The sequence below is a fragment of the Listeria rocourtiae subsp. hofi genome (assembly GCF_963575615.1).
Taxonomy (GTDB): Bacteria; Bacillota; Bacilli; order Lactobacillales; family Listeriaceae; genus Listeria_A; species Listeria_A hofi.
In genome coordinates, this window is sequence record NZ_CAUYTL010000007.1 from 57,672 (window position 1) to 105,094 (window position 47,423).

Here is a 47,423-nt window from a genome sequence, read left to right on the forward strand (position 1 = left end):
AGCAATATTTAGATGAAAGTGATCATCAAGTGATTGGATACGTTGGCCGATTGACAAAAGATAAAGGCATTGATGATTTGGTAGAAGCTTTTACTGAACTCGCAACGGAGAGAAGTAACTTGACATTGTTACTAGTAGGCGATTTTGAAGAAGGAGATGCTGTGTCGGCTACCACCAAAAATCGGATACTAGAGAATCACCGCATCATAAAAACAGGATTTGTCCCCAAAACGGCATCATATTATCGCTTGATGGATATGTTTATTTTACCAACATATCGCGAAGGCTTTGGGAATGTCGTATTAGAGGCTGCTGCCGCCAATGTACCTGTTATTACGACAAATGTGACGGGTGCAAAGGATGCGATTATACCGAATGAGACGGGTTTGCTTATTGAGGCCGGAAATGTAACCGAAATGAAAGAGGCGATAAGGACACTGCTAGAAGATAAAGAACAAGCAGCGCGTCTTGGTGAAAAAGGAAGAGAAAGAGTGGTCAAGGAGTTCCAATCAGAAAACATTTGGAAAGGCTTAGACATAATTTATAGTAGGGCGGAGGCTGAGGAACGGTATGTATATGAAGTCGAAAAATAAGATAGACAGATGTATAGCAATAGTGATGGTAATATTATTAGCGCCATTACTGCTGTTTATAGCCTTGTTAGTCTGGATTAAATTAGATAAAAAAGTGATTTTTTCACAAGAGAGAGTTGGGCTAAACGAGTCTGTTTTTAAAATCTATAAATTTAAAACGATGACTGATGAACGAGATGAGGCAGGGAATTTACTACCAGATCACAAGAGACTCAGCCCATTCGGCACTACATTAAGGAAGTTAAGCCTAGATGAATTACCACAATTAATCAATGTAATTAAGGGTGATATGAATTTTATCGGACCTAGACCATTGTTTAAGGAATATCTTGCTTTTTATTCGGAAGATGAGAGAAGGCGCCATATTGTACGCCCAGGTCTCAGTGGTTGGGCGCAAGTAAATGGTCGAAACCGTATAAGCTGGCATGAGAAGTTTCAATTAGATCTATTTTATGTTGAAAATCAATCGTTTAAGCTAGATATGAAAATTTATAAAAAGACAATTTTAAAAGTTATTAGTCGCGAAGATGTAAATAATTCCGATCAAATAGCAATGGAAAGGTTGGACGAGATTAAGCATGCTTAAAACAAATAAAATGATCCCGCTAGCAGTACCTCATATGAGTGGAAGAGAACAAGTATACATTCAAAAAGCGTTTGAAGAAAATTGGGTCGCGCCACTCGGGTCTAATGTGGATGCATTTGAAGCGAGCATTGCGTCGTATAATCAGGTGTCTGATGCAGCAGTGGTTTCTTCTGGAACAGCAGCCATTCATTTAGCACTAGAATTACTAAACATCAAAGCTGGCGATATTGTATTCTGTTCTACATTTACTTTCGTAGCTAGCATAAACCCAGCTTTATATTTAGGTGCAAAGCCAGTATTCATTGATTCAGAGGAAGATACATGGTGCATGTCACCGTTTGCTTTAAAAAATGCTTTGGAAGAGGCTAAAAAAAATAATCAATTGCCCAAAGCTATTATTGTGGTTCATATTTACGGACAGTCAGCTAAAATGGACGAGATTATGTCACTAGCTGGCGAATATGGGATTCCTATTGTGGAAGACGCAGCGGAAGCGCTTGGAAGTGTGTATAAAGATGCACCGTTGGGAACGTTGGGTGATTTCGGGGTATTTTCTTTCAATGGAAACAAGATTATCACTACGTCCGGTGGTGGTGCACTTATTGCGAAAAATCCAGAAAAAATAGTAAAGGCGCGCTTTTTAGCTAGTCAAGCCAAGGAAGATGCACCATATTATTTACATCATCAAGTTGGCTATAATTACCGTCTCAGCAATGTACTCGCAGGTATCGGTATTGGTCAAATGGAAGTTTTGAAAGCGCGAGTAGCTAGAAAACAGGAGATATTCAAGGACTATCAGAAGGTGTTTACAGAAGTTGCTAATGTGACAATGATGCCAGAATTAGAAGATGCAAAGGGGAATAGATGGCTGTCAACTTTTACATTTGATGTAAATGAAAGTGGAAAGACGCCAGAAGATGTATTAAAGTTGCTAAAAAATCGGGGGATTGATAGTCGTTTGTTATGGAAGCCGATGCATCAACAACCTTTATTTCAAGATGCGCCATTTTATGAGGATGTAGCTGGGGATGTAGCTACGAAACTATATAATACAGGTTTATGCCTGCCATCCAGCACTCAGATGACACAACAAGAGCAAGAATACGTGGTGGATACGATAAAAAGGATTTTAACCGAATGACTAAATAACTTGAAGGATGTATGAAATTAATATGCCAATAAAAATTCCTAAACAAATATATGTTATATGCGTCAATTTCATCATGTTATGTCTTGGAGCATTTGTTACTATTTATGTTGCTGAGAACATCAATGCACCAGGGTATGATCGATTGTATCTGCTACCATTAACCTACACTTTCTGTTTCTTAGCCATATTTTCCCGTTTATTATTCCATCGTTTTAAAGTATTTATCGTTGTTTTCAGTACCATCGGTTTTGCAAGATTTGTGGTGTTGCCGTTCTTTATTGTATTTAATGATTACTATGGAGGCCGGTCTCCAGAACCACCACTTGCAAGTTCGATGGAAACAGCCATTTACTTGATGGTTTATGAACTTATCATTGTGACAATTGTGATTGGGGTTCTAGATTATTTTCAAAATAAAAAATATAAGGCTCGAGATACAGAGAAACCATTTGACGAGACGAAAAGTTATTTTGGGTATATGGTGTTTATTGTTGTTGCTATTTTGGCGACAATAGGTATACCAGGCGTTATTTCATCGATTAGCTTGTTTATTCCGAAGCCAGATTTGGTGGATGTAATGGAAGATAGTAGTGTTTTACACATGCTTGGTGGCTATATGTTTATTTTAGCGAAACAGCTTGTTTTTATTATGGTGACATGGTGGGCGTATAAAAAACATGCGGCTACGAATCAAATGCTGTATGTTTGGATTGCGATTGTAGCTCTATTTATGAATATCGGTATTTTTACGGGCACAAATCGTTCAGACATTGTACTTGTTGCTATTGTGAGTTTGGTAACATTCAAACTGTTGTTCCCTAAATATTTCAAAATGGTGGTATTCTTTGTTGTAGCTATGATTGTTGGGATTATTATAATCATGAGTACCGTGCGTAATATTGCATCGATTTCTGGAGGAACAAGTGGGGTGACGGACTTCACGGATAATTTGCAGGTGTATTTTGGAGGCCCGTATAACGTAGCGATGGCGCTTGAGACTAAGCTTATTTTTCCTCAAGCTCAGCATTGGTCCGTATTATTTTTCGATATTTTCCGGCCAATGATTGGTGTCAATATATTTGTTAAGAATTTACCGTTTGACTACTCGAATCTGTTTTTTAACCAACGTTATTTTTACTCTGAGCACACAACGCAAATTTTGCCAATGATTGGTCAAGGAAATCTGTTTTTTGGTTATCTACTTTCACCAATTTTTTCAGTTTTTGTTGTATGCCTAGCCTATTTTATTCAATCTAAAATTGATAGGACGCGCTCGATAGAGATGTTCTACTTTCTCACCCTTGTCTGTACGCGGATGGGCATGTTGATGGGACAAAATACGATGAATATTATTAACGATCTTAGCTACAACTTGGCGCTGTTTTTGATTGTCTATTATGTGAATAAAAAAATTGTTTTTAAGAAACGTCTAGGAGATGTTCACTATGAATAAGAAACGCCTATTTTTTCGATATATTTTACCAATGCATATCGTTCAATTAGTAACAGCTGTGCTTCCTAATACAGATATAACCACAAAGATTCGTGGTTATATGATGCGACCGTTTTTTAAATCTTGTGGATCTAATTTTCGGATTGGGATGCGTGTGATTATCAATCGACCAGACTTGATTTGTGTTGGTAATGATGTCTATATAGCACATCAATGTTATTTAAATGGGACTGGTGGACTTACGATAGAGGATGGTGCGTCGATAGGGCCAATGTGCGTTATCGTAACGTCCAAACATGTGTATCAGAATGGAGCGGTTTCTATGAATTCAGAGGCTCAACCAGTTGTTATTGGCAAAGGGGCTTGGCTTGCAAGTCATGCGGTGATTAATGCTGGCGTGACGGTTGCTCCTGGAACCACTGTGGGCGCAAATGCAGTTGTTACGAAAAATTTTGAGCGAGATGCTATTATTGGCGGGGTTCCAGCGAAGTTTATTCGTAATCAGAAAGAGCACCTGCATGATGTACATTAAGAAGCTTTTTCAAAATGATTTTTTCCTGACATTGGTTAAAAAAGGGTTTGTTGTACTAAACGGCGTTATTAGTTTGATGCTTGTGGCAAGGTATTTTGGTCCAGCAATGCGCGGGGAATATATGTACGTCATCAATATTGTTATTGTAGGAACAACGATTTTAAATCTAGGAATTTCATTGATTTACCCTCAAATGCGTAAGGAAGATCCGTACGCGAAAAAATTATTTGTGAGTTATGCTATTATCCAATTTTTTGTCTATGGAAGTATTGCGATTGCTGTGACACTCATAACAAAAAATCTTATGTTGGGGCTAGGACTGCTACTCATCAGCGTTAATGTTCTAAACCTTCAAGTGACACAGATTAATCTTGTTGAAAACTTGAAGCAGCAGTCTATTATTATTATCATTTCTTCCATTATAAATACGATTCTAATTATACTTGCATTTTTCCTAACAAGTGAGAACCTTTATGTCATTTTAATTATTTATGGTTTGAAAAGCTATGTATCTATGATTTTTTCGCTTATTTCATTATGGGATCGTGATTTTAAATTTAAAATTGTACCAGCAAAGTATAAAAAGATGACTGTGCTATCTTTTTTGCCACTTCTGACATCTTTTTTAATCGCGGTTAACTACCAAGCGGATATTATTATTCTGAAAATGATGTCGGTGGATTATTATCATATCGGCTTATATAGTACGGGTGTGGCATTAGCAGAGTATTCATGGATGATTCCAGATATTTTTAAAGAGGTCATGTTTCATCGTAATGCTTATAAAGATGATATCAAACGGATGACTTTTTCTATTCGATTAGGATTTACAGCGGTTGTTTTAGTGGCGATTATGGTAATCTGGCTAGGCAAACCTTTATTGGGTCTACTGTTTGGCCCAGAGTTCATTCCAGCCTACCCAGTTGTGGTTTTAATGTTCTTGGCTGTACCGTTCATGGTTTATGCGAAAATTATTGGAACTCTTTTTTCGGCGAATGGCGGCTGGCGCTTTTACTTTATTACGCTGCTTGTCAGTGTTTTGTTAAACGTTGGTCTAAATTTTGTTCTAATACCGTTGTTCCATATTTATGGTTCAGCGATCGCCTCGATTATTTCGTACGCTTTTTGTGGACTTACATTAGTTGTATGGTTTAAACGGAAATATCGTGTACCGTTTACTGATTTATTATTTATGAAGCCTAAAGATGTAAAGGCAGTAGTACCATTCTTGTTTAGAAAAAAGCAGACCAATAGTGCGATGATGCGAGACAGCCAGTAAAAAAGTACATGAAAGGATAGATTTTATTTGTTTAAAAATGGTTATTTTATTATATCTCTTGATTTTGAATTAAGATGGGGGAGTTACTCTTGGGATACGAATCATTCGTATGATGCCAACGTTTTAGGCGCTAGGAAGGCGATTCCAGACATATTACAGACATTTAAAGAACACCAAATTCATGCAACGTGGGCAACAGTCGGTGCGCTGTTCGCGGAGTCAAAAAGTGATATTTTGGAAGTGAATAAGCAATATTTCAAAAATACACCAACTACTCATATATCTGATTTTTTAAAGGAATGTACAGAACTAGGAGAAAATGAGACGGCAGACCCTTCCCACTATGCCCTTTCTTTGATAGAACAAATAAGCGCAACAGAGCATCAAGAAATAGGGCTGCACACATATTCTCATTTTTACTGTTTAGATAATAAGGAAGCCGATAAGTCGTTTCAAAGTGACACATGTGCTGCGCTGGCCATGATGAATGCACAGGGCATTGAGCCTAAAAGTTTTGTTTTCCCTAGAAACCAATTTAATCCAGAGTTGTTAGATATACTAAAATCATATGGAATGAACATTGTTCGCGGCAATGAAAACCATGTCTTATATCGCGAGCGTGAAGAGAAACAGGAAAATAGAGTTCATCGCGCTTTGAGGCTTATGGACTCCTACGTTAACATTTCAGGCTATCATACATTTTCACCAGACTCTTGTTTGAAACAAGGTCTAGTTAACATTCCTTCCAGTCGATTTTTAAGACCATATGTAAAAAAAGCACGTCATCTAGAACGACTAAAACTAAACCGTATTAAGAAGGCAATGCGCCATGCTAGTGAACATGGGGAGGTATTTCATCTTTGGTTCCATCCACATAATTTTGGTATGAATATCAAAGAAAACATTGCTATGCTGCAAGATATATGTGCGTATTATGAATATTTGCAACATGAGTTTGGCTTCAAAAGCGTAACCATGCAGGAGCTAGCTCAGAAAGTTGAAGGAAAGGGAGACACTTTATGAAAATCATGATGCTTGCGGGTGAAAAGTCAAGTTCTCATGCTGTTTATCAAAAAATAAATATAGGATTTCCAATAAGTACTGTTGTCATGGAAGCCCCTTTATCCAAAAAAGGAATGATTAAAAGAAGGATAAAGCGTCTAGGGATTGGAACAGTTATTGGACAAGTTTTATTCCAGCTCTTATGCCTTCCATTTCTAAAAAAGGAAGCGCGGGAACGAATCCAGCAAATCATAAAAAAAGAGGATATAGATGAGACCGATATACCAGCGTCTAAAATACAACGAGTGCAATCTGTCAATGATGAGAATACGATTGCAGTAATTCAAGCAGAAGCGCCAGATTTGATAATTGTTTGTGGAACTAGAATAATAAGTAAGCAAGTACTAGAATCTACGAAAGCTCCTTTTATTAATATTCATGCAGGAATTACACCATATTATAGAGGTAGCCACGGAGGTTATTGGGCGCTAGTTCAACAAGATAAGAGAAATTGTGGTGTCACCTTGCACTATATCGATACAGGTATTGATACAGGGAATATCATAGCTCAAGACAAAATTAGCGTAACTTCAAAAGACAACTTTGTCACCTATCCTTACCTACAATTAGCAAAAGGTATTCAGCTACTTGAGCAGTTCCTAGTAGGAAAGAGTACAGAATTAATCCCACCAAAAATAGCGGATAGAAATAGAAAAGGTAAAGTATTCTATCAGCCAACCTTGTTCCAATATCTACTCTTGAGGAAGCGCCTGAAAGTTAAATAGTCGAGCTTAAAGAGGTATGTAAGCTTTTCAACGGAAGGAGCTAAGCGGGGGGTGTAGAGATTTTCTTGAATTTATTGGTTTAATAATTCTATTGACAGTAGTGCAGACAATAATCATGCTGAGTATCTTTGGAAAAAAGATTTGGATTTGAGTATACAAAAAACACCTATAGAATGCACTTCTTTTTTGAAGTGGCCATTCTATAGGTACCATTGTAATTGGTCCTTTTTCATATGATTTTCTTTTAGAAGAATTAGAATGGGAGACAATACCTGCAGAAAAATTTAATCAATCAGAAATACAAAACTTACTAGATGGTACTACTATTGATATCTATGCAATGAATTGGCGAGCCTCAGCATCTACGCGGGCAGAAAAGGAATATTTAAGCGGGTTGAGAAAGGACTTTTATAAGCAACGTCAACTAATACTAGCATGGAGACTATCTGGAAATAATATCCAGCATAGACGATTCCCAACTAATCGCCATAATAGTAATGATATGGCACTCAATACTTGGTTTGTTTAACTTTTTAGCAAATACCATCTTATAACTCTGTAGCAAAGAGTTACAAAGGTTGTGGAGAAACAGTAAAGTATGGATATTCGGAAAATGGATTAAAAGTTCGAGCAATGCTCAAAGAAAATGGTAATCATTTCGATTTTAGTGCTGACTGGAGTATTAATGGATTTTTTTTTGATTGCGGATTCTTTTTCTGGCGCGAATGAGTCCAGGTATGGCATTAGAAGAGTCTGAGACAAAAGGTTCTCTGACCTAGAAAAATACGTATCAAAAATCTAAATTCAGATTTTTGATACGTATTTTTTCCTTTTTCCATCAAAGGAAAATAAAATATATTGCTTCTTCCCGTTGTTTTTATTGTTCATATACACAATGTAAACATAATCAAGTTAACGCTTATATCATCATGCGTAATATGCCCCAACTCTGGAACCGAATTGTTTTTCAAAATATCATACCAAAACTCAAAAATGTTCCCATGATTCTTCTTAGTAGAGGTATTAATCTCACAAAAATCTTCTGAAAAAAGGGCTCAATAAAATAATATTACGAAGGAAAACACAAAAATATTCATAGACGCTTCATTCGGTTCCTTAAAGGCTAGTCTTAACAAAATGCTCCTGTACTATCTCGAACAAACTTTCAATTATGCACTAATCTTTGCTTGCCTTTTCTGGATAAATCTCAGTAAGAATACGAGTAAGGCAACACAAACAATGGATAAGATTGCAATTTTAGTATTTCCTTTTAGTAGCGCATCTCCTCCAAATGCATATAGGAATGAAGTAGGTAAAACACCGAATGTAATCGCTAGCAAAAGTGATTTTAGTGGTAATTTTAATTTGACTGCTGTGTAGTTCACGATAACGGATGGTAGTATTGGAATCATGTAACCCGCTGTGATGCCGAAGAGCGGGTTTTTCATGCGTGAAATATTAGCTATGAATTCGTCCGATCTGTTTGTTTTTTTGGATGTTCCAAATTTATGTAACATAATAATCACGATGACATTTCCCAATATATTTCCGGTGATATTCATAACAACACCAATCCACGGGCCAAAGCACACACCTATAAGAATACCGATTACTGAGTTAGGAACACCAGGAATAGCGCACATGACGGCTGTCAAAGCTACTAGCAACAAGGCATCTTTTAACTTATGGCTACGAATACTCTCTATCAGCTGCGTTCTATCTGCATCCGGATCAAGGAATAACTTGAAATCAGCAGAATAATCCTTATAAATAATGTAACCTAATATGATAATAGCGATGAGACCTAGCACAATAAACATTACTTTGACTTTGAGACGGATATTCATGTTTTTTCCTCCCTTTTTCCCCTCTACAACTCCAATTATAGCTCGACATTTTGTACTTAGCAAATTCTTGATTACTGTACTTTCTCTTTTTTACGGAAGCCATTTGGTGTGTACCCAGTGATCCCGCAAATCAGAGTGTACCTGTTTATGAATGGTTTTGTGAATCTTTGTTAGGGAGCAAATTATTATTTATGGTAACTATAACATGGAGGTGTAAAACAAATATATATCTAATTATTTCTAATTAACGATAAATAGATTAGATGATGAAATAAGAAGAAATATTTTCAGATAGATAAAAAATAGTATCACATAATGACATTGTGTGATGGTGTTGGAAATGGTATGAAAAAAGGAAAGATTATTGTTCATGAAATTCTAATCTGGATCACAGCTATTTTTTTCTTAAAGATGTAATATAAAAATATAAGTTAACAACAAGCAAATTCATTATCATACTTTCTCCCGAAGCGTGATAATGTGAACTCCCTTTTTAGACGGTTGCGGCTCTCCCCTTTTCCGTAGTGTTTTTTTGTGCACCAAAAATATATCTGATAAGGGTATACTTGAGCAAGACAGAAAGAAGATGGGGTATTATCAAAGGAAGGCATGTCTGGTAAGGCTGTCCGATAATAACTCTAAGTAAGTAGAAATAAGTACAGCAACAGGTATATAACGCGTTTCTTCTATAGCAAACTAGACAACAATCATTTTGAGCCCTGTTATAGTATCACTTTCGTCTTTAAATATTTACAATCATGTCGTAAACACAGATTAACTGATATAATGAATCAGAACATGGTTTTAATTTTTTAGAGATGAGGAAAGCCAATGGATAAACAAAAACAGCAACTAAGTATTGAAGTTGCGCGCCTGTATTATCAATCTGATTACAGTCAACAAGAGATTGCCAGCCAGCTCGGAATTTCACGCCCAACTGTATCCCGACTTTTGCAATTCGCTAAAGAAAGTGGTTACGTGGAAATCAAAGTTACCGATCCGTTCGCCGACTTGGATGCGTTGGAAACAGCGCTTCGAGAAAAATATAACTTAAAAGAAGCACATGTCGTTTTTTCACCGACTACCGAATATACAACAATTACCGATTTCCTTAGCAAAAAAGGTGCAGAATACCTTGAAGAAATTGTTAAAAATGGTGATATTCTTGGTGTAAGTTGGGGAACGACAATGTATGAAGTCGCGAAAAAAATTCGACCGCAAGATGTGCGTGGTGTGGAAGTGATTCAATTAAAAGGTGGGATTAGTCATTCCAACGTCAATACATACGCATCCGAAACGATTTCTCTATTCGCTGAAAACTTCCAAACGATGCCGCGCCATTTACCGCTCCCTGTTATTTTTGATAATGCCACCGTCAAAGAAATGGTGGAGCAGGATCGTCACATTCACCACATCATCGAGATGGGAAAACAGGCAAATATTGCGGTTTTTACTGTTGGAACCGTTCGCGATGAGGCTCTTCTTTTCCGACTCGGCTATTTTAATGAAGCTGAGAAAAAGCTACTAAAAACAAAAGGCGTTGGCGATATTTGTTCCCGTTTTTACGACAGAGACGGCCAAATTTGTAGTGCAGAAATCGATGCTCGCACAATCGGTATCGAACTCGAATCACTTAAGCTAAAAGAGCGCTCCATTCTGATTGCAGGTGGCGCAAGGAAAGTCGTAGCGATTCATGGCGCGCTTCAAGGAGAATATGCCAACATTTTGATAACAGATCAGTTCACCGCGAAAGAATTAGTTCGATAGTAGCTTTTTGCCAAGATATGCGACGGAAACCTATTTTTTTAAACTTAATTATGGTAGTATGCAATAGAAGAAGGTTTTGCGAAAAATCATGCGAGGTAGTTTTTCTACAGTCTGAGGCTATGCGTCAACATAGCCTTCCACGCAAACATGAAACACCGTTTAAGATGGTGCCAGCCTTCATAGTTTTTTTGAAACCACTCAGCTGTTTGGAAGCTTATGAGTGGTTTTACTTATCTCTGTCATTCTTACTGTTCATAATCATAACGACAAGTCCTGCGAAAGCGACCATAATCGTTAGTGATTCAAAGACAGTCATAATTAATCCTTTCTAGGAGAAACCAGGAATAACATCGGCATCACCTACTTTCATAAAAAGAAGGCGTCAAACCACATCATAAACTTTTCTGCTAACCAATTATATCATGTAATCCTTAATAAAAGTCCCACAATCATAACTTGAACATAATTTCATATATAACTTTACAAATGTTCATATCTGTATTATGATGAAAACAAATAATAGAAAAGCGAGGAGATTACTCATGACGAATATCGCCAAAATGATCGACCATACAGCTCTAAAACCAGAAACAACGAAGGAAATGATTCTAAAACTAACAGCAGAAGCCAAGCAATTCAATTTTGCATCTGTCTGTGTGAACCCTACGTGGATTGAGCTAGCTCATGAACAATTAGCAGGGACAGGCGTAGATGTATGTACGGTTATCGGCTTCCCACTTGGTGCCAACACAAGCGTTACTAAAGCGTTCGAAGCAGCAGACGCTATCCAAAAAGGCGCAACAGAAGTCGATATGGTTATCAATATTGGTGCTTTAAAAGACAAAGATGACGCTTTAGTTGAGTCAGATATTAAAGCGGTTGTCGATGCGGCTAAAGGAAAAGCTTTAGTTAAAGTCATCATCGAAACAAGTCTATTAACGGATGAAGAAAAAGAACGGGCTTGCCGATTAGCGGTAGCAGCAGGAACGGATTTCGTCAAAACATCAACTGGGTTTTCGACAGGTGGCGCAACCGTGGAAGATATTGCATTGATGCGCAAAACGGTCGGACCTGATATTGGTGTAAAGGCTTCAGGCGGAATTCGCACAAAAGAAGATGTTGATAAAATGATCGAAGCAGGCGCAACACGTATCGGAGCAAGTGCGGGTGTGTCGATTGTTTCAGGAAATGACGCAAATCCGAAAGATAACTATTAACAAAATCGTCAAAATGTGGCATGATGGAAGAGAAGTAATTTTTCCTGTGAAAAGAGGCGAGCCACATTGGGTGCAACGATTCGAGATATTGCAGAAAAAACGGGTGTTTCCATTACGACTATTTCCCAGATACTAAATGGTAAAGGGAGTCGTTTTAGTGAAGCAACGAGAAATAAAGTGTTTCAAACCGCAAAAGATTTAGCCTATAAACCAAACTTTTTTGCGAAAAATATGGTGACGAATCGGACGAATACGATTGGTATGATTGTACCGGAAGTAACGGACCCATTTTTTTCGCAAATGGTGAAGGGCGCAGAGGATTATTTGAATGCGCATGATTATATGATTTTACTATGTAATTCCTCGCAGGACAGTATGCGTGAGGACCTATATGTGGAGGAGCTTTTGCATAGGGCAGTGGATGGATTGATAATTGCCAGTCCAAATATTTTGGCATCCAATGTGTTTACGCAACTAGAAGCGCTACATAAACCATATATTTTGCTGGATCGCAAACGGCATCATCGCGAGGAAGGCAATATTTTTATTGATGATTATGAAGGCGGATACATGGCAACGGAGCATCTGATAGCACTAGGTCACACGAACATTGGGATTATCACATCGGATGATTCTTTTTATTCGGTAGAAGAACGTCTACAGGGCTATCAAGCTTCATTAAAGGAGCACGGAATAACAGGCTCACTAGCGTGGATTATGGAAGGCGATCAGACAATGTCAGGCGGCTATATCGCATCGAAAAAATTGCTGGAAACCGCTGATATAACAGCCTTGTTTGTAACGAACGATCAAATGGTGGCGGGAGCATACCGTGCAGCACTTGAACTCGGCATCACAATTCCAGACGATCTTTCTGTTATTGGCTTCGACGACATTGAACTAGCAGAATACATGGCACCAACGTTAACAACAATCCGTCAACCAATATACGACATCGGAAAAACCGCAGCCGAGTACCTACTAAAAGCCATCCAAAATCCAACCGAAAAAATGGCAAACAAAAAAATGCCACTCAACCTCATTGTCCGCGAGAGCACAAAAAAACGAATAGTAAACGCAGAATGAAGGTAGAATTATCGCTAAAACGATTAAAAACACAGAACGTCGCCTAACAGGAGAATCCACAAAATTTCGGCGGAGTGACAGCTGCTCATATTCTAGGCAAAGTCGAGTAGCTGTCGCTCCGAGATGGATATTGTTTCACATGTGATACAATTGATGATATACTGTTATCGGTAAACCGTTTTACTTTTTAAGTTCCGAATGTAAACGCTTGCTGAGAGGGCTAGCATTGTTATCAGTAAACCGCTTTACTCGTAGTAGCAAAAATAGTTCCATACTTTAAATTATTGGGGGATTCATAATGAAATTTCTAATTGGTATCATTGGTTTGATTGTCGTTCTAGGCATCGCTTGGATTGCGAGTAACGATCGCAGAAAAGTGAAATTTAGGCCGATTATCGTTATGATTGTTTTACAGTTTATTTTAGGGTTTATACTGCTGAACACGAGTGCAGGAAACTGGCTCATTGGTGGGATTGCGGATGGCTTCGGTAAATTATTATCGTATGCCGCAGAAGGTGTGAATTTTGTATTTGGTGGTCTTGTGAACACGGATCAAATGTCCTTTTTCCTCAGTGTATTGCTGCCGATTGTCTTTATTTCTGCGCTAATCGGGATTTTACAACATTGGCGTATTTTGCCGTTTATTATTAAATATATTGGCCTTGCGCTGAGTAAAGTTAACGGAATGGGGAAATTAGAATCATATAACGCGGTTGCTTCTGCAATTCTTGGGCAATCTGAGGTTTTTATTTCTGTGAAGAAAGAACTTGGATTACTGCCGAAGCATCGTCTTTATACGCTGTGTGCTTCTGCTATGTCAACCGTTTCGATGAGCATCGTCGGCTCTTATATGGTACTCTTAAAGCCAGAGTATGTCGTAACAGCATTGGTTCTTAATCTATTCGGAGGTTTCATCATCGCATCAATTATCAATCCGTATGAAGTTACCGAGCAAGAAGATATTCTCGAAGTAAAAGAAGAAGCCAAACAAAGCTTTTTTGAAGTGTTAGGCGAGTATATTATGGATGGTTTCAAAGTAGCGATTACGGTTGCTGCAATGCTGATCGGTTTCGTTGCGATTATTGCAATGATTAACGCGATTTTCAGCGGTATTTTCGGTCTTTCGTTCCAAGAATTACTCGGTTATGTTTTTGCACCATTTGCATTTTTAGTTGGTGTTCCTTGGGATGAAGCAGTTAAAGCAGGGAGCATTATGGCGACTAAAATGGTATCCAATGAATTCGTCGCGATGACTGATTTAGCAAATGGTAATTTCCATTTTTCAGGCAGAACGACCGCGATTGTATCCGTATTCCTCGTATCGTTCGCTAATTTTTCATCTATCGGTATTATCGCCGGAGCAGTCAAAAGCTTGAACGACAAGCAAGGCATCGTTGTCGCACGTTTCGGTTTGAAACTATTATTCGGTGCCACATTAGTTAGTTTCTTAACAGCCACAATTGTTGGCTTAATCTATTAAGGAGGTTTTTCAAAATGGCATTTAAAAGAATTCACGTTGTAGTTATGGACTCGGTAGGTATTGGTGAGGCGCCAGACGCAGCGCAATTTGATGATTTTGACGTTGATACATTAGGGCACATCGCGCGCGAAAAAGGAGGACTAAAAATGCCTAATATGGCGATGCTTGGTCTGTCTAACATTCGCGAAATTGCAGGTGTTCCCGTTGCTGATAAGCCACAAGCCTACTTCACAAAAATGCAAGAAACATCCGCAGGTAAAGATACGATGACAGGGCATTGGGAAATCATGGGTCTTTACATTGACACACCATTTCGCGTATTCCCAGACGGATTTCCAGATGAACTGATTAAAAAAATTGAGGACTTCTCTGGTCGTAAAGTAATCGGAAATAAACCGGCAAGTGGTACAGAAATCATGGAAGAACTCGGGGAAGAGCAATTGGCAACAGGAGCTCTAATCGTGTATACATCCGCTGATTCTGTTTTACAAATTGCTGCAAATGAAGAGTTGATACCGCTTGAAGAACTATATCGTATTTGCGAGTATTGCCGAGAAATTACGCGTGATGAACCATACATGCTTGGTCGTATTATCGCTCGTCCATTCGTTGGCAAAACAGCGAAGACATTCGAACGTACAGCAAACCGTCATGACTACGCACTAAAACCATTCGATAAAACAGTGATGGATCATTTGAAAGATGGCGGCTTAGACTCGATTGCAATCGGTAAAATATCTGACATTTTTGATGATGAAGGTGTGACGAGATCGATTCGCACGAAGTCAAACATGGATGGTATGGATAAGTTTATTGACCTATTAAGCGAAGATTTCCATGGCATGAGTTTCCTGAACCTTGTTGACTTTGATGCATTGTTCGGTCACCGTCGCGATCCAATCGGTTATGGTGATGCGCTGGAAGCATTTGATGCGAGACTTCCAGAAGTGTTCGCAAATATGAAAGAAGATGATTTGTTACTTATCACAGCTGATCACGGGAACGACCCAACGTATCGCGGCACCGACCATACGCGTGAATATGTGCCATTGTTAGCTTATTCGAAACAATTTAAAGACGGCGGTAAGGAGCTTGATTTGCGCAAAACATTCGCTGATTTAGGCGCGACCGTCGCAGATAATTTTAAAGTGAAAATGCCTGAGTACGGTGAGAGCTTCTTAAACGACTTAAAATAAAAAGGATTGGTGAACGAAAATGAGAATGGTAGATGTAATTTCGAAAAAGCGTGATGGTAAAGAATTAACGACCGAGGAAATCGGATTCGTAGTAGATGGTTACACAGCGGGCAAGATTCCAGATTACCAAGTTAGTGCACTTGCTATGGCGATTTTCTTCCAAGATATGACGGACCGCGAGCGTGCAGATTTGACAATGGCGATGGTTAATTCCGGTGAAACGATTGATTTGTCGGCGATTGAAGGTATTAAGGTGGACAAGCACTCGACTGGTGGCGTTGGAGATACGACAACACTAGTATTAGCACCACTTGTTGCAGCACTTGATGTACCGGTTGCAAAAATGTCTGGACGCGGATTAGGTCATACGGGAGGTACGATTGATAAATTAGAGGCGATTGAAGGCTTCCACGTAGAAATCACAAAAGAGCAGTTTATCGATTTGGTGAACCGTGATAAAGTTGCGGTTATTGGTCAATCAGGCAATCTAACTCCTGCTGATAAAAAACTGTATGCATTACGTGATGTAACTGGCACGGTAAACTCGATTCCACTTATTGCAAGCTCGATTATGAGTAAGAAAATTGCAGCAGGTGCTGATGCGATTGTTTTGGATGTTAAAACGGGTGCTGGTGCCTTTATGAAAACAGATAAAGACGCAGAAAACTTAGCGCATGCGATGGTTCGGATTGGGAATAATGTTGGCCGCCAAACGATGGCAGTTATCTCAGATATGTCGCAGCCGCTTGGTTTTGCAATTGGTAATGCCTTGGAAGTGCAAGAAGCAATTGATACGTTAAAAGGTGAAGGACCAGCAGACTTAACAGAGCTAGTTTTAATTTTGGGAAGTCAAATGGTTGTTTTAGCTAAGAAAGCGAATGACTTGGACGAAGCACGAGCGATGCTGAAAGAAGTAATGGCGAATGGAAAAGCATTAGCGAAATTCAAAGACTTTTTGAACAACCAAGGCGGGGACGGTTCGATTGTAGATGATCCAAGTAAATTGCCACAAGCGAAGTTCAAGATTGACGTGCCAGCAAAAGAAAGCGGCGTTGTTGCGGAGATAGTTGCAGATGAAATTGGTATTGCTGCGATGCTTTTAGGCGCAGGACGTGCGACGAAAGAGGACGAAATTGACTTAGCAGTTGGCATTATGTTGCGTAAAAAAGTTGGCGATAAAGTGGAGGTTGGTGAACCACTTGTAACAATTTACTCAAATAAAGAAGATGTGAAGGCAGTTGAAGCAAAGATTTACGAAAATATTCGAGTTAGCGACAAAGCAGATGCACCTAAGTTGATTCATACGATTATTACCGAATAAAACAGAGCAAAGTCCCCTGATTCGCGATGGAATCGGGGGACTTTGTTGCGGATATTATGAGGCATCGTTTGCCGATTTAGAGCCTCAATATGCAGTGGAATGAAATTGCCTTCCTTATAGCCAACTCCTCGAAAACTTCACGCCCTCCATAAAAGTCAAAAGAGGACTTTTCTTGCGCCCTCTAACAATTTCTGTCGAGGCTAAACGGGCTCTTTCAGCTTTTCATCACACAACATAAAATATAATACAATCATCGCTCTGTGAGACTTTATTAAAAAAAGTCCGCAGTGCTTGGAAATTTATTCGTAATTCTTTTTCTAACTTATCTTTCTTTGTTCGCCAATTTATCCCGTATAAACCAGCTTTCTTCAATTCCTTAAAATCATACGTTGCTAGGAATTCGTCTTCGGTGATACTGAATAAGGCATCTTTTGCCATACGGACTTGCTCAGGGTAAATGAAATATACGGTTGCTAAAGAATCACGAATTTCATTTTCTATCTTAAGCGGTACAATATAACCCCAGGGTGATTTTCCGTTTTTTGTTTTCCCGCAAAAAATATAATGAATAATCTCCCAGTATTCATCTAGCGACAGTAACATTGGTAGCGTGAAAACAGATTCATATCCCGATTTTATTTCTCGCATACCAGGCTCGTCAATGTAATAATAATATCCATGTAATGCCATTTTGTTATTCCCCTTTCAAGTTGCTATTTGTCACATTCACTCTCCATAGTAAAGCCGATTATTATCGTTTCACTATGACAAAGATAATTATGCTTAATTTTAGTTGATTTGTCAACGAAATGCTTAACTGTGTAATTTTGTAGTCGATAGTGGTAGAATTAAGAACAAACGTTTCTAGTTTTGATGAATAGGGTAAATTAATAAATATGCTTTTAATGACAAAATGAAAGGGAAGTGACCCATGATACGCTTTGAAAATGTAACGAAACAATACCAAAATGGCGAACATGCCGTCAAAAATGTTGATTTGAATATAAAAGATGGCGAGTTTTTTGTGTTTATTGGACCGAGTGGTTGTGGTAAAACGACGACACTAAAAATGATTAACCGCCTTATTCCGCTTACAACAGGAACAATCTATATCGATGAAAAACGAATCAGTGATTATAATATTCACGAATTGCGCTGGAATATTGGCTACGTGTTGCAACAAATTGCCCTTTTTCCACATATGACGATTGAAGAAAATATTGCGATTGTGCCAGAACTTAAGAAATGGGAGAAGGAGAAGACGCAGAATCGGATTACCGAATTATTGAATAGCGTTGGTTTGGATGCAGAAAGTTATCGCAATCGCAAACCAGCAGAACTTTCCGGTGGTGAGCAACAACGTGTTGGAGTGGTTCGTGCTTTAGCTGCTGATCCAGAAATTATTTTGATGGATGAACCGTTCAGTGCATTGGATCCAATCAGTCGCCAAAAGTTGCAACAAGACATGATTGTGTTACAACGCAAAATCAAAAAAACAATCGTATTTGTTACGCATGATATGCAAGAGGCATTGATGCTTGGGGATCGAATTTGTATTATGAAAGACGGCGAGATTGTGCAATGTGATACGCCGAATGAAATTTTGCGAAATCCAGCGAATGCGTTTGTACAAAATTTCTTGGAATCAGGTAATGTGAATCAGCATGTACTATCGTCTAAGTTTACTGTACAAGATATGGTGGAACAGGGCTATTTTGAGGCACAATTAGTTGAGGGAGAGGCCGATTTTGGTTCGCTAATTGCAGTAGAAGTGTTACTACAACAATTAGCAAATCAGGCGACCGTATCAGTTGAACAAGAAGGTAAGCCGGTGGGGATAATCACGCAACAACATATCATCCAATTTCTTGCAAAACAACTAGAAAGAGAGGCTGAGCGTGTATGAGCCAATTAATTGATACGTTTCAAGTACGGCAGGATGCTCTCTGGACCGCGCTCGTTCAGCATATCGAACTGTCCTTTGTCTCACTATTTATTGCTGTTTTTATTGCTGTTCCGCTTGGCATTTATTTAACGAATCATAAGCGCGCTGCTGAGCCAATCATCCAAGTGACGGCTATTTTGCAAACAATTCCATCACTCGCTTTGCTTGGTTTGCTAATCCCGCTTGTTGGAATTGGTACAGTACCGGCGATTATCGCACTTGTTATCTATGCTTTACTACCAATTTTGCGGAATACATATACTGGAATCAAAGAAATTGATCCGGTTTTGATGGAAGCCGCTGAAGCCATGGGAATGAACAAATGGAAAAAACTGTATAAAGTCCAATTACCACTTGCGATGCCAGTCATTATGGCAGGTATTCGTACAGCGATGGTTCTGATCATTGGAACGGCTACACTCGCAGCGCTTATCGGAGCTGGCGGACTAGGGGATCTTATCCTACTAGGAATTGATCGCAATGACAATAGCTTAATACTACTTGGAGCTATTCCAGCCGCCTTACTTGCGATTTTATTCGATGTCATTTTACGCTATATGGAAAAAGCGACGTTCAAGCGGACACTTATCACGATTACCGGTGCACTTGTTATCACTGCTAGCGTCATCATTGCGCCGTACTTTACTGGTCCACAAAAAGAACTTGTTATCGCTGGAAAACTAGGTTCGGAGCCGGAAATTCTTATCAATATGTACAAACAACTCATCGAAAATGACACCGATTTAAGCGTTAAAGTCAAACCAAACCTAGGAAAAACAAGCTTCGTTTACAACGCATTAAAATCAGGCGATGTCGATATTTATCCAGAGTTTACAGGAACAGTTTTGGAGACTTTCCTCAAAGAACCAGCAAAAAGTCATGATCCAGAAGCTGTATATGAACAAGCACGTGATGGCCTCGCCAAAACCGAGAAAATGGCTTTCTTGAAACCGATGAAATATAACAACACATACGCCGTTGCGGTCGCACCACAATTTGCAAAAGCGTATAATCTAAAAACTATCTCAGATTTAAAAGCCGTGCAAAACTCGGTTAAAGCAGGATTTACACTCGAATTTTCCGATCGTGATGACGGTTATAAAGGATTGCAGAAACTATATGGTTTGACATTCGATTCATTAAAAACAATGGAGCCGAAATTGCGCTATTCTGCTTTAAAAGCAGGCGATATCAACACACTTGACGCCTACTCCACAGATAGCGAGATTGCACAATACAAACTCAAGGTACTTCAAGACGACAAGCAACTCTTCCCGCCATATCAAGGAGCACCACTCATGTTAGAATCGACCTTGAAAAAATATCCAGAACTAAAAGAACCTCTGGAAAAACTGGCAGGTAAAATAACAGATCAGGAAATGAGTGAAATGAACTACGAAGTTAACGTCAAAGGCAAGTCAGCAGAAGAAGTAGCTAAAAACTACCTCACAAAAGAAGGCCTACTTAACTAAAAAGGGACTTGATCATAACCCAAATAAATCGGCGACAAGCGCTCGCATTCAGGGGATTTGGCGGACTTCCGGTTCTGCTACGCAATACTTGCTACGCTTAACTTCTTGCATGGTCGAGGAAACTACACTCTCCCTGCTTTCAGTCATCACATACACGAGTATGCTCCGCTTCTGGCTTCCACCAAATCCCCTGAATACAAACGCTTTCGCTCGATTTGTGTTAAGCGAGATTCACATCCTACTCGAAAAAAAGGATTTGTGATATCTTGCTTATTTTGTATGAAAATAAGTTTTGTCCTGGTTTTGTCTTCTTTTTTAGTGGAATATCATGTGAAGCGCTACTAATAGCCGATTTCAACCGATGCATTCACAATATACATCAAATCATTCTTATCTGCCTTATCCGCTAGAAAAATTCCGCTAGTCGTCAACATCCCGCCTGGCATCGTTTCTACAGTAACAGTACCATAAGGAATAATAGCTCGAATCGCCTCAGCATCAAGTAATTCCGCATCTATTGGTAACGCTAGCTTTACATTGACCACCATATTATTCAAATCCTTGTTGGGTAATAAGTCCTCAATTCCCGGCATTGAATTCGTGAAAATGGCATTTCGTACCGCACGAATCGCAGCTTTCGTAATATCTTGGCCATGCACATCCACTCCGAAACCAGTTTGGATAAACAATATTTTCTTCATCTCATCACGCTCCTATTTAAACAATGCGAATCCTGGTCTTTCTTTAGCATACTGCTCTAAAATATGCATCCAAATGTTCCCTTCTGGATCATCACTCGCCGATAAAGCAGCGGCCATTTGACGTCTCTGAGCCTCCCCAAGCTCAGCCTCAATTGCAGAGCCAGCCTCTGTTAAAAACACGCAACGTACGCGTTTATCTGTAGCAGCGGGCTCAATAACGATGTATCCCTTTTTTTTTAATTCTAGCAACGGTTGATGTAGCGCCTGTTTTGAAACTTCGAGCAACGTCAGCAACTCATTCATTTTAATACCAGGTGAGCGCGCCACAAAAAATAAAATTCGGTGATGCGTCCGCGTAATATCATACTTTCCGATGAGTCTATCAGCTGTTTCAACAAACGTTTTGTAAGCAAAATAAAATAGAGCGATCTGTTGATTTAATCGATCCTCTTTGTCCATAATGTATCCCCTTTTTCAAAAAATATAAGTTCAGTATAGCATAAATGTTGAAAAGTAGGAATACGCGGAAGAGATGTATTAAGACGTCAATTTTAGGGTATGGTTTTAGTGAAGGAGTTGATGATGATGGGAAATAAATATCAACGTATTTTAGTCGCATTAGATGGTTCGACACAATCAGAAATAGCCTTTTTAAAAGCAGTGGAGCTTTCCAAAGCAACGAATTCAGAACTTGGAATTGCGAGTATAGTGGACATTCGATCGTTTTCGCCGAACATCTCATATGATGGCGGGTTGGAAAAAGCGGCGCACGATGAGGCAACATCCAGGCTGGCAGAATACAAGAAGTTGGCTGAAGAAGCTAATATCAAGCAAGTACACACTTTTTTAGAAGTTGGAAACCCAAAAACATTACTAGCACGCGAAATCCCAGCCGCATTCGATGCTGATGTCTTGATTTGTGGAGCTACAGGTCTCAACCGTATCGAAAAAATCGTATTAGGAAGCGTTTCTGCATACGTTTTACAACACGCAATCTGTGATGTATTAGTCGTCCGTGAAAAATAAAAAAGCATAATATCAGTTAGTTCCCCGCTTTGGAGCTACTGATATTATGCTTCTTATTAATGTGTAATCTCTAAATCCTTCATTTTATCAGGTTGATGTTTGTAATGGAATGTAAACTGGAAGATAATCGCTAGAATCAATGTATACGCCGCAAAAATCAGCCAAATCGTATGCCAATCTTTCACGCCATCAATCGTGTAGTAATCGACAACCATCCCACTCAAAATTGCACCAACATAAGCACCGACGCCATTTACCATTGTCATAAACAAGCCTTGCGCACTTGCTCTAATATCCTTGCTCACTTCTTGTTCCACGAAAATAGCGCCAGAAATATTGAAAAAATCAAATGCGCAGCCATAAACAATCATTGAAAGCAAGAGAAGAACAGTTCCAAACGGTGACGGATCCCCAAAAGCAAACAGGCCAAAACGCAATGTCCAGGCGATCATGCTTACCAACATGACCGTTTTTATACCATAGCGCTTCAGGAAGAAAGGAATCGCCAAGATAAATAAAACTTCCGCCATTTGTGAGACGGACAACAGAATCGAAGGATATTTCACGACTAAACTATCCGCAAACGTTGGATTTAATCCGAAATCGTGCAAGAACGGGTTACCAAACGTATTTGTGATCTGTAAAACGGCACCAAGTAACATCGCAAACAGGAAAAATACCGCCATTTTTGGTTTTTTGAAAAGAACGAAAGCATTTAATCCGAGCATGCTGACCCAGCCTTGCTTTTGCTTCTTATTCGCCGTCGGAATTTTTGGCATCGTAAGTGAATAAAGTGAGAGTAAGAAGGACGCGCCTGCTGCAATATAAAGCTGCATATTACTAAGCTCAAGACCAGCAAAGCTAATTGTCCACATCGCGATAATGAAGCCGACTGTTCCAAAAACGCGAATTGGTGGGAAATTTGTTACAGTGTCCAATCCAGCTTTTTCAAGACAGTAGTAAGAAACCGTATTGGATAGCGCCAGTGTAGGCATGAAGAACATCGCATTCACCAGCATAACCCAGAACATCACTGTTGGATCAGACACAGTTGCTGCATAAAATAGCGCCCCCGCACAGATTAAATGGCAGACAGTGTACAAGTAATTCGCTTTAATCCATTTATCCGCCACAATCCCCATCAAGGTAGGCATGATAACCGCAGCGATTCCTTTAGAACTATAGACAATTCCAACCTCAACGCCTGAGAAGCCTAGCGTATTAATCATATAAGAACCGAGTGTAATCAGCCAGCTCCCCCAAATAAAGTATTGCAAAAATGACATAAAGCGAAGACGCGTTTTAATTCCCATGATGTTTTCCCTCCAAAAACTTATTTTCAATATGATAAAAAGAAGCCGTGCTTAGAAACGAGAAACAATTTCAGCAACTAATTTTAAGAAAGTAGCTTTAACACGTTCGGCCGTCTCGATTACCTCATCATGGCTAAGCGGCTGATCTAATATTCCACAAGCCATGTTCGTCAAACAAGAAATACCAACTGTTTCAATGCCAGCGTGCCGAGCAATCAGAGCTTCTGGAACCGTTGACATACCAACCGCATCAGCGCCAAAACCACGAATCATTCGAATTTCTGCCGGGGTTTCATAGGTTGGGCCAGTCCACCAAGCGTAGACACCTTCACGCAAAGTCACATTTTGACTAGTTGCTACATTCTTTACAATACTGCGTAACCGCTTACTATATACTTCTGAAACGTCTAAGAAACGTACACCAAGTTCTGGGTTATTTGGTCCCATCAATGGATTATTTGCCGTCAAATTAATATGATCTGTAATCAACATCAAATCACCAGGATTAAAGTCTGTATTCACAGCGCCACAAGCGTTTGTAATAATTAACTTCTCGACGCCAAGCGCTTTCATAACGCGAACTGGAAAAGTGACTTCATCAAGCGGGAATCCTTCGTAATAGTGGAATCTGCCTTTCATTGCGACAATGTTTTTGCCACCAATATGGCCGATAACAAGCTCATTTGCGTGACCAACCGCCGCTGATTTTGCAAAATAAGGAATATCGTTATATGGGATATGAATCGCATCCTCAATCGTATCGGCAAAAGGACCGAGCCCTGAACCTAAAATAATCCCAATCGTCGGTTTGATTGTTGTTAATTGTTCGATATAACTAAGAGCCTCGTTAATTTGTTCTGTTTTATGCATCGTTTTTTCCTCCCCAAAATCATTAGGCATTTACAAAAAAAGTTGTAAAGCGCTTTCAGGATAATCTTAACACGGATGAATCGGAAAGTAAATAACTTTTTTTCATTTTGATAAAAAGAGTTTGAAATTGCTTTTTTGATAGGTATTTGATACATTTTATTAGAAAAGAGGAGGTCGTAATCGTGGATAGCAATATGTTGGAGGCGTTCCTGACAACGCAGAATTCTAAAGTTAAGAAACTGAAGATTTTATATAACTTGATACGAAAACACGCGGGAATTACAGTAGAAGAATTACTTGCAGAGACTGGCATGAAGCCGGCAACGTGTGCGCGCTTGCTGGATGAATTGAGTAGAGCCGATTTAATAAATAGTAGCAAGTTGGGTGTTTCAACTGGTGGACGGAAACCGATTTTATATCATATTAACCCTGAAAAATCCTATTTAATTGGAATCGAAGTGACTAATATTTATTCAACGATTGTCCTTTCCGATCTTAATTTGAAGGAGCTTGGACATAAGAAAATCAAGATGGGTGCGCCAACCTCAATTTACAATGTACTAGATATATTTGCAGAACAGTTGCTGGATTTATTGAGCGAGCACGAGAAGCAAATAGCTGAAATTCTGGGCATTGGAATATCGATTGATGATTTATTTGATCAAGTGAATCAAAATACAGAGCTCGCGCCAAGCGACATTGAGAATTATTTAGCTTCTAAAATTCCGACGTACATCATGGTTGGAAGTGGTGTGAATTTTGCTGCGCTTGCCGAATATCGTATCCATTATTGGCAGACAAGTGAACGATTCCTGATGACGACCTGTGATATTGAAATTCGTAGTGCAGAGATTGTGGACGGCATCGTGGCATCTAGTAATAATAGTATGACGAACGCGTTTGGCCACACGACTATCGACACGAACGGCTCTCGTTGCTATTGTGGCTCTTACGGTTGCCTCCATACATACAGCTCGCTACCTGCAATCAAGGCTAAAATACAACATGACTTGAAGCAGGGAAAGCCATCGATACTCACAGAGAACCTGGAAAATATAGATGATATCGATTACTTCACAATTTTTCAGAGTTTAGAACAAGACGATCCATTGTGTCATGAAATTCTGAAAAATGCGGCGTACTACTATGGTATCGCATTGTCTAATCTCATTCTAACGACGCAACCTGATACCGTTGTGTGCGGCGGGACACTGGTCCCAAAAGGCACTTTTTTCGAAGATGTCAAAAAGACCGCAGAAGAACGATTACTAGCTTTCCCGAAAATAAAAACAACGATACATCCAGCGAAAGAGTCTTATGAAATCGTGGCTCAAGGTGCGGGCGGTATGGTTTTAGAACGGTTTTTAAATTCATAGAAAATGGTACTGCATCCAATCGGTGCCATTTTTTAATTGTTTACAAGATTGATTTCTTGGTGATCACCTTTGTACGTATACAAAAACCAAGCCACATGTTCTTGAATAGTATGATCAGCAAACATCGTTCGGTGATCATATTCCGGCCCTTTATAGTAACTTTCTAAATACACTTTTGACTGATCTTTAAAAATTAAGCGTGATCCAAGAGCGCTTAAAACAGGGACGATATCATCTGAAAAACTATCATCATCTATATCACCAGCGATTGATAAAACAAGCAGTTCAGGATTGATTTTGTCACGATTATCCTCATAGCTTTTCAAAAGTGGCGTAGTGACAGGAACATCGGTAAAATCCAAATCGCCTTTGTTATCGTCTTCATCCAAATCATTATACGGTGAACCGATGGCAACTAGACGTTTCAATGTTGGTTTTGTTTGGGCAAATTTTTGCGAATAAGTCGATAATACAAGCCCGCCGTTTGAATGCCCGACGCCATCCATTTTGGTAAAATTATATTTATTCGCTAAGTCTTTTACTGCAATTCGAAGCCAATCTGTTTGTTGGTCAATCGACGCGTCAATATTATCCTCAAACCCGATTTGAATGATGGGGTTTTTCGCATTTTTGGTGAATACGCCGTGATAGATGAGCTGTCCGTCTGCTCCAATTTCGAGCTTAATTCGCTCGTTGGAAACTTTATAATCATCCATAAACGTATCACTAAAACTATCAAATGTATCGGTGTTGCCACCAGTTCCATGAACGAGAATTAGCGCGGTTTGATTGGAGAGATTCGGCAAATTTTGCATCTCTTTTTCGGTAGTTTCTGTATTTTTACAGCCTGCCATGATGAGCAGAAGCAATCCGATGCTACATAATATTTTTTTCACGTTAGTAAATCCTTTCTCTAAAAGATTATTGCACCTCATTATCTAATTTGCGTCTAATTTCACGCGCGATACACTCTACTGTATAAAGCGCTGGGAGTTGGGACGTAATATCTGCACCTTGGTAGGTTTCACGATGAATATAATAGGGGATATTAACGTCAGAAAGCCTTGCCACCGTTGATTTTTCGCTGTTAGTGATGGAGAGAATTTTGCATTGATGGGCGTTGATATGTTGAATGTATTTAATGACTTCACTCGTTTCACCAGAGACAGAGACTGCGATGATGCAAAGTTTCCCAGAAAGCCCTTTAGAAAGGTGGTTAAACGGGTGATTCAGCGGGTCCTCAATGTGGAGCGCCAATGTAAACAATGAAGAAAAATAGAGAGCACCGTATTCCGCAACGATGCCAGACGAGCCTACCCCAACAAATAAAACCAACTCAGCGTCTTTTAATAACTCGGCAGCTTGGCTAATTCGCGACTTGAACTCAATCTGGGAAGTTCGTTTTAAAAAATCAATATATGTTGTTTCATCCGCCAAATCCACTTGTGTAACATTCGCCTGTTCCGCATACATCCGCAAACGCACCCGAAACTCCGAAAAACCACTGCATTCAAATTTGCGGCAAAATCGTAAAATCGTCGCTGTACTAACATGTGTCGCATCCGCTAAATCACGAATCCGCATGAAACTAACTTTATCCAAATTGGCTGTAACGTACTTATAAATCATCATATCTACATCACCCAACTCCGGCGTTTTATCCAAAAATAGCACAACGCTCCAACCTCCTTATGAATCAACTTATATTCAAAAGTCTAGCATATAACATCTTGTGTTACAACCTGTTACTTTTGCGATACAAATTTCATCTTTGCAAACGCTTTTCTAAATGACGTAGCACTATATCAATTCGCGCAATCAACGCCTATAATAAAATCAAGAAAGCGCTATCTTTTTAGTCGTTTGAAGTAAACGAATTTGAATAATGCAAGGCGTTACAATTAAAAAGGTGAGGGGAAAAACAATGAATAAGTTTTATGCATTTTTAGAAAATCGTTTGGCGCCAATCGCAGCAAAAGTATCCGCACAACGACATTTAGCTTCTATTCGTGACGGCATCATGTTGGCTATGCCATTTTTGATCATCGGCTCTGTTTTCATGATTATTCAGTATTTGCCAATTCCAGGTTACGAAGATTTTATGACAAATATTTTCGGTTCCCAGTGGCAGGTAAAGCTTGGCTATCCTGTTGAAGCTTCCTATAACATAATGGCTATTCTAGCTTGCTTCGGCGTTGCTTACCGACTTGCGGAGAAATACAAAACTGCCGATCCATTAATGAGCGGGGCGGTTGCGCTCGTAAGTTTTATCCTAACAATTCCGCAAATCACATCATTTACACCAGAAGGTACCAAAACAGCGTATGATGTCGGCGGTGTCATCCCAACAGTTCTTACTGGAAGCCAAGGTCTTTTCGTTGCAATCATTGTAGCATTAGGCACTACAGAAATATTCCGTATTATTTTCGAGAAAAATTGGATTATTAAAATGCCAGATGGCGTTCCAGAAGCAGTTGGAAAATCATTTATAGCCCTGATTCCAGGATTTATCACGATTACGACTGTCTGGATTTTACGCTTACTTATCGAACTAACACCATTCTCTAGTATTAATGAAATCATCTCGACAATTATCGGCATACCAATGCACTATATTGGAAGCACTTTGCCAGGTATGATTGTAACCGTCATTATTATTGCGTTGCTTTGGAGTATTGGCCTGCATGGTGATGCTATCATTGGTGCTTTCACAAATCCTGTTTGGCTTGCCAATATGGACGCAAACCGAGCCGCGTTCCAAGCTGGAAAAGAATTACCAAACGTTATTACGCAACAATTTTACGAACTATGGATTGTACCCGGCGGAACTGGTGCCTTATTAGGACTCGTTATCTTGCTCTTCTGGCGTGCGAAAAGTAAACAAATGAAGCAACTTGCTAAAATTTCCGGACCAGCGAGCGTATTTAATATCAGTGAACCAATTGTGTTTGGTGTGCCAATCGTTTTAAATCCCTATTTTATCATTCCATTTGTGCTCACCCCAGTAATCCTTGTTATCATGACCTATCTTGGCATGGAATCTGGACTTGTTGCGAAACCCGCTGGTATTGCGCTCCCATGGACAACACCACCAATTATCAGTGGTTTTCTAGCAACAGGTGGCAAAATTTCCGGTTCGGTTATGCAAATTATCAATATCCTCGTAGCAATGCTCATCTACTGGCCATTTTTCAAGGTATGGGATGCGCAAAAATACAAAGAAGAACAAACAAATGAACAAGTTGGGAGTCCTGAGAAATGTTGAAAATCGCAACAATCGGCGGTGGCTCAAGCTATACGCCTGAACTAATTGAAGGTTTCATTAAACGCTATGATGAATTACCAATCAGCGAACTATGGCTGGTTGATGTGGAGGAAGGCCGAGAAAAACTAGAAATTGTTGGCGCTTTGGCAAAACGAATGGTCGAAAAAGCCGGCGTGCCAATTGAGATTCACCTTACAATGGACCGTGAAGCAGCGTTAAAAGATGCCGATTTTGTAACAACACAATTTCGTGTCGGCCGTCTCGAAGCACGGATGTTAGACGAGAGTATTCCATTAAAATACGATGTTATCGGTCAAGAAACAAATGGACCAGGTGGACTTTTCAAAGGATTGCGGACGATTCCGGTTATCCTCGACATTTGCCGTGACATCGAGCGGTTGTGTCCAGATGCGTGGCTCATCAATTTTACGAATCCAGCAGGAATGGTCACCGAAGCCGTATTACGCTACAGCAATATCACGAAAGTTGTCGGCCTATGCAACGGTCCAATCGGTATTGAAAAAGGCATTGCAAAAGAACTTGGCGTTGACATATCACGTATTTATGTCGAATTCGCCGGCCTCAACCATATGGTGTTTGCCAAAAACGTCTATCTTGATGGTAAGAATGTCACATCCACTGTCATGGAAAAAATGACAAAAAATGAAGATGGTATTTCCTTGAAAAATATTGCCGATGTCGGCTGGGACCCACTGTTCTTAAACACGCTTGGTATGATTCCAATTGGATATCTGCGCTATTACTATCAAACGTCCATCATGCTCGCCGAACAAAAAGCAACCGTTGTAAAAGAAGGAACGAGAGCAGAAGTCGTGAAACGCGTGGAAACTGAACTTTTTGAGTTGTATAGAGATCTTGATTTGGCGGAGAAACCGAAACAACTTGAGCAACGCGGTGGAGCCTACTACAGTGAAGCTGCTTGTAATTTAATCCATTCCATTTATAATGATAAACGAGACATCCAAACGGTGAATACGCGAAATAATGGTGCTATCGCATGTATTGATCCCGATTCAGCAGTGGAAGTGAATTGCGTGATTACCCGTCAAGGTCCAATACCGCTGACAACAGGCCCGCTTCCAATCGCGATAAACGGTCTTGTTCAATCTATCAAATCATTTGAGCGCTTAGCTGCAGAAGCCGCAGTAACAGGCGATTACAATACAGCCTTACTCGCAATGACAATAAATCCACTTGTGCCAAGCGATGCGATTGCGCACCAAATTTTAGATGACTTACTTGAGGCGCATCAAGCTTATTTACCCCAATTCAATAAGTAAAGAGAGGAAGATGGAACCAAGATGACCACATTAAATTTAAACGTACTAGCAGATTATGAAACGATGAGTGATGCAGCGGCAGAATTAGTCATTGAAACATTAAAAAAAGCACCCGAGAACCTCTATTGTTTCGCAGGAGGAGATACACCAGTTGGCACATTACGCCGACTTGTTACCGCGCATAAAAAAGGTGAAATTGATTTACAAAAAGCCTATTTTGTAGAGCTTGACGAATGGGTAGGTTTAGACGGAAATGACAAAGGAAGCTGTCTGAATTACTTAGAAACCGAACTATTCGGTCCGGCCGAAATTGACGCTACGCACTATCACTATTTCCAAGCCAAGTCGGTAAATTTAGAGAATGAGTGCCGAGCGGCGAACGCATTTATTGAAGCACATGGTGGGCTCGAACTTGTTTTGCTCGGTGTCGGTGTTAACGGTCATCTGGGCTTCAATGAGCCAGGTGTCAGCTTCGAAAACTACGCTCATATTATCGATCTTGACAGCACTACCCAAAACGTCGGTCAAAAATACTTCAGCAAAGAAGTCGATCGTACAAAAGGCATCACACTAGGCATCAAGCACATTCTTGAGGCTAAGACAGCCATTTTAGTCGCAAACGGTGAAAAGAAACAAGCCGCCATCGCGCACTTACTAGAAGAAAAAGTAACGAACGAATGGCCAGTAACCGTTCTGAGAAAGCATGATAACGCCCATATATTTATAGACGAAATCGCCTTGCCATAACGTAATAAACCTTGCTTTGAGATTGAATCATTGCAAGGTTTTTTATATAAAAATTGAGTATTCCACTAAAATATAGTATTCTTAAGAAAGAAATGACACATAAAGCGTTATTAGATACATAAACGTGAAGAGGGAGAAAAGCTACAATGGAGAGAAAAGACAATCTGGATTTGTTAAGGTGTTTATCAATTTTGATGGTTATTGTCATTCACGTATCTGCAACTCATTTAATTGAAAATGCGACCAAAATGAACACCAACTTTGATATCGCTAATTTTTATGATTCGATTTCGCGCACCGCTGTGCCACTGTTTGTGCTACTAAGTGGCTACTTCACCTTGCAAAAAAGTAAAAACTTAAAAATGTACTTTAAAAAATTAACAGTAGGGTTAATCATCCCAACACTCGTTTGGATGGTGCTCTATGAAATATTTGAATTTATTGATGTAGGCGGCTGGAACGGCTTTATCCAATTTATCAAAGACGGCGGATTATGGGCTGCATTTGATAACTTATTTCTAAATAATCTAGGTCGGCATCTTTGGTTTATGCCAATGTTTATTGGTTTACAAATTTTAGCACCACTACTCATTTTTATTAAGGAGAAAATGGGAGAAGTTGCTTTCTTCATTCTCGGTTTATTTTTCCTAGCTGTTGGCTTACTTGAAGCATTTTTTGCGTTCAGAGGAACAGAAATGATTGTCGCTAACTTGTTCAGTTGCGTGCTTTACTTAGGTTACTTCATCCTTGGCTATAGTTTACCGAAAACAATCCTATCTAGACTAAAGAAAGTTGTTTGGTTCGCCCTGTTCACGTTAAGCACAACAGCCATCTATTTCTTGACAGACTGGGCAATTGAAAATCGCGCAGAAATTAGCTTTAAACCGCTCTATTTTTATGATTACCTATCCATATTCGTAGTTATTGCAGCGATTTCACTTTTTATGCTGTTCACCAAAATCAAAATCCATAATCAAGCGCTACAAAAAATATCACGAGGCATCACACCGCACATTTTCTTCATCTATTTTGTGCACCTTATCGTTTTACGCTACGTCACGCGCTTTTTTGCAGAAATAATGCCGGTAGAAGATCATTTATCATGGGCTATCCCAGTGATGAGCCTCATTATTTTTATCATATCATACCTTATCAGCCTCGTATTCAGCACTATAAAGCCATTTTTCGTAAAAAAGAAACGCTCAGAGATACCCGCGTATAAAGTGTCCAGCTCTCCAATTGAAAGAATATAAAAAGAGTTTGAGTACCGTTCCTAATCAGGATACGCACTCAAACTCTTTGCTATTTCACCGTTACATAAATCGTTTTTTCTGTAGTCAATCCGTAAAAATTCGAAGCCGTGTACGTTACGAAATACGTGCCAGGAACGTCCGAGTTCAAATCGCTTGTTTTAACGTTTAGGAAAATCCTAATATCACCAGCAAGTTCGTCAATAGCAGACACGTTTTCCCAATAATCGAAAAATGTTCCACGAGTAATTGTTGCATCCTCGGCCTTGATAATAGGTCTAGCAACAACGTCTACTTCGACACGGCGCTCTTTCCAACGACCGTCACTTGCAATAGCGCGGTACGTTACGTGATACGTTCCAACTTTACTTGTATTGACATCATTTTCTGTTACAAAAATGGCATTTGTTAAATCGATGTGATTGTTATCGTCATATGCAGCTAATGAAATTGGTGGATTCATTGGATCAAAACTTGAATTCTTCTCAATGAAATACCGATGCGCATGCAAAGAAATACCTTTCATGCGATCACTGCTAGAAATCGCAAGCTTGTTCTTATGCGGAATTATTTTTGCTTTTGCCAAATTACGAGCAAGACTTGCGGGAAGGACAAGCGTTAAATCGGATGTAGCGAGGGCAGTTGTGGTAATTGTTTTATACATGTGTGTTCACTCCTAGATTATCTTATAGTCTAATTATAAACTAAAATGGAATTAAATAGTGTTTAAAAATGAACAAAATTATGTGCTTTTTGTGTCTGTTTAGACATAAAAAAGACGCAACATTTTTGGTCGCGCCTTAAAGTTTTTATTTATTTTGGAAAAACAGTGGTAAATGTTCTTTATGTGCTTCTAATAACTCATCAAGCAATACGCGAGCATCTGTGTCACTTGGTACAAGAGGATTTACAGTTAATGCCAACAAAGCTTTATCGTAATCACCAGTTACCGCAGCATCAACAGTTAAACGCTCAACCGTCTTAATTTGTTGAATGATTCCATTAATCGCTACAGGAAGATGACCGCTTGCTAGTGGAATTGGTCCTTGTCGCGTAATAACACAATTGGTTTCAATTGCAGATTCAGGATCAATATCCAAAATAGCCCCGTTGTTTCGCGTATTCACGATTTGAATATCTCGTCTATCATTGTAAATCGAGTTAATCAAATTACACGCAGCTTCACTATAATAAGCACCACCACGTTGCTCGAGTTGTTTTGGCTTATCCGTCAAATTCACATCTTTATACAGCTCGAAAAGTTCTGCTTCCACGCGTTTTACGACTTCTGCACGTGTACCATGTTTCTCGTATGCTGCTTGCTGATCTTCCAACTGCGTGCGAGTTTGCCAGTAATAACGTAAGTAATCAATTGGAATCATATTTAAAGTGCGCAAGAATGTTGCGTCCCAGCCAGTCGCATTAATATTTTTCAGCGTTGAGCCAGATTCGCCTTCTGTCATTTTGGTCACAACCTCGGCTGTTACATCCTCACCGTCTTTATAAACGGTCTTCGCGAAAACCATGTGATTCAAGCCGACAAATTCAACGTAAATATCGGTATGATCAACGCCTAAAATATCCGCAATGTTTTTCTCAATACCGATTGGGCCGTTACATAATCCAACTACTTTATTGATATTACTGTAACGAAGAACTGCCTCCGTAACCATTCCAGCAGGATTCGCAAAGTTAATCAACCATGCATTCGGGCAAAGACGCTCCATATCCTTACAAATATCGAGGATAACCGGAACTGTCCGGAAAGCTTTAAACATCCCACCAGGACCATTCGTTTCTTGGCCAACGACACCGTGCGAGTTTGGAATACGCTCATCTTTAATACGTGCATCTAATTGTCCCACGCGCAATTGTGTCGTTACAAAATCCGCGCCTTTCAATGCTTTTTCACGATCCATCGTCAAATGAATTTCCATATCCACACCAGCTTTTTCGACCATCCGTTTTGCCAAGTTACCGACGATTTCGAGTTTTTCTTTACCAGCTGGAACATCCACCAACCAAAGTTCACGTACTGGAAGCTCCTTTTGCCGTTTGATGAAGCCTTCAATTAATTCGGGAGTATAACTTGAGCCACCGCCAATTGTAGCGATTTTGATACCTTTAGACATCGATTTTTCCTCCAATATATTAAAATTTTAAGAACCTTTTGCATAACGCTTACTTCCTCCATAGTATAGGCTGAAAATGAAAAAATAGCTATTATTTCGTGGCTTTTTGTGAAGGATTTTCGAAGTTGGAAATTGTTCCTTTTTAGTAACGTCTTGTCACATTTGCAGAAATCATGCTAAAATAGCGATATAATAAAGATCGGGGGCATGAAAATGCTTTTTCTAGATAAAACAATTGAATTAAATGATACGGAAATGGATATTTATAATTATATTGCGACGAATTTAGACACTGTTATCTACATGCGGATTCGTGACTTGGCAGAGGCGACACACGTTAGTACAACAACAATTCTGCGCTTTTGTCGCAAATTCGGTTGTAGTGGTTTCTCGGAGTTTCGGGTGAAATTGCAGATGTATGCGCAGGAACGAACGAAGGTTGCGGTGGATATGTCAGATGAAACAACGTATATCGATTTTTTAAAACGAACCGCGCAACCTGAATTTAAGGCAAATATTGCAGCATCCGCCAAGATTTTACGCGATGTAGAATTGGTTTTATTTGTCGGGATTGGCTCATCAGGAATCATCGCAGAATACGGCGCCCTTTATTTTTCCTCGTTATTCACACTAGCGCTGCATATTGAAAACCCGTTAAATCATCCTTTTTACCACTTATCAAACAAAATATCAGATAAAATTTGTATGGTCGCCATTTCTGTTTCAGGTGAAAACGAGGATATTATTAAGTATATTCACCAACTCAAGACGCAAAAATGCAAAATTATTACCATCACGAATAGCGCGAAATCCACGATGGCAAAACTATCTGATGCCAATATTCCTTACTATATAAATAAAGAAATGTATCAAGATGCTGACATTACGTCACAACTTCCAGCGCTTTATACAGTAGAATGCATTGCACGGGAAATCCGAACGCAACTCGATCAAGAAGGGAAATAAGGGAAAACCCTGAGAGATTCACGAAAGCCTGTATGATATCATAAATGTTGTATATCATTTTTTTAGGAGGAATTAGATATGACGGCGATTACAGAGGAACAAAAGCAAATCGTAAAGTCAACCGCACCAATTTTAAAAGAGCATGGGAAAGAAATCACTTCAATTTTTTACAAGAATATGTTTGCGGATCATCCTGAATTACTCAATTATTTCAACCTTGCGAACCAAGAAATTGGGACACAGCCGCTCGCTTTGGCGAATACTGTTTATTTAGCAGCAGAGAATATTGAGCAATTAGAAGTACTGTTGCCACAAGTTAAGACGATTGCACACAAGCACCGTAGTCTGACAATCAAGGCGGAACATTATCCGATTGTAGGCGAATACCTATTGAAAGGAATTGCCGAGTATTTAGGCGATACAGCGACACCGGAAATCTTGGATGCTTGGGGTGCGGCATATGGCATTATTGCTAATATCTTTATCGAAGTAGAACAAGAAATGTATGATGCGCTGGGAGATGTGCAAAACCAAGGTTTTATCGAATTTAAAATCACAGAAAAACAGAAAATCGCACCAAATATTTTTACATTGAGCATGGCTCGGAACGACGGTGGCGAATTAGTTGATTTTACGCCAGGCCAGTATGTATCTCTACGCGTAAAAATAGGTGATTTATTTCACAACCGTCAGTATAGCTTGATAAAAGCCTTCGATGGGAAGACGTATCAAGTTGCGATTAAACAAGAAAATGAGAAGGATCCTGCGGGTGTAGTTTCCAACCATATTTTTGATAATTACCAAGTGGGCGATGCAATCTTAGCTACACTTCCGGCTGGGGATTTCGAACTTGACAAAGCTGCTAATCAACACGTATTTATTGCGGGTGGTATTGGGATAACACCGATAGCGGCGATGATCGATAGTTTAGAAACACCAAGTCAGGCACAACTGATCCATTGCGTAAGATCGGCGGAATATGCTTTGTTCGCAACCGAATTAAAGGCGAAACTAGGCGCTAGGTACCACCTTTTTGCAGGCGAAAATGTGACAAAGAGCGATTTAGCAACACTCGTGGAAAAAGACGTAGCGATTTACTTATGTGGTCCGGTACCATTCATGAGAGAGGTAGAGGCTATTTTGTTAGAACTTGGACATGCACAAGCTAGCATTCATTTCGAAGCATTCCAACCAGCGTTAAGTTTAATTAAATAAGTTTGAACAAAGAGGGCAATGTATTTTATCTTGTTCTCTTTTTTACGTTAAAAAAATACAAAACATAATCAAGATTTTATTTTCGAAAAATTAGTGAAATTTAGAACAATAAGAAGTATAATAGAATCTATCAACTTAAAAGGAGCTGGACTTATTGAAAGCAATTTTAACGGTTATTGGGAAAGACAATGTTGGAATCATCGCAGGTATCAGTAATGAGCTGAGCCAACTGGATATTAATATTTTGGACGTGTCGCAAACAATTATGGATGGCTATTTTACTATGATGATGATACTTGACCTCAGCACGACAAAGAAGCCTTTTGATGAGGTGAAGGAACAACTTGCGAAAAAGGGCACGGATTTACAAGTGAAAGTTAGTATTCAACGTGAAGAAATATTTAATTCGATGCATAGGCTATAGGGGGAGATGGAAAGATGGAGACGAAACAAATTTTAGAAACGATTCGAATGATTGAAGAAGAGAAGCTTGATATACGAACAATCACGATGGGGATTTCGTTGCTGGACTGTATCGATAGTGACGGTGAGACGGCGCGCGCGAAAATATTCGACAAAATCACTACATATGCGGTAAAGCTAGTAGAGACCGGTGAACAAATAGAATCTGAATTTGGAATACCAATCATCAATAAAAGAATTTCGGTGACGCCAATTGCAATAATTGCAGGAGCTTCCGGAGATAAAGACTATATTGCTTTTGCAAAAACGTTGGATGATGCGGCCAAAGCAGTAGGCGTTAATTTTATCGGGGGCTTCTCGGCTTTAGTTGAAAAAGGCTACACGAAGGGCGATGCAATCCTGATTGAATCCATACCGGAAGCTTTAGCGCAGACAGAGCGCGTATGTTCGTCGGTGAATATCGGTTCTACGCGAACAGGAATTAATATGGATGCTGTTCGAGATATGGGAAAGGTCATCAAGAAAACAGCAGAACTTACGGTCGATACACAAGGACTAGGTTGTGCAAAATTAGTTGTGTTTGCGAACGCGGTAGAGGATAATCCCTTCATGGCTGGTGCTTTTCATGGTGTTGGCGAGGCGGATTGCGTCATCAATGTTGGTGTCAGCGGACCAGGTGTTGTAAAACGTGCAATCGAAAAAGTGCGAGGTGAAAGTTTTGATAAGCTCGCTGAAATGGTGAAACAGACAGCGTTTAAAATCACTCGTATGGGTGAACTCGTTGGACAGGAAGCGTCGAAGCGATTAGGAGTTCCGTTTGGTATCGTGGACTTATCACTAGCACCAACACCAGCTATTGGAGATTCTGTTGCGCATGTTTTAGAAGAAATGGGACTAGAAACTGTTGGTACGCATGGAACTACAGCTGCACTTGCGCTGTTGAACGACGCGGTAAAAAAAGGTGGTGTTATGGCTTGCGGTCATGTTGGTGGATTAAGCGGTGCCTTCATTCCTGTTTCAGAAGACATTGGCATGATTGAAGCAGTTAATAATGGTTCGCTCAATTTAGAAAAACTAGAAGCAATGACGGCGATCTGTTCAGTGGGACTGGATATGATTGCAATTCCTGGAGATACACCAGCGTCTACAATTGCAGCAATGATTGCTGATGAGGCAGCGATTGGCGTCATTAATAATAAAACAACAGCTGTACGCATTATCCCTGCTGAAGGAACGAATGTTGGCGATATGGTAGAGTTCGGTGGTTTATTAGGCACGGCCCCTGTTATGAAAGTAAATCAAAATTCATCAGCTGCATTTATCGCACGTGGTGGAAGGATTCCAGCACCAATCCATTCCTTCAAAAATTGACGAGCGAGCGAAGCGAGGAATACTTATCTGCGTCGTTAAAGCCTGTGCTCCGATGCTCATGTACAGGTCGTACATTCCGCTTCGGTGCTCGGCTTTGCCTAGCATCTAAGCATTTCTCGCTTCGCTCTAATGTAGTGGATGCTTCTTGCTTTAAAAGACCTGAGAATCACATTTTTGCAGTTGGCGATTGTTAATGTGGTTTGATTTCACGAAGGTGGAGTTAACTGAGGATACGGAGAAATGATTGCAATGCTGGCACAATTGCTGAGAATTCTACAAAATTTGAAAGGAGAGAAAAAATGATGGATATTTTAATAACGGTTGTTATTTTAATCGTGGCGCTACTGCATTTCTATATTATGTATTTCGAAATGTTTGCCTTCACGAAACCAAGAACATTGAAGACTTTTAATATGACCAAAGAAAAAGCGGAAAATGGAAAAGAGCTTGCGGCGAATCAAGGTTTGTATAATGGTTTTCTAGCTGCTGGCCTTGTATGGAGCGTACTTTATCCTGATACAACAACGGGATTGCAAATCGCATTATTTTTCCTTAGTTGCATTGTTATCGCTGCTCTTTACGGCGCAGCAACAGTCTCGAAACGCATCTTTTTCGCGCAAGGTGTTCCAGCCATTATTGCACTAATCCTAACCTTGATTGCGATATAAAAAACGACATGAGATTAGCTTCTCATGTCGTTTTTCGTGCTACCAGTCTAAATTCTAATTCCTGAAGCGGTTGATCTTTATCATCCAATCGATTTGAAATGATTCGAAATGCATTCTCAGCCTGCAAATCAATCGGATAATGAATCGTCGTCATATCAAACAAGCGAGCGACATTATTCGTATCATCAAAGCCCACAACCGCAACATCCTCAGGAACTCGAATCCCCAGTCTCCGCGCCTCGGCAATGAATCCAGATGCCAAATAATCCGTTGGGCAAAGAATTGCGTCGGGCTGTAGATCCTGAGCTAGCCACCAATGTGCAATTTCCTCACCATGCGTAATGCGCCTTTTATTGTAAAAGTGCTCGATCTCGTTTGGGTTAAGCTCATACTTCTCACAAAAATCAGCAAAAGCCCGCATTCGCCCTCGCGTATTTTTTCCAGACATTCGCCCATAAATATTCATAATTCGCCGATACCCTTTGGCATATAAATGCTCCAAACCGAGCATATAACCATCATATTGATCCATAAAAACAGAAGCCACTTCTTGCAATTCGACACGTTCCCACGTCACAATCGGTCCATATTTTGCGTAACTCTCAATCTCATCCCAAGGGCTTAATCGCAACACAAAAACAAGCGCATCCAACTGTTTATGCCGCAACATCTCAAGTGCTTCGAGCTCTCTTGACTTATCACCATTCGTCACGAAAACAGTCACATTATATCCTTCACTCTGCGCCGCCATCGAGAAACTACGAAGAAAAACACCCATAGAACTATCAAACGTCAATGCTACGATTCCAAGCATCATCGTTTTTCCTTTTTTGAGCGAAACAGCATTACGATTCGGCGCATAATCAAGTTGATCCACAATTTCTTGTACCCGTGCCCGTGTTTCCTCACTAACATACCCGCGACCACTTACAACCCGGGAAACAGTTGCCGCAGAAACGCCAGCCAATTTTGCGATATCTTGAATATTTGCCATTTTACCCAACTCCTCCTAACTAGTATACCCCAAATCAAAAAGTTTTTAAATAACGCTTGACCTGTAATGCATTACATAAATTACAATGAAGTGGAGCAGAAATAAGAAACCGCTTTATAAAATTTTTTGGAGGTATGTGTAAATGAAAAAAGGCGTAAAAATCGTAACCATTGGTGGGGGTTCAAGCTATACTCCTGAACTAGTAGAAGGATTTATTAAACGTTTTGACGAATTGCCAATTAGAGAACTGTGGCTTGTCGATATTGAAGCAGGCCGTGAGAAATTAGAAATCGTTGGCGCAATGGCAAAAAGAATGGTGGAAGCTGCAGGAATTGATTGTGAAGTACATTTAACACTCGATCGTCGTGCCGCTTTAAAAGATGCAGACTTCGTAACAACACAATTCCGCGTAGGTTTGCTTGACGCACGTATTAAAGATGAAAGTATTCCATTAAAACACGGCATGATCGGCCAAGAAACAAATGGAGCAGGCGGTATGTTTAAAGCATTCCGTACCATCCCAGTTATTTTAAGCATCGTAGAAGACATGAAAGAGTTATGTCCAAACGCATGGCTTATCAATTTCACGAACCCAGCAGGAATGGTCACAGAAGCTGTTCTTCGCTACGGAGAATGGGATAAAGTTATCGGTTTATGTAACGTTCCAATTGGCGCAATTAAGAGTGCATCTGATGTCCTAAAAAAACCAGAAGAAGATTTATTCTTCAAGTTTGCTGGGATCAATCATTTACACTGGCACCGTATTTTTGACAAAGATGGCACAGAACTTACAGAACAAGTTATCGACGGCCTTTATGCGCCAGATGCAAACCCAGAAAAAGTCGTGGAAAACATCAAAAACATGCGTTTCCTATATGAACAAGTTCGTAATTTAAAAATGTTGCCGTGTCCGTATCACCGTTATTACTACATGACAGATGATATGCTAAAAGAAGAAATAGAAGCATTCAAAACAGAAGGAAGCCGCGGTCAAGTTGTAAAACGCTTAGAAGAAAGCCTATTCGAACTTTATAAAGATCCAAATCTGGATCACAAACCAGAAGAACTATCAAAACGTGGTGGAGCACATTATAGTGATGCTGCTTGCGAAATCATCAATTCTATCTACAACAACAAAGGTACAATGATGGTTGTATCCACGCGCAACAATGGGGCAATCGATGATGTTCCATATGATAGTGCAATCGAAATTACAAGTGTTATTCGTGCACACGGAGCAGAACCGGTGAACTTTGGTAAATTCCCACCAGCACAACGCGGATTGCTACAAGTCATGAAAGCAATGGAAGAATTGACAATCGAAGCAGCAGTTACAGGAAACTATGATACAGCACTTCAAGCATTCACACTAAATCCAATAGTACCAAGTGGTGACATTGCCCAAACAGTACTAGACGAATTACTAGAAGCACACAAAGAACATTTACCACAATTTTTCACAAAAGTAGAGGCATAATTAAGGAAAAGTCCACAATTCATCGCGATTTGTGGACTTTTTAAATACAATTAAATTTCATATCGAAACGAATATTGTGAAAATATGTTCCGAATGCGAGATGTTTATAAAAAATTAAAAGTCTATACATACCAAGTGTGTACGGCGTTTCCTTTCTTTACACAGAGCACTTCTATGTGTGTAAACGCTTTACTTTCACAAATAAACCTACTCCTATGAAGCGCTTCCAGTGTTTTTGTGGATTCTAAAAAAGTTGGCACGCTTTTTGCAATATAATTATGTGAATCCATAAAACCTTAATCCGAATATGAGAGGAGGGCATCCCTAGCCATTCACAGGTCGCATGGAGGTTGTTCGCATTCAGGCTTAAGAAAAGCCAAGATACTCAATAAGCTCAAAACGAAAAAGGGTATCCATTGAGAAGAGTCTATTTGAGGAATGTCGATAAACCACAAATCGTTTCAAAATAGGGAGGATAATTATGAACGGACTAACTAATTTTTTAGAAAAGTATTTTGTACCAGTTGCGGCTAAAATTGGCTCGCAAAAACATTTAGTTGCGCTTCGTGATGCATTCATTTCAACAATGCCTATCACAATGGCCGGCTCAATTGCAGTTCTTTTAAATGCATTTTTTAGGGATTTCCCAACGTCATGGGGTTGGACAGGGTTTGTCGAAGCCATGCAACCACTTATCGGTGTTAATGGATATGTTTGGGCAGCGACTCTTGCAATCGTTTCCTTAGTATTCGCAGTCTCATTAGGTTATAACTTATCAAAAGTGTATGAAGTTGACCGCTTAGCCGGTGCGCTTGTTTCACTTGCAGCATTCGTTATGAACTTGTCACAAACAGTAGCGGTAGATCCAATCAAAAACGCGATCTTAGCAGCTGATCCAAAAGCAGACGTTTCGATGATTCAACCAGTTTGGGGATTCCTCGATTTAAATCAAGTAAATGGTACAGGATTGTTTACAGCCATGTTATTCGGTTTTATTTCTACTATTATCTATGCAAAATTAATGCGTGCAAACATCACTATCAAAATGCCGGATTCCGTACCGCCAGCAGTAAGTAAAGCATTCGCAGCGATTATTCCTGCATTAGTAGCACTTTACATCTGTGCAATTATTGACTGGTCATTTGTTAAAATTACAGGTCTTGATGTCATCACTTGGATTTCTAAAACAATTCAAGAACCGCTACTTGCTTTATCACAAGGTTACGGTGCGGTGCTATTAGTAACATTCCTAGTGCAATTACTATGGTTCTTCGGTATTCACGGGCCAAATGTATTGGCACCAGTTCTAGAATCACTTTGGGGTACAGCGCAGCTTAACAATATTAATGAAGCAGCAAAAGGTGTTGCAGGATCAGACCTTCCATACCAATGGGTTCGTGGCTCATTTGATGCTTATGTATGGATGGGTGGTTCAGGTGGTACACTTGTACTTATCATCGCTCTACTCATGTTCTCTAAACGAGCGGACTCGAGAACTGTTGCAAAACTGTCGCTCGGGCCTGGTATTTTCAATATCAATGAACCAATCATGTTCGGTTTGCCGATTGTATTAAACTCAATCTATCTCATTCCATTCATCATTGCACCAATGGTAATGGTTACAGTTGCCTACTTTGCAACTGTGTGGGGACTTGTTGCACCAGTCAAAATTGCCGTGGTATGGGTAATGCCACCGCTAGTTAACTCATTCCTCGCAACTGGAGGAGACTGGATGGCGCCTGTCATATCACTCATAAATATGGTTATAGCCTTCTTAATCTGGGTACCATTCGTCATCACAGCAAACAAAGTTGGAGTACCAGAAGAAGAAATGAAAGCCTAAGGCCTTCAGCGGAACGAGAACTACTCATTTCCGTCGTTAAAAGCTCCGCTCCGATGCTCATGTACAGTCGTACACTCCGCTTCGGTACTCGCTTTTGCCTAGGAACTAAGCAGTTCTCGTCCCGCTGAGGTTTGGAGGCACGAAGTGGCTTTGTTCAGTAATAAGCAAAATATAGAGAATTAATTTTTAGTCTGATATCATCCATTTTGGTGGTATCAGGCCATTATGTGAAATCGTGTTTAGTTGATTCTTTACACTCCACACACCGAAAAGTATAATAAAGGTAATATGTAGAAGGAGGTAATGAAAATGATCGTAATTAGTAGTCCTATGAAACGAGATTTTTTTGTAGAAACATTAGAAAGTTATAATGAAAATGGTGTCACTTTTAAAAAGGTGGACGAAAAAGGGATTAAGCTTTATTTTGAAACTACTGCTGAGGATGAAGAAGCGGCAGTTAGAATCGCGAAAGATGTTATGAAAGCCACGGATATTGGCGCTGTTCTCTACTTCCAGGTTACTGTGGAGTAATGATGAAAAGTGCATCAAACGGACTATTTATAATGAGCCTTGGTTTAATTATTATCGTATTTAGCCCTTCCATGGGTGGGAATTCGACTAATTTGCCAATGATGTTTACTGGAATTTTAGTAGTTATTTTGGGAGGACTCATGGTTTTCCTGAAAAAGAAGAAAGATAAGAACTCATAAAAGGGAGATGGCGTTATGAACGTTTCCAAAAAATTATACATCTCGCAAAAAGAATGCTTTCATACAATCGCAAAGTCAGTTATTTATGACGTGAAGCAGTCAACCGGAAAAAATCTACCGATGCAAAAACTAAAAGGATTGAAGTATCGTAGAACGATGTCTAATGGCGCTGCTGTTGAAACCAAGATTACCGAGTTTCAATTTCCAAATGTATACCAATTCGAAACAACGAGTCGCGTAAACCTTCACAGAACAACTTACACGGTCACTGAAATTAGTGATCATGTCTGTGAAGTCACATATAAAGAAGAAATTGAAGCAGAAAAATGGTTACAGAAAATGAACAATATGTTGGTAGGTACCATTTTCGCATTTTTAAGGAAAAAAAGGGTAACACGTTTGTTAAAAGCCATGGAAGATTCGGTGATTACAGCAAGCAAATAAAAGGGGATCATAAGGCGGTATTACCCCAATAATTGTGGTATCCCAAGTGCCATCAATAAGAAATATCGCTTTTTGATATAGAGCAAGAGCAGTGAGGCATGTCTCACTGCTCTTGTTCGTGGCGTTTGTACTCTATTTTTCACTATAGTATAATACCTAAGAAAGGGAATCACGGAAAAAACATAGCTTTTTAGGCTACAGAGGAGAATTTTTATTATGAACGCACCAGAAAAGAGGAAACAACTAAAGCATCCGTACCTGGTTAGATCGCTTCGAACACTTGGTTTGGGTCTGCTTTTATCCGTTATTTTGCATATTTTGCTAGATGCATCGCTAAGTGGATTCAACCTATCAGCTACTTTCGAAATGATTAAAACATACCCGATTCCATTTCTACTGGGAATCCTAGTTCTCATGCTCGTATACTTATTTCTTATCTCGCTCATTGGAAACGTGTGGGCAAGTAGTACCGTTTTTGTTGGAACATCTATCATCGTAGCTTTTGCGAACAATCAGAAATTTTTAGAGCGTGGCGAACCTCTTTACCCGCAAGAATTCGAGATGATTACGCAATGGCGTTTCATGCTTTCCATGCTCTCCACCTGGCTTGTAGTTCTTTTGTTTTTCGGAATAGCGTTGATTATTGCTATTGCTTGGACACTAGATCGCTACTCCCGCAAAATTTCAGCCAAGTACTATGGACGTGATTTCAAATATTGGGATCGAAAAACACTCCTTATCCGTGTAGCAGGACTTCTATTCAGCGGAGTACTATTATTCTCGCTTACGAACTTCCAAAGCTCAGATAACTGGCTTAGAAAGGCCTATAACATCGATGCCCAGTGGAAAGACGTGGATCCAAAAGAAAGCTATCAGCAATACGGCTTCGTCGGCGGCCTCATTTATAGCGCTACAGCGAACATCATGGATAAGCCAGTCAATTACACCGAATCACATATAAAAGAAATTACCCAAAAGTACAGCAAAATCGCGGATCAAATAAATGAAACGCGCAAAAACAAACCAATGAATGACGTTAATATTGTCTATGTAATGAGTGAAAGTTTCAGTGATCCGACAAGGCTTCACGGAGTTACAACCTCGTCAGATCCGATTCCGGAAACCCGTAAAATCATGAATGAATACCCATCCGGATACAGTTTATCACAAGGATACGGTGGCGGAACAGCCAATATTGAATTCGAAGCTTTGACAGGTCTTTCTATGTACAATATTAATCCGCAAATCACATCACCATATCAAATGTTTATGTATCAGAAAGAGAATTTCCCATCCTTAGTTAGCTCGTTAAAGCAAAACAAGTATGAAACAATCGCCATCCATCCATTCAAGCCATCTTTTTACAGACGCACGGATGTATACAACGCTTTGGGGTTCGATAAATTTATTAGTCGGGATGAAATGACACATACCGAAACTTTAGACGACAGCGAATATATTTCAGATGCATCAGCATTTCAAGAAACATTAGATCACTTAAAAGCGAATAAGACATCGACCTTCGTCCATCTTGTTACGATGCAAAATCACATGACCTACTGGGACAAATATATTAATACAATAGCGGTAGAAGGGGTACCAGAAAAAAATAAGCAAGATGTAGAAACTTATCTTCAAGGAATTAAGTATTCCGATGACGCTCTGAAAGACTTCCTGGCAGAACTCGACAAAATGAAAGAAAAGACGATGGTTGTTTTCTGGGGAGATCATTTACCGAGCGTATTTCCAGAAGAAATAGTGAATCAGAATACAGAACGAACGATGCACGAAACACCACTTTTTATGTATACAAACTTTGACCTGCCAAAAAAAGATTATGGAACAATAAGCCCAATTTATTTTGCTCCAAAAATGCTTGAACTTACCGATAGCAGAGTTTCACCATACTATGCCTTGCTAACCGAAATGAGCAAAGAAGTACAAGGTTTAGAGAAAAACGTCTTAATAAACGGTGAAAACCAAACAATTATTGAAGATCAGTTATCACCGAAAGCAAGAGAGTACCTAGAAGACTACAAATTAATTGAATATGATTTGGTAGCTGGCAAGGGCTACTCCAAATCGACACTATTTAAAGATGAATAAAACATACTAAGATTAGTAGGTAAGACCACGGCCATGGTCTTGCCTACTATTTTTTTGTTATAGTAGTTGTGAAGTATAGATCGACCAGCCTCTTGGGCTTCGAGCCCGTATAAAAAACGGATCTACTTTACTACTTTATCAAGAATCAGGTTTAAGTATGTTGGGTCCTTTGAGATCGTGTATAAGAAATTGGAATCGATAAAGTTTAGTAAAGCACTTCGATAAAAAGAAAGGAGTAGGTAAACATGCAGACAATTATTGCATTTGATGTCAGTATGGGAAAAAGTTACATGGTTATTTACCAAGATGGACAATGTACAGAGGAAAGAGAAATTCAGCATAATAAGGAAGATTTTCAAACCTTATCTGCCAGCATTCAATCATTTTTTGTAAGGGATACTCAGTATCCAGAAATCGTGTTTGAGGCTACGGGCATGTATTCTAAAGTCCTTGAATCTTTTATGCAAGCCAATCAATATCCTTATTATCTACTAAATCCTTTAGAGGCTAAACA

At 39.6% G+C, this 47,423-nt stretch carries 46 protein-coding genes (1 of these 46 only partly in view); 34 read left to right on the top strand and 12 right to left on the bottom strand.

The genetic code is table 11. The features are described from left to right. The 8 genes in view from R8925_RS05225 to R8925_RS05260 are tightly spaced (at most 31 nt apart) and all read left to right on the top strand, a layout consistent with a single transcriptional unit that may run on beyond the window. Positions 1-593, top strand: partial view of a glycosyltransferase family 4 protein gene (locus R8925_RS05225; RefSeq protein WP_430534855.1) — the 3' portion only. The gene continues 571 nt to the left of window position 1, outside the view; 593 of the gene's 1,164 nt are visible here — the last part of the coding sequence; its start codon lies off the left edge, out of view; the stop codon is at positions 591-593. Beyond that, a complete protein-coding gene (locus tag R8925_RS05230) occupies positions 577-1,179 on the top strand; it encodes a sugar transferase (RefSeq protein WP_430534856.1) in 603 nt (200 codons plus the stop codon). The genes R8925_RS05225 and R8925_RS05230 overlap by 17 nt, the downstream gene beginning before the upstream one ends. Next, positions 1,172-2,320, top strand: a complete 1,149-nt coding sequence (locus R8925_RS05235) for an aminotransferase class I/II-fold pyridoxal phosphate-dependent enzyme (protein ID WP_430534857.1) — start codon at positions 1,172-1,174, stop codon at positions 2,318-2,320. Before R8925_RS05230 ends, R8925_RS05235 begins: the two co-directional genes overlap by 8 nt. A gap of 31 nt (positions 2,321-2,351) precedes the next feature. Then, positions 2,352-3,782: a hypothetical protein gene (locus R8925_RS05240; RefSeq protein ID WP_430534858.1), complete on the top strand. Its 1,431-nt coding sequence runs from the start codon at positions 2,352-2,354 to the stop codon at positions 3,780-3,782. Beyond that, a complete protein-coding gene (locus R8925_RS05245; RefSeq protein ID WP_430534859.1) occupies positions 3,775-4,314 on the top strand; it encodes an acyltransferase in 540 nt (179 codons plus the stop codon). Before R8925_RS05240 ends, R8925_RS05245 begins: the two co-directional genes overlap by 8 nt. Then, complete coding sequence (locus tag R8925_RS05250; protein WP_430534860.1) at positions 4,301-5,593, top strand: MATE family efflux transporter; 1,293 nt, start codon at positions 4,301-4,303, stop codon at positions 5,591-5,593. The genes R8925_RS05245 and R8925_RS05250 overlap by 14 nt, the downstream gene beginning before the upstream one ends. A 27-nt stretch (positions 5,594-5,620) precedes the next feature. Continuing rightward, positions 5,621-6,616 carry a polysaccharide deacetylase family protein gene (locus tag R8925_RS05255; protein WP_430534861.1) on the top strand — a complete coding sequence of 332 codons (996 nt, stop codon included), beginning with the start codon at positions 5,621-5,623 and terminating at the stop codon, positions 6,614-6,616. After that, positions 6,613-7,380, top strand: a complete 768-nt coding sequence (locus tag R8925_RS05260) for a formyl transferase (RefSeq protein WP_430534862.1) — start codon at positions 6,613-6,615, stop codon at positions 7,378-7,380. Before R8925_RS05255 ends, R8925_RS05260 begins: the two co-directional genes overlap by 4 nt. A 1,169-nt stretch (positions 7,381-8,549) precedes the next feature. Here R8925_RS05260 and R8925_RS05265 read toward each other — a convergent pair. After that, positions 8,550-9,227 carry a TVP38/TMEM64 family protein gene (locus tag R8925_RS05265; protein WP_430534863.1) on the bottom strand — a complete coding sequence of 226 codons (678 nt, stop codon included), beginning with the start codon at positions 9,225-9,227 and terminating at the stop codon, positions 8,550-8,552. Positions 9,228-10,058: 831 nt separating this feature from the next. On the opposite strand from R8925_RS05265, the gene deoR reads away from it, so the two are divergent. Beyond that, entirely contained in the window at positions 10,059-10,994 is a 936-nt protein-coding gene (deoR, locus tag R8925_RS05270; protein WP_430534864.1) for a DNA-binding transcriptional repressor DeoR, read from the top strand. 226 nt (positions 10,995-11,220) lie between these two features. Here the strand turns inward: deoR and R8925_RS16030 are convergent, their stop codons facing one another. After that, on the bottom strand, positions 11,221-11,310 hold the full coding sequence (locus R8925_RS16030; protein WP_430534865.1) for a putative holin-like toxin: 90 nt from the start codon (positions 11,308-11,310) through the stop codon (positions 11,221-11,223). A 226-nt stretch (positions 11,311-11,536) separates the two neighbouring features. On the opposite strand from R8925_RS16030, the gene deoC reads away from it, so the two are divergent. The 5 genes from deoC to R8925_RS05295 all read left to right on the top strand — a co-directional run bounded on the left by deoC (position 11,537) and on the right by R8925_RS05295 (position 17,294). After that, a complete protein-coding gene (deoC, locus tag R8925_RS05275) occupies positions 11,537-12,211 on the top strand; it encodes a deoxyribose-phosphate aldolase (RefSeq protein ID WP_430534866.1) in 675 nt (224 codons plus the stop codon). Between the two features lie 66 nt (positions 12,212-12,277). Next, positions 12,278-13,297: a LacI family DNA-binding transcriptional regulator gene (locus R8925_RS05280; protein ID WP_430534867.1), complete on the top strand. Its 1,020-nt coding sequence runs from the start codon at positions 12,278-12,280 to the stop codon at positions 13,295-13,297. A gap of 298 nt (positions 13,298-13,595) precedes the next feature. Continuing rightward, positions 13,596-14,777, top strand: coding sequence for a NupC/NupG family nucleoside CNT transporter (locus R8925_RS05285; RefSeq protein WP_430534868.1), 1,182 nt, complete (start codon positions 13,596-13,598; stop codon positions 14,775-14,777). Positions 14,778-14,791: 14 nt separating this feature from the next. Beyond that, positions 14,792-15,973: a phosphopentomutase gene (gene deoB / locus R8925_RS05290; RefSeq protein WP_430534869.1), complete on the top strand. Its 1,182-nt coding sequence runs from the start codon at positions 14,792-14,794 to the stop codon at positions 15,971-15,973. 19 nt (positions 15,974-15,992) lie between these two features. After that, a complete protein-coding gene (locus R8925_RS05295) occupies positions 15,993-17,294 on the top strand; it encodes a pyrimidine-nucleoside phosphorylase (protein WP_430534870.1) in 1,302 nt (433 codons plus the stop codon). A gap of 225 nt (positions 17,295-17,519) precedes the next feature. On the opposite strand, the gene R8925_RS05300 is transcribed toward R8925_RS05295, so the two are convergent. After that, positions 17,520-17,984 carry a DUF1877 family protein gene (locus R8925_RS05300; RefSeq protein ID WP_430534871.1) on the bottom strand — a complete coding sequence of 155 codons (465 nt, stop codon included), beginning with the start codon at positions 17,982-17,984 and terminating at the stop codon, positions 17,520-17,522. 241 nt (positions 17,985-18,225) lie between these two features. On the opposite strand from R8925_RS05300, the gene R8925_RS05305 reads away from it, so the two are divergent. Next, positions 18,226-19,200, top strand: a complete 975-nt coding sequence (locus R8925_RS05305) for an ABC transporter ATP-binding protein (RefSeq protein WP_430534872.1) — start codon at positions 18,226-18,228, stop codon at positions 19,198-19,200. Further along, on the top strand, positions 19,197-20,711 hold the full coding sequence (locus R8925_RS05310; RefSeq protein ID WP_430534873.1) for an ABC transporter permease/substrate-binding protein: 1,515 nt from the start codon (positions 19,197-19,199) through the stop codon (positions 20,709-20,711). Before R8925_RS05305 ends, R8925_RS05310 begins: the two co-directional genes overlap by 4 nt. A 341-nt stretch (positions 20,712-21,052) precedes the next feature. On the opposite strand, the gene R8925_RS05315 is transcribed toward R8925_RS05310, so the two are convergent. Both R8925_RS05315 and R8925_RS05320 read right to left on the bottom strand, forming a co-directional pair. Further along, positions 21,053-21,412 (bottom strand): Lin0512 family protein, encoded by a 360-nt coding sequence (locus R8925_RS05315; protein WP_430534874.1) that lies wholly within the window; start codon positions 21,410-21,412, stop codon positions 21,053-21,055. 12 nt (positions 21,413-21,424) lie between these two features. Further along, positions 21,425-21,871, bottom strand: coding sequence for a MarR family winged helix-turn-helix transcriptional regulator (locus R8925_RS05320; protein ID WP_430534875.1), 447 nt, complete (start codon positions 21,869-21,871; stop codon positions 21,425-21,427). A gap of 126 nt (positions 21,872-21,997) precedes the next feature. Here R8925_RS05320 and R8925_RS05325 point away from each other — a divergent pair, with 126 nt between their 5' ends. Beyond that, the gene (locus R8925_RS05325) at positions 21,998-22,438 is read left to right on the top strand and encodes a universal stress protein (protein ID WP_430534876.1); all 441 of its coding nucleotides are present in this window, start codon (positions 21,998-22,000) and stop codon (positions 22,436-22,438) included. Between the two features lie 56 nt (positions 22,439-22,494). On the opposite strand, the gene R8925_RS05330 is transcribed toward R8925_RS05325, so the two are convergent. Next, positions 22,495-23,751, bottom strand: a complete 1,257-nt coding sequence (locus R8925_RS05330) for a nucleoside permease (protein ID WP_430534877.1) — start codon at positions 23,749-23,751, stop codon at positions 22,495-22,497. Positions 23,752-23,802: 51 nt separating this feature from the next. Further along, positions 23,803-24,621 (bottom strand): purine-nucleoside phosphorylase, encoded by an 819-nt coding sequence (locus tag R8925_RS05335; RefSeq protein ID WP_430534878.1) that lies wholly within the window; start codon positions 24,619-24,621, stop codon positions 23,803-23,805. 182 nt (positions 24,622-24,803) lie between these two features. On the opposite strand from R8925_RS05335, the gene R8925_RS05340 reads away from it, so the two are divergent. Then, a complete protein-coding gene (locus tag R8925_RS05340) occupies positions 24,804-25,997 on the top strand; it encodes an ROK family transcriptional regulator (protein WP_430534879.1) in 1,194 nt (397 codons plus the stop codon). A 32-nt stretch (positions 25,998-26,029) separates the two neighbouring features. On the opposite strand, the gene R8925_RS05345 is transcribed toward R8925_RS05340, so the two are convergent. Next, positions 26,030-26,893: an alpha/beta hydrolase gene (locus tag R8925_RS05345; protein WP_430534880.1), complete on the bottom strand. Its 864-nt coding sequence runs from the start codon at positions 26,891-26,893 to the stop codon at positions 26,030-26,032. Positions 26,894-26,918: 25 nt separating this feature from the next. Further along, the gene (locus tag R8925_RS05350; protein WP_430534881.1) at positions 26,919-27,671 is read right to left on the bottom strand and encodes a MurR/RpiR family transcriptional regulator; all 753 of its coding nucleotides are present in this window, start codon (positions 27,669-27,671) and stop codon (positions 26,919-26,921) included. Positions 27,672-27,921: 250 nt separating this feature from the next. On the opposite strand from R8925_RS05350, the gene celB reads away from it, so the two are divergent. The 4 genes from celB (at position 27,922) to R8925_RS05370 (ending at position 32,563) form a co-directional block, all read left to right on the top strand. Next, positions 27,922-29,262: a PTS cellobiose transporter subunit IIC gene (celB, locus tag R8925_RS05355; protein ID WP_430534882.1), complete on the top strand. Its 1,341-nt coding sequence runs from the start codon at positions 27,922-27,924 to the stop codon at positions 29,260-29,262. Next, positions 29,256-30,563, top strand: a complete 1,308-nt coding sequence (locus R8925_RS05360; protein ID WP_430534883.1) for a 6-phospho-beta-glucosidase — start codon at positions 29,256-29,258, stop codon at positions 30,561-30,563. Before celB ends, R8925_RS05360 begins: the two co-directional genes overlap by 7 nt. Before the next feature lie 21 nt (positions 30,564-30,584). Beyond that, a complete protein-coding gene (locus R8925_RS05365; RefSeq protein WP_430534884.1) occupies positions 30,585-31,310 on the top strand; it encodes a glucosamine-6-phosphate deaminase in 726 nt (241 codons plus the stop codon). A gap of 146 nt (positions 31,311-31,456) precedes the next feature. Next, a complete protein-coding gene (locus tag R8925_RS05370; RefSeq protein WP_430534885.1) occupies positions 31,457-32,563 on the top strand; it encodes an acyltransferase in 1,107 nt (368 codons plus the stop codon). 49 nt (positions 32,564-32,612) lie between these two features. Here the strand turns inward: R8925_RS05370 and R8925_RS05375 are convergent, their stop codons facing one another. Continuing rightward, positions 32,613-33,224: an immunoglobulin-like domain-containing protein gene (locus R8925_RS05375; protein WP_430534886.1), complete on the bottom strand. Its 612-nt coding sequence runs from the start codon at positions 33,222-33,224 to the stop codon at positions 32,613-32,615. Positions 33,225-33,369: 145 nt separating this feature from the next. Beyond that, positions 33,370-34,692, bottom strand: a complete 1,323-nt coding sequence (locus R8925_RS05380; protein WP_430534887.1) for a 6-phospho-beta-glucosidase — start codon at positions 34,690-34,692, stop codon at positions 33,370-33,372. A 213-nt stretch (positions 34,693-34,905) separates the two neighbouring features. On the opposite strand from R8925_RS05380, the gene R8925_RS05385 reads away from it, so the two are divergent. The 5 genes from R8925_RS05385 (at position 34,906) to R8925_RS05405 (ending at position 39,335) form a co-directional block, all read left to right on the top strand. Then, complete coding sequence (locus R8925_RS05385; protein ID WP_430534888.1) at positions 34,906-35,658, top strand: MurR/RpiR family transcriptional regulator; 753 nt, start codon at positions 34,906-34,908, stop codon at positions 35,656-35,658. Between the two features lie 78 nt (positions 35,659-35,736). Further along, entirely contained in the window at positions 35,737-36,873 is a 1,137-nt protein-coding gene (locus tag R8925_RS05390; RefSeq protein WP_430534889.1) for a globin domain-containing protein, read from the top strand. Positions 36,874-37,027: 154 nt separating this feature from the next. Next, a complete protein-coding gene (locus R8925_RS05395) occupies positions 37,028-37,297 on the top strand; it encodes an ACT domain-containing protein (RefSeq protein WP_430534890.1) in 270 nt (89 codons plus the stop codon). Positions 37,298-37,311: 14 nt separating this feature from the next. Continuing rightward, entirely contained in the window at positions 37,312-38,667 is a 1,356-nt protein-coding gene (locus R8925_RS05400) for a PFL family protein (RefSeq protein ID WP_430534891.1), read from the top strand. Between the two features lie 302 nt (positions 38,668-38,969). Then, positions 38,970-39,335, top strand: coding sequence for a DUF1304 domain-containing protein (locus R8925_RS05405; protein ID WP_430534899.1), 366 nt, complete (start codon positions 38,970-38,972; stop codon positions 39,333-39,335). A gap of 22 nt (positions 39,336-39,357) precedes the next feature. Here the strand turns inward: R8925_RS05405 and R8925_RS05410 are convergent, their stop codons facing one another. Beyond that, the gene (locus tag R8925_RS05410) at positions 39,358-40,329 is read right to left on the bottom strand and encodes a LacI family DNA-binding transcriptional regulator (RefSeq protein WP_430534892.1); all 972 of its coding nucleotides are present in this window, start codon (positions 40,327-40,329) and stop codon (positions 39,358-39,360) included. 142 nt (positions 40,330-40,471) lie between these two features. On the opposite strand from R8925_RS05410, the gene R8925_RS05415 reads away from it, so the two are divergent. The 7 genes from R8925_RS05415 to R8925_RS05445 form a co-directional block, all read left to right on the top strand. Next, positions 40,472-41,806 carry a 6-phospho-beta-glucosidase gene (locus R8925_RS05415; RefSeq protein WP_430534893.1) on the top strand — a complete coding sequence of 445 codons (1,335 nt, stop codon included), beginning with the start codon at positions 40,472-40,474 and terminating at the stop codon, positions 41,804-41,806. Positions 41,807-42,287: 481 nt separating this feature from the next. Then, complete coding sequence (locus R8925_RS05420; protein WP_036071113.1) at positions 42,288-43,649, top strand: PTS sugar transporter subunit IIC; 1,362 nt, start codon at positions 42,288-42,290, stop codon at positions 43,647-43,649. Between the two features lie 309 nt (positions 43,650-43,958). Beyond that, positions 43,959-44,180 (top strand): hypothetical protein, encoded by a 222-nt coding sequence (locus tag R8925_RS05425; RefSeq protein ID WP_036071111.1) that lies wholly within the window; start codon positions 43,959-43,961, stop codon positions 44,178-44,180. Next, complete coding sequence (locus R8925_RS05430) at positions 44,180-44,359, top strand: DUF3188 domain-containing protein (protein WP_243832146.1); 180 nt, start codon at positions 44,180-44,182, stop codon at positions 44,357-44,359. The genes R8925_RS05425 and R8925_RS05430 overlap by 1 nt, the downstream gene beginning before the upstream one ends. A 15-nt stretch (positions 44,360-44,374) precedes the next feature. Then, positions 44,375-44,803 carry a DUF3284 domain-containing protein gene (locus R8925_RS05435; protein ID WP_036071109.1) on the top strand — a complete coding sequence of 143 codons (429 nt, stop codon included), beginning with the start codon at positions 44,375-44,377 and terminating at the stop codon, positions 44,801-44,803. A gap of 216 nt (positions 44,804-45,019) precedes the next feature. Beyond that, positions 45,020-46,909 carry an LTA synthase family protein gene (locus R8925_RS05440; protein ID WP_430534894.1) on the top strand — a complete coding sequence of 630 codons (1,890 nt, stop codon included), beginning with the start codon at positions 45,020-45,022 and terminating at the stop codon, positions 46,907-46,909. Positions 46,910-47,154: 245 nt separating this feature from the next. Next, positions 47,155-47,423 (top strand): IS110 family transposase (locus R8925_RS05445; protein ID WP_430534895.1); only part of this gene is annotated, 269 nt, incomplete at its 3' end.

Coding starts and splice junctions, on each gene's coding strand:
- R8925_RS05295 (WP_430534870.1), top strand. CDS start 15,993: ATGAGAATGGTAGATGTAATTTCGAAAAAGCGTGATGGTAAAGAATTA.
- R8925_RS05440 (WP_430534894.1), top strand. CDS start 45,020: ATGAACGCACCAGAAAAGAGGAAACAACTAAAGCATCCGTACCTGGTT.
- R8925_RS05230 (WP_430534856.1), top strand. CDS start 577: ATGAAGTCGAAAAATAAGATAGACAGATGTATAGCAATAGTGATGGTA.
- R8925_RS05365 (WP_430534884.1), top strand. CDS start 30,585: ATGACCACATTAAATTTAAACGTACTAGCAGATTATGAAACGATGAGT.
- deoC (WP_430534866.1), top strand. CDS start 11,537: ATGACGAATATCGCCAAAATGATCGACCATACAGCTCTAAAACCAGAA.
- R8925_RS05285 (WP_430534868.1), top strand. CDS start 13,596: ATGAAATTTCTAATTGGTATCATTGGTTTGATTGTCGTTCTAGGCATC.
- R8925_RS05435 (WP_036071109.1), top strand. CDS start 44,375: ATGAACGTTTCCAAAAAATTATACATCTCGCAAAAAGAATGCTTTCAT.
- R8925_RS05300 (WP_430534871.1), bottom strand. CDS start 17,984: ATGGCATTACATGGATATTATTATTACATTGACGAGCCTGGTATGCGA.
- R8925_RS05265 (WP_430534863.1), bottom strand. CDS start 9,227: ATGAATATCCGTCTCAAAGTCAAAGTAATGTTTATTGTGCTAGGTCTC.
- R8925_RS05390 (WP_430534889.1), top strand. CDS start 35,737: ATGACGGCGATTACAGAGGAACAAAAGCAAATCGTAAAGTCAACCGCA.
- R8925_RS05250 (WP_430534860.1), top strand. CDS start 4,301: ATGATGTACATTAAGAAGCTTTTTCAAAATGATTTTTTCCTGACATTG.
- R8925_RS05385 (WP_430534888.1), top strand. CDS start 34,906: ATGCTTTTTCTAGATAAAACAATTGAATTAAATGATACGGAAATGGAT.
- R8925_RS05360 (WP_430534883.1), top strand. CDS start 29,256: ATGTTGAAAATCGCAACAATCGGCGGTGGCTCAAGCTATACGCCTGAA.
- R8925_RS05415 (WP_430534893.1), top strand. CDS start 40,472: ATGAAAAAAGGCGTAAAAATCGTAACCATTGGTGGGGGTTCAAGCTAT.
- R8925_RS05420 (WP_036071113.1), top strand. CDS start 42,288: ATGAACGGACTAACTAATTTTTTAGAAAAGTATTTTGTACCAGTTGCG.
- celB (WP_430534882.1), top strand. CDS start 27,922: ATGAATAAGTTTTATGCATTTTTAGAAAATCGTTTGGCGCCAATCGCA.
- R8925_RS05410 (WP_430534892.1), bottom strand. CDS start 40,329: ATGGCAAATATTCAAGATATCGCAAAATTGGCTGGCGTTTCTGCGGCA.
- deoR (WP_430534864.1), top strand. CDS start 10,059: ATGGATAAACAAAAACAGCAACTAAGTATTGAAGTTGCGCGCCTGTAT.
- R8925_RS05380 (WP_430534887.1), bottom strand. CDS start 34,692: ATGTCTAAAGGTATCAAAATCGCTACAATTGGCGGTGGCTCAAGTTAT.
- R8925_RS05325 (WP_430534876.1), top strand. CDS start 21,998: ATGGGAAATAAATATCAACGTATTTTAGTCGCATTAGATGGTTCGACA.
- R8925_RS05370 (WP_430534885.1), top strand. CDS start 31,457: ATGGAGAGAAAAGACAATCTGGATTTGTTAAGGTGTTTATCAATTTTG.
- R8925_RS05375 (WP_430534886.1), bottom strand. CDS start 33,224: ATGTATAAAACAATTACCACAACTGCCCTCGCTACATCCGATTTAACG.
- R8925_RS05315 (WP_430534874.1), bottom strand. CDS start 21,412: ATGAAGAAAATATTGTTTATCCAAACTGGTTTCGGAGTGGATGTGCAT.
- R8925_RS05335 (WP_430534878.1), bottom strand. CDS start 24,621: ATGCATAAAACAGAACAAATTAACGAGGCTCTTAGTTATATCGAACAA.
- R8925_RS05310 (WP_430534873.1), top strand. CDS start 19,197: ATGAGCCAATTAATTGATACGTTTCAAGTACGGCAGGATGCTCTCTGG.
- R8925_RS05425 (WP_036071111.1), top strand. CDS start 43,959: ATGATCGTAATTAGTAGTCCTATGAAACGAGATTTTTTTGTAGAAACA.
- R8925_RS05235 (WP_430534857.1), top strand. CDS start 1,172: ATGCTTAAAACAAATAAAATGATCCCGCTAGCAGTACCTCATATGAGT.
- R8925_RS05330 (WP_430534877.1), bottom strand. CDS start 23,751: ATGGGAATTAAAACGCGTCTTCGCTTTATGTCATTTTTGCAATACTTT.
- R8925_RS05240 (WP_430534858.1), top strand. CDS start 2,352: ATGCCAATAAAAATTCCTAAACAAATATATGTTATATGCGTCAATTTC.
- R8925_RS05260 (WP_430534862.1), top strand. CDS start 6,613: ATGAAAATCATGATGCTTGCGGGTGAAAAGTCAAGTTCTCATGCTGTT.
- deoB (WP_430534869.1), top strand. CDS start 14,792: ATGGCATTTAAAAGAATTCACGTTGTAGTTATGGACTCGGTAGGTATT.
- R8925_RS05400 (WP_430534891.1), top strand. CDS start 37,312: ATGGAGACGAAACAAATTTTAGAAACGATTCGAATGATTGAAGAAGAG.
- R8925_RS16030 (WP_430534865.1), bottom strand. CDS start 11,310: ATGACTGTCTTTGAATCACTAACGATTATGGTCGCTTTCGCAGGACTT.
- R8925_RS05320 (WP_430534875.1), bottom strand. CDS start 21,871: ATGGACAAAGAGGATCGATTAAATCAACAGATCGCTCTATTTTATTTT.
- R8925_RS05245 (WP_430534859.1), top strand. CDS start 3,775: ATGAATAAGAAACGCCTATTTTTTCGATATATTTTACCAATGCATATC.
- R8925_RS05405 (WP_430534899.1), top strand. CDS start 38,970: ATGGATATTTTAATAACGGTTGTTATTTTAATCGTGGCGCTACTGCAT.
- R8925_RS05430 (WP_243832146.1), top strand. CDS start 44,180: ATGATGAAAAGTGCATCAAACGGACTATTTATAATGAGCCTTGGTTTA.
- R8925_RS05305 (WP_430534872.1), top strand. CDS start 18,226: ATGATACGCTTTGAAAATGTAACGAAACAATACCAAAATGGCGAACAT.